47 protein-coding genes (1 of these 47 cut by a window edge) are annotated in these 47,748 nt (G+C 59.6%); 19 read left to right on the forward strand and 28 right to left on the reverse strand.

Annotated features, from left to right (window positions below):
- The 6 genes from HJA_RS18085 to HJA_RS12345 form a co-directional block, all read left to right on the forward strand.
- Window positions 1-316, forward strand: partial view of a septal ring lytic transglycosylase RlpA family protein gene (locus tag HJA_RS18085; RefSeq protein ID WP_051597644.1) — the final stretch only. 986 nt of this gene lie to the left of the window's left edge; 316 of the gene's 1,302 nt are visible here — the last part of the coding sequence; its start codon lies off the left edge, out of view; the stop codon is at window positions 314-316.
- 111 nt (window positions 317-427) lie between these two features.
- Window positions 428-1,597, forward strand: a complete 1,170-nt coding sequence (locus tag HJA_RS12325; RefSeq protein ID WP_035582811.1) for a D-alanyl-D-alanine carboxypeptidase family protein — start codon at window positions 428-430, stop codon at window positions 1,595-1,597.
- The gene (tmk, locus tag HJA_RS12330; protein ID WP_035582681.1) at window positions 1,594-2,244 is read left to right on the forward strand and encodes a dTMP kinase; all 651 of its coding nucleotides are present in this window, start codon (window positions 1,594-1,596) and stop codon (window positions 2,242-2,244) included. Before HJA_RS12325 ends, tmk begins: the two co-directional genes overlap by 4 nt.
- A complete protein-coding gene (locus tag HJA_RS12335) occupies window positions 2,241-3,173 on the forward strand; it encodes a hypothetical protein (protein WP_051597645.1) in 933 nt (310 codons plus the stop codon). Before tmk ends, HJA_RS12335 begins: the two co-directional genes overlap by 4 nt.
- A 12-nt stretch (window positions 3,174-3,185) precedes the next feature.
- Entirely contained in the window at window positions 3,186-3,962 is a 777-nt protein-coding gene (locus tag HJA_RS12340) for a TatD family hydrolase (protein WP_035582683.1), read from the forward strand.
- Entirely contained in the window at window positions 3,959-4,762 is an 804-nt protein-coding gene (locus tag HJA_RS12345; RefSeq protein WP_035582684.1) for an MBL fold metallo-hydrolase, read from the forward strand. Before HJA_RS12340 ends, HJA_RS12345 begins: the two co-directional genes overlap by 4 nt.
- A gap of 208 nt (window positions 4,763-4,970) precedes the next feature.
- Here HJA_RS12345 and HJA_RS12350 read toward each other — a convergent pair whose 3' ends face one another.
- From HJA_RS12350 to HJA_RS12365, 4 genes are all read right to left on the reverse strand, one after another.
- Window positions 4,971-5,396, reverse strand: a complete 426-nt coding sequence (locus HJA_RS12350) for a response regulator (RefSeq protein ID WP_081814681.1) — start codon at window positions 5,394-5,396, stop codon at window positions 4,971-4,973.
- Window positions 5,397-5,462: 66 nt separating this feature from the next.
- On the reverse strand, window positions 5,463-6,095 hold the full coding sequence (locus HJA_RS12355) for a response regulator transcription factor (protein WP_035582686.1): 633 nt from the start codon (window positions 6,093-6,095) through the stop codon (window positions 5,463-5,465).
- Entirely contained in the window at window positions 6,092-7,243 is a 1,152-nt protein-coding gene (locus HJA_RS12360) for a PAS domain-containing sensor histidine kinase (protein WP_051597647.1), read from the reverse strand. Before HJA_RS12360 ends, HJA_RS12355 begins: the two co-directional genes overlap by 4 nt.
- Before the next feature lie 55 nt (window positions 7,244-7,298).
- Window positions 7,299-7,565 carry a hypothetical protein gene (locus HJA_RS12365; protein WP_035582687.1) on the reverse strand — a complete coding sequence of 89 codons (267 nt, stop codon included), beginning with the start codon at window positions 7,563-7,565 and terminating at the stop codon, window positions 7,299-7,301.
- Between the two features lie 269 nt (window positions 7,566-7,834).
- On the opposite strand from HJA_RS12365, the gene ccoN reads away from it, so the two are divergent.
- From ccoN to ccoS, 8 genes are read left to right on the forward strand one after another with little or no spacing between them, the layout of a single operon-like run.
- Window positions 7,835-9,385, forward strand: a complete 1,551-nt coding sequence (gene ccoN, locus HJA_RS12370; RefSeq protein WP_162177058.1) for a cytochrome-c oxidase, cbb3-type subunit I — start codon at window positions 7,835-7,837, stop codon at window positions 9,383-9,385.
- An 11-nt stretch (window positions 9,386-9,396) separates the two neighbouring features.
- On the forward strand, window positions 9,397-10,164 hold the full coding sequence (gene ccoO, locus HJA_RS12375; protein WP_034763848.1) for a cytochrome-c oxidase, cbb3-type subunit II: 768 nt from the start codon (window positions 9,397-9,399) through the stop codon (window positions 10,162-10,164).
- Window positions 10,165-10,175: 11 nt separating this feature from the next.
- Window positions 10,176-10,337: a cbb3-type cytochrome c oxidase subunit 3 gene (locus HJA_RS12380; RefSeq protein WP_035582689.1), complete on the forward strand. Its 162-nt coding sequence runs from the start codon at window positions 10,176-10,178 to the stop codon at window positions 10,335-10,337.
- A complete protein-coding gene (ccoP, locus tag HJA_RS12385; protein WP_035582691.1) occupies window positions 10,330-11,217 on the forward strand; it encodes a cytochrome-c oxidase, cbb3-type subunit III in 888 nt (295 codons plus the stop codon). Before HJA_RS12380 ends, ccoP begins: the two co-directional genes overlap by 8 nt.
- A gap of 33 nt (window positions 11,218-11,250) precedes the next feature.
- The gene (gene ccoG, locus HJA_RS12390; protein ID WP_051597649.1) at window positions 11,251-12,696 is read left to right on the forward strand and encodes a cytochrome c oxidase accessory protein CcoG; all 1,446 of its coding nucleotides are present in this window, start codon (window positions 11,251-11,253) and stop codon (window positions 12,694-12,696) included.
- The gene (locus HJA_RS18090) at window positions 12,696-13,205 is read left to right on the forward strand and encodes a FixH family protein (protein ID WP_051597650.1); all 510 of its coding nucleotides are present in this window, start codon (window positions 12,696-12,698) and stop codon (window positions 13,203-13,205) included. The genes ccoG and HJA_RS18090 overlap by 1 nt, the downstream gene beginning before the upstream one ends.
- The gene (locus HJA_RS12400) at window positions 13,202-15,418 is read left to right on the forward strand and encodes a heavy metal translocating P-type ATPase (protein WP_051597651.1); all 2,217 of its coding nucleotides are present in this window, start codon (window positions 13,202-13,204) and stop codon (window positions 15,416-15,418) included. The genes HJA_RS18090 and HJA_RS12400 overlap by 4 nt, the downstream gene beginning before the upstream one ends.
- Window position 15,419: 1 nt before the next feature.
- The gene (gene ccoS, locus HJA_RS12405; protein ID WP_035582692.1) at window positions 15,420-15,572 is read left to right on the forward strand and encodes a cbb3-type cytochrome oxidase assembly protein CcoS; all 153 of its coding nucleotides are present in this window, start codon (window positions 15,420-15,422) and stop codon (window positions 15,570-15,572) included.
- On the opposite strand, the gene HJA_RS18390 is transcribed toward ccoS, so the two are convergent.
- The 15 genes from HJA_RS18390 to HJA_RS12480 form a co-directional block, all read right to left on the reverse strand.
- A complete protein-coding gene (locus HJA_RS18390) occupies window positions 15,569-16,498 on the reverse strand; it encodes a 5-oxoprolinase subunit C family protein (RefSeq protein ID WP_081814682.1) in 930 nt (309 codons plus the stop codon). The two genes, ccoS and HJA_RS18390, sit on opposite strands and share 4 nt — an antisense overlap.
- Window position 16,499: 1 nt before the next feature.
- Entirely contained in the window at window positions 16,500-17,132 is a 633-nt protein-coding gene (locus HJA_RS12415; protein ID WP_081814683.1) for a carboxyltransferase domain-containing protein, read from the reverse strand.
- A gap of 3 nt (window positions 17,133-17,135) precedes the next feature.
- Window positions 17,136-17,888, reverse strand: coding sequence for a 5-oxoprolinase subunit PxpA (gene pxpA, locus HJA_RS18395; RefSeq protein ID WP_035582694.1), 753 nt, complete (start codon window positions 17,886-17,888; stop codon window positions 17,136-17,138).
- A complete protein-coding gene (locus HJA_RS12425; RefSeq protein ID WP_035582696.1) occupies window positions 17,885-19,093 on the reverse strand; it encodes an Nramp family divalent metal transporter in 1,209 nt (402 codons plus the stop codon). The genes pxpA and HJA_RS12425 overlap by 4 nt, the downstream gene beginning before the upstream one ends.
- Window positions 19,090-20,145 carry a DUF2891 domain-containing protein gene (locus tag HJA_RS12430; protein ID WP_241764354.1) on the reverse strand — a complete coding sequence of 352 codons (1,056 nt, stop codon included), beginning with the start codon at window positions 20,143-20,145 and terminating at the stop codon, window positions 19,090-19,092. The genes HJA_RS12425 and HJA_RS12430 overlap by 4 nt, the downstream gene beginning before the upstream one ends.
- 172 nt (window positions 20,146-20,317) lie before the next feature.
- Complete coding sequence (lpdA, locus tag HJA_RS12435) at window positions 20,318-21,733, reverse strand: dihydrolipoyl dehydrogenase (RefSeq protein WP_035582699.1); 1,416 nt, start codon at window positions 21,731-21,733, stop codon at window positions 20,318-20,320.
- Window positions 21,734-21,749: 16 nt separating this feature from the next.
- Window positions 21,750-23,108, reverse strand: a complete 1,359-nt coding sequence (locus tag HJA_RS12440) for a pyruvate dehydrogenase complex dihydrolipoamide acetyltransferase (protein ID WP_035582701.1) — start codon at window positions 23,106-23,108, stop codon at window positions 21,750-21,752.
- Between the two features lie 14 nt (window positions 23,109-23,122).
- Entirely contained in the window at window positions 23,123-24,508 is a 1,386-nt protein-coding gene (locus HJA_RS12445; protein ID WP_035582703.1) for a pyruvate dehydrogenase complex E1 component subunit beta, read from the reverse strand.
- A 148-nt stretch (window positions 24,509-24,656) separates the two neighbouring features.
- Window positions 24,657-25,670 (reverse strand): pyruvate dehydrogenase (acetyl-transferring) E1 component subunit alpha, encoded by a 1,014-nt coding sequence (gene pdhA, locus HJA_RS12450; protein ID WP_035582705.1) that lies wholly within the window; start codon window positions 25,668-25,670, stop codon window positions 24,657-24,659.
- Between the two features lie 64 nt (window positions 25,671-25,734).
- Window positions 25,735-26,034, reverse strand: a complete 300-nt coding sequence (locus HJA_RS12455; RefSeq protein WP_035572419.1) for an FtsB family cell division protein — start codon at window positions 26,032-26,034, stop codon at window positions 25,735-25,737.
- A 70-nt stretch (window positions 26,035-26,104) separates the two neighbouring features.
- Entirely contained in the window at window positions 26,105-27,385 is a 1,281-nt protein-coding gene (gene eno, locus HJA_RS12460; RefSeq protein ID WP_035582707.1) for a phosphopyruvate hydratase, read from the reverse strand.
- 116 nt (window positions 27,386-27,501) lie between these two features.
- Window positions 27,502-27,687, reverse strand: a complete 186-nt coding sequence (gene rpmF, locus HJA_RS12465) for a 50S ribosomal protein L32 (RefSeq protein ID WP_035582709.1) — start codon at window positions 27,685-27,687, stop codon at window positions 27,502-27,504.
- A 131-nt stretch (window positions 27,688-27,818) separates the two neighbouring features.
- A complete protein-coding gene (locus HJA_RS12470; protein WP_035582711.1) occupies window positions 27,819-29,078 on the reverse strand; it encodes a dipeptidase in 1,260 nt (419 codons plus the stop codon).
- Between the two features lie 260 nt (window positions 29,079-29,338).
- On the reverse strand, window positions 29,339-30,079 hold the full coding sequence (locus tag HJA_RS12475; protein WP_035582713.1) for a histidine phosphatase family protein: 741 nt from the start codon (window positions 30,077-30,079) through the stop codon (window positions 29,339-29,341).
- On the reverse strand, window positions 30,076-31,176 hold the full coding sequence (locus tag HJA_RS12480) for a CaiB/BaiF CoA transferase family protein (protein WP_035582715.1): 1,101 nt from the start codon (window positions 31,174-31,176) through the stop codon (window positions 30,076-30,078). Before HJA_RS12480 ends, HJA_RS12475 begins: the two co-directional genes overlap by 4 nt.
- A gap of 114 nt (window positions 31,177-31,290) precedes the next feature.
- Here HJA_RS12480 and HJA_RS12485 point away from each other — a divergent pair, with 114 nt between their 5' ends.
- A complete protein-coding gene (locus HJA_RS12485) occupies window positions 31,291-32,541 on the forward strand; it encodes a PleD family two-component system response regulator (protein WP_035582716.1) in 1,251 nt (416 codons plus the stop codon).
- Here the strand turns inward: HJA_RS12485 and mfd are convergent.
- Window positions 32,538-35,999, reverse strand: a complete 3,462-nt coding sequence (gene mfd / locus HJA_RS12490; RefSeq protein WP_051597655.1) for a transcription-repair coupling factor — start codon at window positions 35,997-35,999, stop codon at window positions 32,538-32,540. The two genes, HJA_RS12485 and mfd, sit on opposite strands and share 4 nt — an antisense overlap.
- A 52-nt stretch (window positions 36,000-36,051) precedes the next feature.
- Entirely contained in the window at window positions 36,052-36,312 is a 261-nt protein-coding gene (locus HJA_RS12495; protein WP_035582718.1) for an FAD assembly factor SdhE, read from the reverse strand.
- Window positions 36,313-36,409: 97 nt separating this feature from the next.
- Here HJA_RS12495 and recG point away from each other — a divergent pair, with 97 nt between their 5' ends.
- Window positions 36,410-38,470: an ATP-dependent DNA helicase RecG gene (gene recG / locus HJA_RS12500; protein WP_035582720.1), complete on the forward strand. Its 2,061-nt coding sequence runs from the start codon at window positions 36,410-36,412 to the stop codon at window positions 38,468-38,470.
- Here recG and HJA_RS12505 read toward each other — a convergent pair.
- Window positions 38,385-39,182 carry a DUF502 domain-containing protein gene (locus HJA_RS12505; protein ID WP_081814684.1) on the reverse strand — a complete coding sequence of 266 codons (798 nt, stop codon included), beginning with the start codon at window positions 39,180-39,182 and terminating at the stop codon, window positions 38,385-38,387. The two genes, recG and HJA_RS12505, sit on opposite strands and share 86 nt — an antisense overlap.
- Before the next feature lie 86 nt (window positions 39,183-39,268).
- Here HJA_RS12505 and HJA_RS12510 point away from each other — a divergent pair, with 86 nt between their 5' ends.
- From HJA_RS12510 to HJA_RS12520, 3 genes are read left to right on the forward strand one after another with little or no spacing between them, the layout of a single operon-like run.
- Entirely contained in the window at window positions 39,269-40,279 is a 1,011-nt protein-coding gene (locus tag HJA_RS12510; protein ID WP_035582843.1) for a phosphotransferase family protein, read from the forward strand.
- Window positions 40,272-40,655, forward strand: a complete 384-nt coding sequence (locus tag HJA_RS12515) for a DUF6285 domain-containing protein (RefSeq protein WP_035582722.1) — start codon at window positions 40,272-40,274, stop codon at window positions 40,653-40,655. The genes HJA_RS12510 and HJA_RS12515 overlap by 8 nt, the downstream gene beginning before the upstream one ends.
- Before the next feature lie 27 nt (window positions 40,656-40,682).
- Window positions 40,683-41,498, forward strand: coding sequence for a hypothetical protein (locus HJA_RS12520; RefSeq protein WP_035582724.1), 816 nt, complete (start codon window positions 40,683-40,685; stop codon window positions 41,496-41,498).
- On the opposite strand, the gene maiA is transcribed toward HJA_RS12520, so the two are convergent.
- The 6 genes from maiA to HJA_RS12550 form a co-directional block, all read right to left on the reverse strand.
- Window positions 41,495-42,136, reverse strand: coding sequence for a maleylacetoacetate isomerase (gene maiA / locus HJA_RS12525; protein ID WP_199285802.1), 642 nt, complete (start codon window positions 42,134-42,136; stop codon window positions 41,495-41,497). The genes HJA_RS12520 and maiA overlap by 4 nt on opposite strands.
- Window positions 42,133-43,452 (reverse strand): N-succinylarginine dihydrolase, encoded by a 1,320-nt coding sequence (gene astB, locus HJA_RS12530; protein ID WP_035582726.1) that lies wholly within the window; start codon window positions 43,450-43,452, stop codon window positions 42,133-42,135. Before astB ends, maiA begins: the two co-directional genes overlap by 4 nt.
- Window positions 43,449-44,900 carry a succinylglutamate-semialdehyde dehydrogenase gene (gene astD, locus HJA_RS12535; protein WP_035582728.1) on the reverse strand — a complete coding sequence of 484 codons (1,452 nt, stop codon included), beginning with the start codon at window positions 44,898-44,900 and terminating at the stop codon, window positions 43,449-43,451. Before astD ends, astB begins: the two co-directional genes overlap by 4 nt.
- A gap of 1 nt (window position 44,901) precedes the next feature.
- The gene (locus tag HJA_RS12540) at window positions 44,902-45,942 is read right to left on the reverse strand and encodes an arginine N-succinyltransferase (protein WP_035582729.1); all 1,041 of its coding nucleotides are present in this window, start codon (window positions 45,940-45,942) and stop codon (window positions 44,902-44,904) included.
- A 2-nt stretch (window positions 45,943-45,944) separates the two neighbouring features.
- The gene (locus HJA_RS12545) at window positions 45,945-47,204 is read right to left on the reverse strand and encodes a hydrolase (RefSeq protein WP_035582731.1); all 1,260 of its coding nucleotides are present in this window, start codon (window positions 47,202-47,204) and stop codon (window positions 45,945-45,947) included.
- 107 nt (window positions 47,205-47,311) lie between these two features.
- Window positions 47,312-47,748, reverse strand: a 437-nt coding sequence (locus HJA_RS12550; protein ID WP_035582733.1) for an OmpA family protein, incomplete at its 5' end; no start/stop codon positions are given.

Below are 47,748 nucleotides of genomic sequence, written 5' to 3' on the forward strand. Positions count from 1 at the left end.
TGCCTACCAATCCGCACAGGCGGAACCTCAGCGCACGGCTCGGCCCAGCTACACCTACACCCCTCAGCCGGTTGCGGAACCGTCGGGCGATTACTTTGTCCAGATCGGCTCCTTTACGGACATTTCGAACGCGCAAACGCTGAGCAATCGGGTGCAAGCCTCACTTCCGGTCACAATTGTTCCTGCGCGCGTGAATGGCGCGGACTATTTCCGCGTCCGTGTCGGACCGCTGTCGAGCCGTTCAGAAGCCGAACGTGCCCGGCAAGACCTCTCCTATGTCGGAATTGCGCAAGGACGCATTGTTACAGGCGAATAACCGCACGCCGCGCCATTGACCCAGACCACAAACCGGCCCTTTTTCCTGTTTAATCGGAAACTGGGCCGGATTTACTTCCGGCCTCCGAACAGAATGTTGGAGGCCCTTTTGATGAACTTGCCGAAGATCGCCAGAAACACAGTCGCCGCGGCAGCTTTTGCCCTGTCCGGCATCGTCGGTGCCGCCAATGCTCAGATGATGGATACGCCGGCGACCCACGCCGTCATCATGGATCATGAAACCGGTGCGATCCTGTTTTCCAAGGCCGGCCAGGAACCCATGGTCCCTGCTTCCATGACCAAGATGATGACGGCCTATACGGTCTTCGAAATGGTCCGGCGCGGCGAACTTTCCATGAGTGACAAATTCACGGTCAGCGAAAATGCCTGGCGCAAAGGTGGATTTCCGTCAGGCACTTCGACCATGGGACTCGCGCCCGGTGACACGCCAACGGTCGAGGAGCTTCTGCACGGCATTATCATCATGTCCGGCAATGATGCGTGTATTGTGCTGGCTGAAAACATCTCCGGATCGGAAGAAGCCTTTGCCCGCCGGATGACTGATCTCGCACATGAGCTTGGGCTGAATTCCGCAAACTTTCTCAACGCGACGGGTCTTGAAGCTGTCGGGCATGTCATCTCCGCCGAAGATCTGGCAAAGCTGGCCAAGCTGACGATCGATAATTATCCGGAATACTATGCTTGGTACTCATTGCCCTCTTACTCATGGCGTGACTTCACACAGGCCAACCGGAACCCCTTGCTTGAGGTTTCCGGCGCTGATGGCGTGAAGACAGGCCATCTTGAAGTTTCCGGTTACGGCCTGACTGCCTCTGCAGTTCGCGACGGTGTTCGAAGAACTGTTGTGATCAATGGGTTGCCCTCAATGGCGGCGCGGGCCTCCGAAGGCGAACGTCTGATGCGGATTGCCTTCAGCAGTTTTGACTTGAAGACGCTGACACCGGAGACCGTCGATCTGCCGGATGTGCCTGTATGGCTCGGGGAAACACAAAATGTTCCGGTAAAGCTTGCGGGTGACCTGCGCGTCGCCGGCTATAAGGCCAGCATGGAAAAGGCAAAAGCCGAGATTGTTCTTCCGGGGCCTGTGGAAGCTCCGATCAAAAAGGGCGATGAGCTGGGCCGGCTGGTTGTGACTATTGAAGGGCAACAACCCGTCGAGGCACCCATCATCGCAGATGCGAATGTCAGCAAGCTTGGTTTCTTCGGACGCGCAATTGAAGGCCTCAGCCAGATGCTTGGGGGCGGTGAAAGCCAGCCGTGACCCGGGGACGCTTCATAACGCTGGAGGGCGGTGAAGGCACCGGCAAATCCACATTGCTCACCGCGTTGCGGGAGAAGCTGGAGGCGGCAGGCCGGTCTGTCGTGCAGACGCGGGAGCCGGGCGGCACAGACCTCGCCGAAACAATCCGGAACCTTGTGCTGCATCCGCCGGGAGATCAGACCTGGTCTTCGATGGCCGAAGCCCTTCTCATGAATGCGGCGCGAACGGATCATCTGGAGAAAAAGATAAGGCCCGCACTGGATGCTGGACAATGGGTCCTGTGTGACCGCTTCGCCGACTCCACCCGCGTTTATCAAAGCGTCCAAAGCGGAGTTGGGCCAGCCATACTGACGATGCTGGAAAACGCCGTGCTGGGCGAAACTCGGCCAGATCTCACGCTCGTGCTGGATGCGCCTGTGGAACAGGCAGCCAGGCGGCGGGCTGAACGTGGCGGAACAGCGGATGCTTTTGAACTCAGGGACAAAACATTCCACGAGGCTGTGAGGCAGGCATTTCTAGATATTGCTCACAACGAACCAGATCGTTGTGTTTTGCTGGATGCCTCAAGGACAGCGGAAGAAGTCTCGGAACACGCCTGGCAAGAGATTGAAGTCCGACTGGGCGTAGATCAGGAGGCAAGCGCATGACGGCCGCGCTTCCTCTGATTGGTCACAAAGACGCCGAACGGACGTTTGAAGCAGCAGCCGCCAGTGGCCGCATGCACCACGCCTGGATGATTGAAGGGCCTTCTGGTATCGGAAAAGCGCAATTCGCCATGCGCTGTGCCGCCTGGTTACTTGGCGCTCGCGGACCAGCCGACGCGCCCTTCGATGCCCCCACGGATGATCCGGTCATGTCGCGATGCCTGTCCGGCGGCCATCCGGATCTGCGGATACTGACGCGGGAACTAAATGACAAAGGCAAGCTGAAGCAGGACATCTCAATCGAGCAGATCCGTACCTTCAATGAGTTTTTCACCTACCGGCCGGCGTTGGGAGGCTGGCGGGTCGGCATTGTGGATTCACTGGATGAACTGAATCGGAACTCTGCCAACGCAATACTGAAGACGCTGGAAGAGCCGCCCAAAGCGGCAATCATGTTTCTGATCAATCACGGATCCCGGCCTGTACTCCCAACGATCCGTTCGCGCTGTCGCACGCTCCGGCTGCACACTCTGAACAAGGAAGAGATGGCCGAAGTTCTGAAGCTTCAGGGCTACGAGGAAGATGTTTCGGCAATCCGGCACGGGCGTCCCGGGCTGGCGGTAGAACGCGCCTCGGAAACCTGCCGCATCGCCACCAACGCCGCCCGCACACTTATGACATCCATGCCAAGGCCAAATGATGCACTCGTAACGCGAGCCATACAGGCGGCTGGCACGGATCAAACAGCATTCGCGGCTTTCAGGGATGAGGTTCTGTCGAGACTCGCAGAAGACGCGACAGAGGCACCTCAGAAGTCCCGGGTCTGGCTCAACACCGTGAAGTTGGCCGGAGAAGTCGATGAGCTAAACATGGATCCCGAGCAGGCCGCAGCAAAACTCATTTCCGGTCTTTTGTCAGCACCCGGCCGTTAGCAGATCGAGTCCATGTTTGATACACACGTCAATTTGCACGGCGAGCCTTTCTCTGAAGATCTGGAAGAAGTGCTTGAGCGCGCCCGCGCTGCCGGGGTAACGAAGTTTCTGGCGATTTGTGATCGGTTCGACAATTTTGAATCCGTTCTCGCCATCGCCCGTTCCCATAAAGACATCTGGTGCTCTGCAGGCGTACATCCGCATCACGCAAAGGACTTTCCGGACCTGACAGTGGAGGCGCTCAAACACGCCGCATCAAATCCGGAAGTTGTCGCCATTGGTGAAACGGGCCTCGACTTTCATTACGGGTACAGCGCTGAGCAAGATCAGGTGATCTGTCTGCGCAAACATATTTCTGCAGCACGCGACACCGGTCTACCCCTGATCCTTCACACGCGTGAAGCCGACGAATTGATGGCAGACATACTCGAAGACGAGTACAAGAAGGGAGCGTTCCAGCCGTTGCTGCATTGCTACACAGGTGGAGCGGCCCTTGCTCAGCGAGCATTGGCATTAGGCGCCTATGTGTCTGTGTCCGGAATTCTCTCATTCAAGAGTGCGCGAGACGTTCGGGCCGTCATCGCAGACGTCCCAATGGACAGAATTATTCTTGAGACGGATTGCCCTTATCTGGCGCCCGTTCCAATGCGAGGGAGACGCAATGAGCCCGCCTATCTGACGCATGTGGCGGAAGCACTCGCGGATCTAAAAGAACTTCCCGTTGATGAAGTCAAACAGATTACGGATGAGAATGCCGTTCGGCTGTTTGACAAGGTCTCCAAGCAATGACTGCAGGATTTCGCTGCACGCTGCTCGGCACAGGCTCTTCAGGCGGCGTGCCGCGAGTTGGGGGGGATTGGGGGGTGTGCGATCCGGCCGAGCCAAAAAACCGCCGCCGGCGCTGCAGCGTACTGGTCGAAAAAGAGGACGAGTACGGTGGCGTGACGTCTGTTCTGATCGACACTTCGCCGGACCTGCGTGAGCAGCTTCTGGATGCTGGCGTCACCAAACTGGACGCGCTTGTTTACACGCACGAGCATGCGGACCAAGTGCACGGAATAGATGATGTCCGGCCGCTGGTTATCCGCCAACGCGCCGCGCTGCCAACATTCATGAATGCCGCGACGCGCGAAATCCTTACAAAACGATTTGATTATTGCTTTGAAGGCATGGGGGGATATCCGCCGATACTTGATCTTCAGCCAGATATTTCAGCGTATACGCCTTTCCAGATTTCCGGAGCAGGCGGCAATATTTCCATGTTGCCGGTCGACATGGAGCACGGCCGTATCCGCTGCCTTGGTTTCAGGATCAATGATTTCGCTTATTGTAATGATGTAAGTGGCCTGCCCGAACGCACGAAAACCGCGCTGATGGGGCTGGACACCTTGGTCATCGATGCGCTGCGCTACACCGACCATCCAACCCACGCCAATGTCGCGAAAGCACTGGACTGGATTGCGGAACTGAAACCCCGTGCAGCCGTGCTGACCAATATGCACGTGGATCTGGACTATGAGACCCTGAAGAGGGAGCTGCCGGAATCTGTCGAGCCTGGCTTCGACGGAATGGTCCTGGAGATCAGATAAACCCGGCGCTACGCACAGCAATCCAATTTCCCATAATGATGATTATGCGACTTACGGATATAAAAGTCCTGCAATCTCTGGGCTTTATGCGATCCCGTGGTGGCGTCTGGTTCTTTCGGCATCGTTGCAGTCATCCGGTCTGCCTGCGATCCACAGTCAGACCCGCGATCATCAACACGAGAGCCGGAGTTTGCTGTGAAAGGTTTTGTTAAGCTGCGCCTTCAGCTTTTGGGCGCCGGCGCGGCACCCCTTCCCCGCCTTGCGGCGGTCCGATCAGCGAAAACAGAATATGGTCCAGCATCGGTTTCCGGATGAAAGCTGCGAATCCAGCCTCAATGGCCAGTCGTTCCAGCCCCGATGTTTCCCAGCCTGAAACCATTGCCGCCGGCGTGTTGACACCCTCCCCTCGTAAAGCGCGCAAAACGTCCACGCCTGAGAGGTCTTCCATCTTGTAATCAATCAGCAAGAAATCGAAGGAGTTCTTGAGGGGCGAACCCAGGAATTCCGCACCGCTGGCAAAGGCCATCGCCGCATAACCTCTTGCGGTCAGCAATAGAGACAATGATCGGCGTACGGCGTCGCTGTCGTCTATGACGGCAACGTTCTTTGGTCTGTTCAGCAAAGCGTTCGACATGGCCACCCAACAACAGGACTATCGAACCTGCATGTTGGCGGAACGGCGTGTTTCTGTCTTTAGGTACTAGTCCGTAACCTTGCCTTGAAAGCCGATACCGGCAGCGAACGCGATACGCAGTACGCCTGAGAGGCTGGTTGCGCCAAGCTTCTCCATCAGGTTCGCGCGGTGGATCTCAACCGTGCGTGGTGAGATGTCCAGGGAATCGGCAATGGACTTGTTTGTGTGTCCATCGACCAGGCCCTCAAGAACCTCTCGCTCGCGCGGTGTGAGGTGCTCGATCTTGCCTCGGGCCTCATCCACAAGGAGGTCACGCTCCGAACGCTCCTGAAGGCGTTGGAAAGCGCGATTGAGGGCCTCTACAAGAGTTTGTTTTTCATAAGGTTTCTCAACAAAGTCCACAGCGCCGGCCTTCATGGCCTTCACTGCGACATTCACGTCTCCATGCCCAGTCAGAACGATGACCGGCATGGCAATACCCCGGGCATTGAGCTGCTCCTGAACTTCCAGTCCGTCCATGCGGGGCATCTGTACATCCAGGAGGATGCAGCCGGCCTGGGCCTCATCAGCCACTTCGAGAAACGCCACACCATCGGAATAGGTTTTCACGGCAAATCCGGCATGACGAAGCATGAAGCTGGCCGAGTGTCGGACAGCATCGTCATCGTCTACGAGGTGGATCAGTTTTTGTTCACTCATGAAGTTCCACTAGCGGTATCCTGCCTGAGTGTGAACCGAAAACACGTACCACCCTCAGCTGCAGGAGTCGCTTCGATCTTGCCGCCATGGGCTTCAATAATGGTCTGACAGATCGACAAACCCAGTCCCATGCCCTGGGATTTGGATGTCATGAAGGGTTTGAAGAGAGTCTTCCGGACGTCGTCAGACATGCCCGGTCCATTGTCGCACACTTCAACGGTCACAAAGGACTCGGGATGTTTCCGTGCGGCGACCCGCATCTTGGGCGACGAAACGCCATGCAAGGCTTCGCCAGCATTGCGAAGCAGGTTGATAACAACCTGCTGCACCTGAATCGGATCAGCCAGGACCGCTCCAAGGTCCGGCTCAATGTCTTTGTCGATCGGAATGTCCGCCATATCTCCGGAGATTCGGGCAAGGGCGATCGAATCGATCAGCAACGGCGCGAGCGCTACGGACCGCGCATCGATTTCACCGCGGGACACATAGCCGCGCAGCTTGCGTACAATTTCGCCCGCACGAACGGCCTGACGAGAGGCCTCATCCAGCGCTTCATGAAGAATTTCGCGCGCATTATCCGAATCGGAATCGAGCAAGTCACGTGCCGCTTCGAGGTAGTTCGCGACCGCTGTGAGAGGCTGGTTCAGTTCGTGGGCGAGCGCTGAGGCCATCGTACCTACCGCGCTCATACGTGAGAAATGCACCAGTTCGGCCTGCATTTCCTGCATGCGCAATTCATTGCGGCGTTGCTCGGAAAGGTCGCGGACGAAGGCGGTGAAAAGGTAATGATCGCCGACCCTGGCTTCCCCGATCTTGAGGTCAACCGGGAAGATCGTGCCATCTGATCGCTTCGCTGAAACGACCCGGCCAACGCCGATGATGTGGCGCTTTCCGGTCTCGAGGTAATTATTGACGTAGGTCTGGTGGTTGGCTTCGTCGTGCCCGCCCATAAGCAAGCTGACATCCTCACCAATCACTTCTTCAGCCTTGTAAGAAAAGAGTTTTTCTGCCGCGCTAGAAAAAGCGAGGATCTTCCCGTTTTCGTTGATTACGATCATGCCGTCAGGCACCGAGGCCAGAATCGACCTCAGGTGCAGCTGCAGCGCTTCAAGATCTGTCGATACCGCGTTGCTGGTGAAATCGGTCAAGTGCCTGGTACCCAGTAAGCCGTATCAGAAGGTGGAACGAGCGCTGCCTGGCCGGTCAACGGCGAACGGCAAGCATCTTACGGCGGGACGATGCCATGACCATAACCGCAGTATAGGCGATCATCGCGGCACCAATTGCGGCCACCGGACATCCCCAGCAATGCCCGGCGAATGTCAGAAAGGAATCGCCAGCAGCGCCGGACGCAGATCCGCAACGGAAGGCGAGATAGTCTTCCAGAGTCATTGGAGCGTTGGTGTGCTGCCAGATCTTCAACAAACCGGCCACGAGAAGGGCTGTTCCCGTCATAAGCCATTTTGTCATCTGTTTGCTCCTTCGAGTGGATTTGAATACGCTTAGTGAACTAGGCGGATGCGACAGCGAAGCCCATCCGTAGTTTACCGTATACCGGTTTGAAGTCGACACCGGCATCTAGGCGCCAGAATTCCAACGACTCGCAGGGGGTCAATAACGTGAGCACGTTACTAAAAAGACGGTCCTCGGCATTTGCCAGCATTGGCAGTGTCGCGGCCTTTACCAGCATCTTCGCCATACTGGCATTGCTGATCGCTAGCCATGCTGCCGATCCGCTTATGGGCGCACATGCCTGGCTCTTCCTCGGCCTCGCCGTGGCAGGCCTTCTGGCACTTGCACTCTGGGCAGGCAGCCTGGGTGACCGGGATCCATTCGATCAGACGGTCTATGAAGACACGATTGTCAAATTTGGCGTCACGGCTTCCATGTTCTGGGGCATTGCCGGGTTCCTGGTCGGGCTGATTATCGCCCTCCAGCTGGCCTTCCCCAATATTTTCTACTTCGAACAGCTTGGCTGGACGAACTTCGGGCGCCTGCGTCCGCTGCATACTTCCGCGGTCATTTTCGCGTTCGGCGGCAACGTTCTGCTGGCAACCAGCTTCTACGTCGTTCAGCGCACCTGCCGGACACGTCTGGCAGGCGGCATGTGGCCGTGGTTCGTTTTCTGGGGCTACAACCTCTTCATCGTGATTGCCGGCACGGGCTATCTGATGGGAGTTACCCAATCCAAGGAATACGCTGAACCGGAATGGTATGCCGACCTCTGGCTGACCATTGTCTGGGTCGCTTATCTTCTGGTGTTCCTCGGTACGATCTGGAAACGGAAAGAACCCCACATCTATGTGGCCAACTGGTTCTATCTCTCCTTCATCGTCACGATCGCGATGCTACACATCGTCAACAACCTGACGCTGCCAGTTACGCTGACCGGCTCCAAGAGCTACCAGCTCTTCGGCGGGGTTCAGGATGCTCTGACGCAATGGTGGTATGGCCACAACGCTGTGGGCTTCTTCCTGACGACAGGCTTCCTGGCCATCATGTACTACTTCATTCCGAAGCGGGTGCAGCGGCCGGTCTATTCCTACCGTCTGTCGATCGTGCACTTCTGGTCGCTGATCTTCATCTACATCTGGGCTGGTCCGCACCACCTGCACTACACGGCACTGCCGCAGTGGGCGCAGACCTTGGGCATGACCTTCTCGGTGATGCTGTGGATGCCCAGCTGGGGTGGCATGATCAACGGCGTGATGACGCTGTCGGGTGCCTGGGATCGTCTTCGGACTGACCCGGTTGTCCGGATGATGGTCGTCGCCCTCGCCTTCTACGGCATGTCGACTTTCGAAGGTCCGCTGATGAGTGTCCGCGCCGTCAATGCGCTGTCACACTACACGGAATGGGGCATTGCCCACGTTCACTCCGGCTCGATGGGCTGGGTGGGCTTCATCTCCTTCGGTGCGCTCTACTGTGCAACACAGTGGCTCTGGAAGCGGCCGTCCCTCTACTCGCTGAAGCTTGTTGAGTGGCACTTCTGGCTCGCGACCATCGGCATCCTTTTCTACATCGTCGCGATGTACTTTGCCGGTATCCTCGAAGGCCTGATGTGGCGTGCCTATAACGAGTACGGCTTCCTCGAGTACAGCTTCGTGGAAACTGTCGAAGCCAAGCACATCAGCTACATCATCCGCGCTCTGGGCGGCAGCCTGTACCTCACGGGTGCGCTGATCATGGCCTACAACCTCGTCCGCACGGCTCTCGGCCACGGCGCTGCCGCTGAAGGCACCCGTCCCGTCGATGCACCGGCCGCCGCGACGCTTCAGCCCGCTGAATAGGAGACTTACTCATGGGCTTGATGAAAAAGCACGAAACGCTTGAGCGTCACTCTCTGGCTCTCACGCTGGGTATCCTGGTCACTGTCGCCATCGGCGGGATCGTGGAAATCGCACCACTCTTCTATCTCGAGAACACGATCGAGAAAGTTGAAGGGATGCGCCCGTACACGCCGCTCGAACTGGCCGGCCGCAATGTCTACATCCGCGAGGGCTGTTATGTCTGCCACTCGCAGATGGTGCGGCCTCTCCGGGACGAGGTCGAACGTTACGGCCACTACTCCCTGGCTGCAGAGAGCATGTATGACCATCCGTTCCAGTGGGGCTCCAAGCGGACGGGGCCTGACCTGGCCCGCGTTGGCGGCAAGTATTCCGACACCTGGCACGTGGATCACCTCAAGGATCCGCAGTCCATGGTTCCGGAATCGGTAATGCCACCTTACGCGTTTCTCGCTGACAATACGCTTCACTTTGAAACGATCGACGACCACCTGAAGGCGCTTCGCTTCGAAGGGGTTCCGTACACCGACGAAATGATCGAGAACGCCCAGGCCGACCTGATCGCGCAAGCTGATCCTGATGCAGACTACGACGCGCAGGATGCGCTCGTGGCCCGCTATGAAGAGGCTGCCGGTCGCGAAGGCACGGTCCGGATCGCCGACTATGACGGCAATCCGGAAAAAGTGACGGAACTCGATGCGCTCGTCGCCTACCTCCAGATGGTCGGCACGCTGGTGGACTTCTCCACCTATGAAGCCGACGACCTGGATAATCGCAGGTAAGGGGCAGGGCCATGTATGAGATTCTGTCAAAATTTGCCCAGACATGGGGCCTGGGCTTCTTCGTTCTGATGTTCGCAGTCGCTGTCGCGTACGCATTGTGGCCGTCAAACAAGGAAAAATTCCAAGCAGCGGCCCGTTGGCCGCTCGATGAAGGGGAACCTGGAGATGAGTGAGACCGACAAGGAAGTTGATGCCCTGTCCGGCGTGGAAACAACCGGGCATTCCTGGGATGGTATCAAGGAGCTGAACAACCCCCTTCCCCGCTGGTGGCTGTATATCTGGTATGGCACGATCTTCTGGGCGATCCTCTACATGATCGCCATGCCAGCCCTGCCGTCGCTTCCGGGTATGGGAAGCCGGAACACGCCCGGTGTTCTCGGCATGTCCGACCGGGACGCGGTCGCTGAAAGCGTCGCCTCTCTGCATGCTGAACGTAGTGCAGCTTCGGCTCAGCTGCTGGATGCATCTCTGCAGGACATTCAGAACAATCTGGACCTGCAGCAGTTTGCGATGGCCATGGGCGAAAGTGCCTTCGGCGATAACTGCGCCACGTGCCACGGCTCTGGCGGACGCGGTGCCAAGGGCTACCCGATGCTGGCAGACGATGTCTGGCTCTGGGACGGTACGCTCGATGGTATTGAGCAGACGATTCGTCACGGTATCCGTCATGAAGAAGATCCGGATACCCGGTTCTCCGCCATGCCGGCTTTCGGCCGCGACGGCCTGCTGACCTCGGCCCAGATCGATGACCTGGTACAGTATGTTCTCAGTGTCAGCGGTCATGAAGCCAACGCGGCTGCCGTCGCCAGGGGAGACGAACTGTTCCTGACGAACTGCGCAAGCTGTCACGGTATGGATGCAGAAGGCTCTCGCGATGTCGGCGCCCCGAACCTGACTGACGCCGACTGGCTCTATGGTTCGAACCCGGAAGACATCCGCGCCACCATCACGAATGCCCGTAACTCCCATATGCCAGCATGGCAGGGTCGTCTCGACGACGCCACCATCAAGGCACTGGCTGTTTACGTGCACTCCCTCGGTGGCGGTGAGTAAGACGAGTAATCGAAGTATATTGGTGCCCAGGTAATGACGACTGTCATCGATCACACGAAGTCCAACGCGACACCGCCGTCCCTCTATGAAGGGCGGAAGCAGATCTACCCGAAACTTGCCCATGGCAAATTCCGGATGATCAAGTGGGTCGTGATGGCCGTCACCCTGGGCATCTATTATGCCCTGCCTTGGATCCGCTGGAACCGCGGCGAGGGCATTCCGGATCAAGCCGTCCTGGCAGATTTCGAAGGCGAGAAGTTCTACTTCTTCTGGTTCGAAATCTGGCCTCAGGAACTCTATTACCTGGCCGGATTGCTCATTATCGGTGCGCTCGGTCTGTTCCTCGTAACATCTCTGTTCGGACGTGCATGGTGTGGCTACACCTGCCCTCAGACGGTCTGGACCGACCTTTACATCTGGGTTGAACGAGCGTTCGAAGGTGACCGCGCAGCCCGCATGCGTCTCGATGCGCAACCCTGGTCGTTCAACAAAGCCTGGCGGAAGCTGGGCAAACATTTGATCTGGCTGGTCATCGCCTTCTGGACAGGCGGTGCGTTCGTTCTTTACTGGCACGATGCACCAACCGTCGCAAAAGGCTGGTTCACCGGCGAAGCTCCGCTGACGGCCTATTTCTTTGCGGGCATCCTGACCTTCACGACCTACTTCCTCGCTGGCTGGATGCGGGAACAGGTCTGTACATATATGTGCCCATGGCCACGTATTCAGGGCGCCCTGACCGATGAGAATGCGCTGAATGTGACCTACCGCTTCGACCGGGGTGAACCGCGCGGCCCACACCGCAAGAACGAAAGCTGGGAAGGCCGCGGCGACTGCATTGACTGCAAACAGTGCGTGCAGGTCTGCCCGATGGGTATCGACATCCGCGATGGCGCTCAGCTTGAGTGCATCCATTGCGCGCTCTGCATCGATGCCTGCGATGACATTATGAAAAAGATCGGGCGGCCGACCGGTCTCATCGCATACGATACGGACATCGCCGTTGCTGAGAGAGCTGCCGGACGCAAACCAACTTACAAGATTTTCCGCGTCCGTACGATGCTGTACGCCACCCTGATGCTCATCATCGCTGCGATGGTCGGCTTTGGCTATTTCAACAAATCCACCTTCGAAGTGAATGTTCTGAAAGACCGGTCACCGCCATTTGTCCGTCTATCCAGCGGTGATATCCGGAATGGCTATACGCTCAAACTGGTCAACAAGGCCTCCGGTCGGCGCCATGTTGCGGTTGAGATTGACGGCCTGGATGGTGCGTCACTTCAGATGGTCGGCCTTGAAACCGAAGAGAATGGCACCGTCGAACTCGATCTTGGCGCACACCGTGTGGAACGGTTCCGCATGCTGGTTACCCGCACGCCAGAAGGCACGGCACCACGGGTCAACTACACAGTGATTGTCCGCGATACTGAAACTGGCGAAGCTGAAGACGCTGCGGCTGTCTTTGTTCAGGGAGAGAACTGATGCCTGCCTCTGCAACCCGCAAACAGTTCCGCCTGAACGGATGGCACGTCTTCCTGATGCTGTGCGCATTCTTCGGGTTCATGTTCATCGTCAACGGGATCTTCCTGTGGGCGGCCCTGAGCTCGTTCCCGGGAGAAGACGAACAGAAATCCTACGTCCAGGGCCTTCACTATAACGAGACCATTTCGGCGCGCCGGATCCAGGAAGAACAGGGCTGGTCAGCTCAAATCGGCCTTACCCCGACAGAGATGGGCGACCGGCTGGTGGTGCGCATCCTCAATCGGGACGACGCCCCACTCGCAACACAGGATATTCAGGCTCAACTGCGCCGCACCGTTACCGGCGCGGAAGATGTTCCGGTCGAACTTCAGCGCAGCGCAAACGGCGACTATTTTGCCGACATCAGCCTGCTCGAGAAAGGCGTATGGGAAGCGCGAGTGCAAGCAAGCATCCCATATGGTACAGATCAGGTTGAGTTCACAGCGAGCAAGAAACTGATCATTCCATGAGCACGACGGACGTCCTCGCGCATACGCGTGACTGGTCCCTCAGCGACACACCAGATCAGGAGTCGCCATATTCGGGCCTGTCCGCTTTTGTGCAGAAAAGCGGCAAATCCCAACACCTGGAGCTTCATGTTTCAGGCGCCAAATGTGCGGGATGCCTGGCCAAGATAGAAAAATCTGTCGGCGCCCTTGAGGGCGTCTCCGAAGCCCGGCTGAACCTCTCCACAGGCAAGTTCAACATCACCTGGCAAGGTCCCCTGCCCGCGTCACAAATTGCCGAAACCGTATCGGGTCTTGGTTATGGAGTGAGTGCCGCAGCGGAGACCGACGCTGATGAGGTACAGCGCAAGGAAGAGAGAGACCTTCTTCTGGCGATGGGCGTTGCCGCATTTGCAGCGGCCAACATCATGCTGCTTTCTGTTTCTGTCTGGTCCGGCGCCGGTGAGATGGGTAGCAACACCAAGCAAATCATGCATGCGATTTCAGGTGTGATTGCACTGCCGGCAATTGTATTCTCCGGGCGGCCCTTTTTCCGGTCGGCCTGGTCTGTCCTGAGACGCGGCCGGGCCAATATGGATGTGCCAATCTCATTGGCCATCATTCTGGCCTTCACCGTCAGCGTTGTTGAAACAATCCGCGGCGGCGAACACGCCTATTTCGACGCAGCAGCAATGCTGATCTTCTTCCTTCTGATCGGACGGTTTCTTGAAGCCCGCGTCAGACGGCGCGCCTGTTCCGCTGCGAATGATCTTGCCGGCATGTCGAGCCGGGCGGTTACGCGTGTCGACTGCGATGGAAACGCAATCAAGGTGAACCCCGGCGTTGTGGCGCCGGGCGACACAATCCTTCTCGCGCAGGGGGAAAGAGCGGTCGTCGATATGGCGCTCGCCGATGACATCTGCGAGCTGGACGAAAGCCTGGTGACCGGGGAAAGCGCCCCTCACGTCCTCACCAAAGGGATGAGAATTTACGCTGGCTCGGTGAACCTCTCCGGCCCGGTTCAGGCGAAAGCGCTGTCACGCGCCTCGGACTCCCTGCTTGCTGACATCGGACGGATGCTGGAGGCTGGCGAACAGCGGCGCTCGGCCTACCGCCGGATCGCGGACAAGGCTGTCGCCCTCTACGTGCCGTTCGTTCACTCTGCCGCGGCACTGACATTCATTGGCTGGATGCTGGTGGGTGCAGGATTCCGGGAATCCATCCTTATCGCGGTTTCGACCCTGATCATTACCTGCCCCTGCGCCCTCGCCCTCGCTGCACCGGTGGCGCATGTTGTTGCTGCGGGCAAACTCTTCCAGCGTGGTATTTTCCTGAAATCGGGTGACGCGCTGGAGCGTTTCGCTTCCGTCGACCGGATCGTACTGGACAAAACCGGCACGCTTTCACTCGGTGTCCCACAGTTGAACGAATACACGGGCTCACAGGAGATCGCTGATGCCGCCCTGCTCGCGCGCTCAAGCCGCCATCCGCTTTCACGCGCCATCTCAGATGTGGCTGGCCCGGGGCCTGTCGCGCCGGATGTCAAAGAAGTCCCTGGCTGCGGTCTTGAAGCGACTGTCGAAGGCCAATTGTGGCGCCTGGGATCAGGCCGCTGGATTGGCGTAAACAGTGGCGAGACCCACACGCGCAACCTGTATCTGCAGCGCGGTGATGAGGCGCCGGTCGCTCTGGAATTCACCGACCGCCTTATCCCGGGGACGGATCAGGCTATCCGCGCCCTTGAGAACGCGGGATATGAGACGGAAATCCTCTCTGGCGATACCGAGGACAGAGTCCGGGAAGTCGCATCCGAGCTTGGGATTTCCCGCTTCACAGCTGCAGCATCTCCACAGGACAAGGCTGCCTACCTGGAGTCTCTTCGGGATCAGGGGCACAAGGTCCTGATGGTTGGTGACGGCCTCAATGACGCTGGCGCACTCTCCCTGGCGCATGCTTCGGTGACACCCGGCTCCGCGATTGACATCAGCCAGTCTGCTAGCGACGCGGTGTATTCCGGTGGCATTCAGTCCCTGCCGGTTTTACTCAAACTGTCGAAACGCACACGAAGCGTCATGCTCGAAAACTTCACCTTCGCGGCACTATACAATCTGGTCGCGATACCGATTGCCGTCACCGGCCATGCCACACCACTGGTCGCGGCCCTCGCCATGTCATTTTCATCAGTGGCGGTATCACTTAACGCGATCCGCCTCGCAGCATTCACGCAAGACGAGTAAAATGACCGGCATCCTCTTTCTCATTCCGATTGCCCTCTTCATGGGGCTGCTCGGATTAGGAGCATTCATCTGGTCTGTCCGATCAGGGCAATTCGACGATCCTGAAGGATCGGCCAATCGCATTCTGATCGATGATGAAGACAAGCCCCTTTAGAGGCGCAGGTCCGGTATCCAGCTTCTGAAGAACGCCACCTTCTCCCGCAGATCATCTGCAGCTTCTTCGGGCGTCCTTTTCAGGAATTGGATGCGGTCACCTGGCCGGATTTGCCCGAGCACGTGATGATCCGCATGGGTTACCTGCAGAACATGCGGGTACCCCCCTGTCGTCTGCGCATCCTGAAGCAGAATGAATGCCGCGCCGGAAGGCGTCAGCTGGATACCACCGGGAAAGATTGGCGCGCTGGGTCTGAGTGCCGTCTTCTGTAAGCGCGGCCAGGAACCTGTCACTTCAATGCCTGTCCTGTCGGCCCGGCGCGATGCCACGAAGTCCTGTTTTTTATCCCAACCGGCAATCAGGCTTTCATCAGGCCCCGGAACACAGCGCAAGGCAAATCCATGAGAAAAGACCTGCCGCATATGTTCGGGCGTTTCCAGATGTCCTGGGTCGACATCCGAAGCGCTTACAGCAAGGACATCTCCGCTTTTAAGTGCGCGGCCTTCGTATCCGCCAAACGCCGCCGGCAGATAGGTTGACGTGCTTCCCAGAAATGTAGTCCCCGTGAAGCCTCCGGCTACAGCGATGTATACTCGCGCCCCCGCTTCCGCAGAGCCTAGCTCTATGGCATCCCCTGCCCTAACGGACAGGGTCTGGTGCATGGGCTTGGCTTCGCCATTTATCCGAACCGTTACCGGGGCCCCTGTCATCGCAATTTTTGCGTCAGCCTGAGCCGCAAGTGAGAACATGCCGAACGGTATCTCAAGCGAACAGGCATCCGGAGGATTACCCACCAACCTGTTGGCGAGGGCCATGGACAGCGGGTCTGCCGGACCGGACGCTGGCACGCCCATGTGACGCAAACCATGTCGCGGTGCCGCTTGCAGCGTCACCTGAAGCCCCGGCTTTGTTACAACGAAACTCATGTCAGCCGCCCACAAGCTTCAGGCTGATTGGCTGGCCTGCCTGTAGAAGGAAAGGCTCATGTCGTTTTGCGTCGAACAGCCTTTCGTGAACGCGCCCAATAATTGGCCAGCCACCCGGCCCTCCAAGGGCATACAGGCCTATCTGACCGCTCAGCAGCCCGACTGACCCGGCGGGCACCCTTACTCTGGGTACGGAAAGGCGTTCGGCCACCAGGCTTTTGTCCACACCGTCGACATAGGCAAATCCCGGAGTGAATCCGAGCATGTCCACGACCAGATCGCTCTGAATCACTTTTTGCAGAAACGCGTCAGTCGACAGGTTGTTTTGCTGCGCAAGCGCTTCAAGGTCCGGCGCGTTTGCGGATGAGGTGTCCAGCGTGAGCTCAATTGGCTCCCCTGTTCCGGACGATTGTTCCTCATAGCTCTTCAGCCAGTCCTTTAATTGGGCAACAGCCTCCGAGGGAGCGCACATAAAAGGATCGAACCGAACAGCCACGATCTCCTTCCCCGGCACAACATCGAGCCAACGCCCACTTGTGCGCAGTGCCTGAGCAAGCGCATGGCGATGTGCCCTGTCAGCTGGCCTCAGGCACACAGCGTCATCACCAAGAAGGCTAATATTGCAATCGATCACGTCTTAAACCTCGATCGTCACGCCGCGTTCCAGCAAAGACGTCTTAAGCAGGTGCGCCGCACGGGCTGCGCCAGGCGTGTCTCCATGCAGACAAATTGTATCGGCCGAGACTCTGATCATTTCCCCTGTCCGGGCCGTGACACGACGAGACTCAATCAGGTTCAGGACCTGTTTCAGCTGACGCGCGTTATCGGTAATCAGCGCGCCTTCGGTGGTACGGGGTGTCAGGCTGCCATCGGCCTCATAAGAGCGGTCCGCAAATGCCTCAGCGACAAAATGAAGACCAGCCCGTTTTGCGCACGCTTCCAGCTTTGACTCCGGCGGCCCAACAAGTTCCGGAATCTCCGTTTCGAGGCACAGGGAGACCACGCTTTCTGCGAGGGTCTCACTCTTCGCTGCGTCATTGTACAAAGCGCCATGCGGCTTGAGGTGAGAAACCAACGCGCTTCGCTCCCGGGCGATCGCTTTCAGCGTCCTGACCTGAGACATGAGAGAGCGGAAAAGGTCTTGGTCACCAATATTTGCCCGTGATCGGCCGAAACCTTCCCGGTCAGGGTAAGACGGGTGTGCGCCAATTCTCACGCCCCTGGCCTGTGCGGCACGGATAGTTGCGACCATCGTCTCGTCATCACCCGCATGACCTCCGCAGGCGATGCTGCATCGGGTTACAACATCCAGGATTGCACGATCGAGCGCCCGGCCTTCAGGCCCTGGCAATTCGCCGACATCCGCGTTCAGACAAATCGAAGTTCTCATGGCCAGACTCCGAATGCCCGGAGGACAAGCCTCAGTCCGAACCCGCTAGCGATAAGCACAACGACACCGCCGAGCATGTTGCTCCAGAGGCCATTCACATGTTCCCCAAGAATGGATTTCCGGTTCATGGTGACAATCAGAAAGACAGCGACAATCGGCAGTAAGATACCATTCGCAACCTGAGCGACCAGGATCAAGTTTACTGGCTTAAGACCAAGCGACGCTACGAGCGTTCCAATGGCGAGGACAGCCACGGCGATGCCCCGGAAAACGTGTCCGCGATTGCGCAACCCGGTTACTTCGCAAACGGCATAGGCCGTCGCGATCGGGGCTGTTACCGCAGACGACAATCCCGCGGCCAGCAAGCCGGCGCCAACCAGAAGACGCGCAAGTGGGCCGTAGGCCGGTTCCAGGCTCGCGGCCATGTCTGCTGCCCCCTGTATCTGCATGCCGGAGCCAAAGAGGCTGGCCGCGGCTGTGGAGAGGATCAGGATCGAGATCAATCCTCCAAGACCAATCGATGCACGCGTATCAGCGCTTGCCGCACGCAGCGCTTCTGCACCGCCTCCGGGCCATTTCTCACGGACTGAAGCAGCGTGCAGAAACAGATTATACGGAACGATCGTTGTGCCGATGAGCGCAATTGCCGTCAGCAGACTACCGTCCGGCAGGCTCGGTCTCAGGCCTATGAGCATTTGGGGGATGTCCGGACGAACCAGTATCAGGCTCCCCGCAAATGCCAGACTCATCAGGATCACCAATCCGACCAGAAGCCGCTCAAGAAGCTTGTAGCGTCCGATCAAAATGACTGCGGCAGCCAAGCCCGCCAGCGCCCAGACAATGCTACGCTGAGCTGTCTCAGGCAAACCAAATGCTGCCCCTGCTCCAAGTGCGCCGCCGGACAGATTGCCTGCTTCATACGCGGCATTTCCTAGCGCCAGCGCCGCCATCACGAGGATGACAGACAGCCATTTCAGAACAATGGGAGTCCCCGGCGCTATCAGCGCTTCGCCCAGCCCCTTGCCGCTTGCGATCCCCAGCCGGGCCGCCATGTCCTGCAGAACCATGGTGGCGGCAGTTGCAAAGACGAGCGCCCAGATCAGGGCGTAGCCGAAATTCGCTCCGGCCAACGTACAGGCTGTCACCGTCCCTGGCCCGATAAATGCGGCTGCGACGAGTGCGCCGGGACCGAATGGCAGCTTCATTCGACGCGAATGCCCCGGCGAGTTTCCAGATAGGTCGCAAAACTCGCGAGCCAGTGGCTGCCGGAGTAATGCGTATCACTGACCGCAGCGATACCGGTTTCCTTGTGGCGCTCAGCGGCAGCCAGGAGAGCGGCGCGGCGGGGGTCGCTCGGCGGCAAGGCCGACGCGATGCCTTCCAACGCCCAGGCGCGGGAGAGGTTCACGCCGTCAAGGTGGACGAGCTTGCCATCCGAAGGATCGAGCACCATGCCGGGCTCCAGCCAGTCGGCACCGCCATTCACCGGTATCTGCGGCAGGAACAGGCTCAGCCAGGCGGAATATTGCTCTGTGCCCATCACGCGGCGCATGAGGTCCGCCTCCATCAGACAAGGCGAGAGGAAGTCCTCGCCCGAAGGCTCATAGGCCAGCGGGCAGTTCACATCCTTCTCGTGGAAGCCCAGTACTTTGGCGGCCAGCTTCTCCCGGAATTGCATGCGGTCTGCCGTATCCGCCCAGTCAAGCATCAGGCCGAACGCGAAGGCCGTCTGATTGTGAGTGCCGATGCGGATTGGATAGACCAGCTTGTCGAGCCAGGCGGAGGTGTTCGTTTCGATCAGGTCTTCCAGTGGCGAAAGGGTTTGGACCCAGGTCGCGGCTTCCGGGAAGTCCGCTTCGCGTAGTTCACTCATCAGCTGCAGGAACCAGGCCTGGCCATAGGGGCGTTCGAAGCTCGCCCGGTCAGGCGCCTGAAAATAAGCCAGCTCGCCAGCAATGTTATCTGGCGTGAAACTCTGAGACAGCGCATCGATGATCGTCTGACGATATGGTGTTTCCGGGTCGGTGTTGAGGATGCGCACGAGCAGCCAGTGGCCGTGGACCGATGAATGCCAGTCGAAGCAACCATAAAAGGCTGGATAGAACTCCCGTGGCGTACCGGCATCGGCATCGGAGTTCATGAGGTGGCTGACCTTGTTCGGATATTCCTTATGGATGCAGGCCAGCGCCAGGCGAGCGAAACGGTCTGTGACCACCCCTTCCCTCGGCTCCGGCAGGTCTGCGGCAGGTTCGGTCACGGCCGGCTTGTCCTCTTCAGGCGCAGGCTTCGGCGCACATCCCGCCAGGCCCGCTACCAAAACCATACACGCGGCTAGTCTTCCGATCATCTGCAACCCCTGACCTTGATGCACGCATCCTGCGTATCAGGCAGGACGGCGCAAGGGCAAGAAAGCGGCTGTGACGACCCGGCTAGATGTGGAGAACGCGACCCTCGGCGTCGAGGACGGATTCGTGCATCATTTCCGACAGGGTCGGGTGCGGGAAGACGGTGTGTGCGAGGTCCTGCTCGGTCAGCTCGCCCTGCCGCGCGATGACATAGCCCTGGATCAGCTCAGTGACTTCCGCGCCGACCATGTGCGCGCCCAGCAGTTCGCCAGTCTTCTTGTCGAAGACGGTCTTCACGAAGCCGTCCGGCGCCCCGAGGGCGATCGCCTTGCCGTTGCCGATGAAGGGGAAGCGGCCGACCTTGATGTCATAGCCTTTTTCCTTCGCCGCCTTCTCAGTCAGGCCGACGCTGGCGACCTGCGGATGCGAATAGGTGCAGCCCGGCACGTTCCACGGGTCGAACTTCTCGCCATGACCTTTGCCTGCGATGGCTTCGACGCACATGACGCCTTCATGGCTGGCCTTGTGGGCGAGCCAGGGCGGGCCGGTGAGGTCGCCGATGGCGTAGAGGCCGGGCACTCCGGTCTTGCCGAAGCCGTCGACCACGACATGCGTCTTCTCGATCTTCGCGCCGAGCGCTTCGAGGCCCAGATTCTCGACATTGCCGACGATGCCGACAGCAAGGATGATGCGGTCGAATTCCTGCGTCTCCTTCTTGCCGTCCTTGCCCGTGATTTCAGCGGTGACTGTGTTCTTGCCGGGCTTCAGGTTGCCGACCTGCGTACCGGTCAGGATCTTCATTCCCTGCTTCTTGAATTCCTTCTCGGCATGCTTCGAGATTTCCTCGTCTTCCACCGGCAGAATGCGGTCCATGACCTCGACGACAGTCGTCTCCGCACCCAGCTCGTTATAGAAGCTCGCAAACTCAATGCCGATGGCACCGGAGCCGATGACCAGCAGCCGCTTCGGCATCACATCCGGCGTCATGGCTTCGCGATAGGTCCAGACGAGTTTGCCGTCCGCAACGAGGCCAGCCTGCGGGATGTCACGCGCGCGGGCGCCAGTGGCGAGGATAACGTGCCTGGACTGGTAGGAGGTATCCTTCCCGTCCTTGCCCTTCACGATCACCTTCGGCGCAGGCGCACCCTTCTCAAGGCGCGCAGTGCCTTCGAGGACGTCGATCTTGTTCTTCTTCATGAGGAACTTCACGCCGTTCGACAGCTGGTTCGCCACGCCGCGAGAGCGCTTTACGACCGCTTCCAGATCGAAGTCCGCCTTGTCGATGACGAGGCCGAAATCCTTGGCGTGCTTTGCGAGGTAAAGCACTTCGGCTGACCGCAGCAGCGCCTTGGTCGGGATGCAGCCCCAGTTCAGGCAAATGCCGCCCAGCGCCTCGCGCTCGACGATAGCCGTCTTCAGGCCAAGCTGGGTTGCCCGGATCGCTGTAACGTAGCCGCCCGGGCCGGAACCGATAACGATGAGGTCGTATTGGGTGCTCATGAGTTTCCCTTCCGGCCTACAGAAGCATCGCTTCGGGGGTTTCGACGTAGCGCTTGAAGGCCTGAAGCCACTTCGCGCCTTCTGCACCGCCTATTACACGATGGTCACAGGTGAGCGTGACGGTCATGATCGTGGCGGCTTCGACATTGCCCTTGGCGTTGACCACAGCGCGCTTTTCACCCGCACCGACGGAGAGGATCATGCCTTCCGGCGGGTTGATGATGGAGGCGAAGGATTTGATGCCGAACATGCCGAGGTTCGAGATCGAGAACGTGCCGCCGGTATATTCCTGCGGCTTCAGTTTCCGGTCCCGGGCGCGCTCTGCCAGGTCTTTCATTTCCTTGGAGATTTCGGAGAGACCTTTCTCTTCCGCCTTGAAGATGACCGGCGTGATCAGGCCGCCATCGATGGCGACGGCGACCGAGACATTGGCGTGTTTGTGATAGGCGATGCCCTTGTCGGTGTAGCTGGCATTGCAATCCGGCTCGTCCATCAGGGCAAGGGCGGCGGCCTTGATCAGCATGTCGTTGACAGAGATCTTGATCCCCTTCTCTGCTGCAGCATTTATTGCAGATCGCGAGGCGAGGAGCCGGTCGATGTTGAGGTCCACATTCAGCGGGAAGTGCGGCACCTGCATGAAGCTTTCGGTCAGGCGGCGGGCCACCGTCTTGCGCATGCCATCCAGCGGCTTCAGCTCATAACTGTCGGGCGCGTAGACCCGGTCGTCCAGCACCTGCGGCAGGATCAGGCCATCCGGCTTCGGCGCTGCAGCAGATGCTGCAGCAGGCGCAGCGCCGGGCTTCGCGTTTTCCACGTCACGCTTGATGATACGGCCGCGCGGGCCGGTGCCTGAAATGGAAGACAGGTCGATGCCTTTCATGTCCGCAATCCGGCGCGCCAGCGGGCTCGCCTTGATGCGGCCGTCAGCGGTGTTGGCAGACGGCAGCGGCGTGGTCGCCAGCTCTTTCTTGTCCTGACTACCGCCGACCTTATCGGACTTGGCCATGACTATATCGGACTTAGGCGTGCTTTGTTCGGACTTCGGCGTGTCTTCAGACGACTCTTTCTTTGCCTCCTTGGCGGGTTCCGGTGCGGCCTTCGCTTCCGGTGCCTCAACCGCGGACGGGTCTTCGCCCTCTTCCGCCAGGACGGCGATGACGGCATTGACCTTCACGCCCTCCGTTCCGGCCGCGACGAGGAGCTTCGCGACAGTACCTTCGTCCACGGCCTCGACTTCCATCGTGGCCTTGTCGGTCTCGATCTCGGCGATGACGTCACCGGAGGAGATCGTGTCCCCTTCCTTGACGAGCCATTTGGACAGCGTGCCTTCCTCCATCGTGGGAGAGAGCGCCGGCATGGTGATGTTGATGGACATGGTGTCTTGTCCCCTTACTTCACGTAGCAGACCTTGAGCGCCGCCTCGACGATGTCGTCGGCGTTCGGCAGGCTCAGGGCTTCGAGGTTGGCGGCGTAGGGCAGCGGCACGTCTTTCTGGTGCACGCGGGCCGGCGGGGCATCGAGATAGTCGAAGGCTTCGGCGGTGACGGTCGCGGCGATCTCCGCGCCGACGCCCATGAAGCGCCAGCCTTCTTCACAACAGACGATGCGGTTTGTCTTCTTCACGCTTTCGATGACGGTTGCCGTGTCGAGCGGGCGGATGGTTCGCAGGTCGACGACTTCGGCGTCAATCCCCTGCTCCGCCAGTTTCTCTGCCGCCTCCAGCGCGAAGCCGACCATGCGGGAATGCGCCACCAGCGTGACATCTGTGCCCTGACGCTTGATCGCCGCCTTGCCAATGGGCAGGACGTAGTCGTCCAGGTCCGGCACCGGGAAGGAATGACCGTAGAGCAGTTCATGCTCCAGGAAGATCACCGGGTTCGGATCACGGATGGCGGCCTTCAGCAGGCCCTTCGCATCGGCGGCGTCATAAGGCGCCACGACTTTCAGGCCCGGAATATGACCATACCAGGAGGAATAGTCCTGGCTGTGCTGCGCGCCGACGCGGGCGGCTGCGCCGTTCGGGCCGCGGAACACAATCGGGCAGCCCATCTGTCCGCCGGACATATAGAGTGTCTTCGCAGCCGAGTTCACGATCTGGTCGATGGCCTGCATGGCGAAGTTGAAGGTCATGAATTCGACGATGGGCTTCAGGCCGGCAAAGGCCGCCCCGACGCCGAGACCGGCAAAGCCATGTTCCGTGATCGGCGTGTCGACCACGCGGCGGTCACCAAATTCCTGCAACAGTTCGCGGGAGACCTTGTAGGCGCCCTGATACTGGGCGACTTCCTCGCCCATCAGGAAGACATTCTCATCGCGCCGCATTTCCTCGGCCATGGCGTCACGCAGAGCATCGCGGACGGTCGTCTCGGTAAAGCTCGTGCCTTCCGGAATGGAAGGATCCGAGAGCACTTTGACCTCTGGCGCTTCCGGCGCAGCGGCGCCTTCGGAAGCGGGTGCTTCGTCTTTCTTTTCAGTTTCAGGTACGGGGCTGCTGTCGGGCTTCTTTTTCGCCTCAACGCTGCCGGCATCTTCGCCCTCTTCCGCCAGCACGGCGATGACCGCGTTGACCTTCACCCCTTCGGTGCCTTCCGGCACGAGGATCTTGGCGAGGGTCCCTTCATCGACGGCTTCGACTTCCATCGTCGCCTTGTCGGTCTCGATCTCGGCAATGACATCTCCGGAGGAGACGGTGTCGCCTTCCTTCTTGAGCCATTTGGACAGCGTGCCTTCTTCCATCGTCGGAGACAGGGCGGGCATGAGAATATCAACGGACATCAAAAGGCTCCGGAAATCATATTGGCGTTCTGCGCGATCAGGCGCAAAGCAGCATGTGTTGCGAGGTCATCCGTCATCGCACTAATCCTCCACCGGCCTGAAAAGGCCTTTGAAACAGAATGCGTGGGGAACCGGCCAGTTCCTGTTGTCACGCGACCTCCGCATCTTTCAGCACGTCGGTCCAGAGGTCGCTCGGATCGGGCTCCGGACTTTCGAGCGAGAAGTCCGCGGCCTCTTTCACGATGGCCTTGATTTCGTTGTCGATCTTCTTGAGCTCGGCTTCGTCGGCATGCCCGGCTTCCAGGATGTGCTTCTTCAGGCCATCGATCGGATCATGATGGCTGCGCACATCATCCACTTCTTCCCGTTTGCGGTATTTCGCCGGGTCGGACATGGAATGGCCGCGATAGCGGTAGGTCTTCATTTCGAGAATGTACGGGCCCTTGCCCGAGCGGGCATATTTCACGGCGCGTTCACCGGCCTCACGCACGGCCAGCACATCCATGCCGTCAACTTCCTCGCCTTCGATTTCGAAAGAGATGCCGCGCTTGAACAGCTCGGTTTCCGCAGAGGCGCGGTCCACGCTGGTGCCCATGGCATACATGTTGTTCTCGATCACATAGACGACCGGAAGGTCCCACAGGGATGCCATATTGAAGGACTCATAGACCTGTCCCTGGTTCGAAGCGCCATCGCCGAAATAAGCGACCGAGACGTGGTCATTGCCGCGATACTTGTTGGCGAAGCCGAGCCCGGTACCGATTGGCACCTGCGCCCCGACGATTCCGTGGCCGCCGAAGAAGTTTTTCTCCTTCGAGAACATGTGCATCGAACCGCCTTTGCCTTTCGACAAGCCGCCGATGCGCCCGGTCAGTTCGGCCATGACGCCTTTCGGGTCCATGCCGCAGGCCAGCATGTGGCCATGGTCGCGATAACCGGTGATGACCTGGTCGCCATCCTTCAGGCAGGCCTGCACGCCGGTCACGACGGCTTCCTGTCCGATATAGAGGTGGCAGAAACCTGCGATCTTGCCCATGCCGTAAAGCTGGCCGGCCTTCTCCTCGAAGCGCCGGATGAGGAGCATGTCGCGGTAGTATTTGAGAATTTCGTCTTTACCCGTTTTAGTGGGTGCTTTTTTTGAACTCTTGGGTTTCGTAGCCATGGGTCCTCCTGCCTATGGCCGTTATGTGGGCTCAGTTCCCATGGGGCAAGCCCACCGAGCTATGTCATTTTGCAGAGGTGGTGTCCGATGCGAGGAGAACGACCTCGTCCGGATAGACAAAAGCCAGCTTCTGGCGGGCCAGAGCTTCAACATAATCGCGGTCGACAGAGCCAGGCGTCAGGCGCCGGATGTCGCTGCGCAAATGCTCGATTTCACTGTTGATCTGAGCCAGTTCCGCCTTGCGGTCCTGCAGCTCCAATTGGGCGTCCGTCCAACGGCCAAGGCCCTTCTCCCCCGCAAAGGCGTGGTAGGCGAAGTAGAGAATCACAAGGCAAAGGCCCAAGGCCTCGAGTCGGGAGGTCATGGGTTAAAGACTGGACTGTTTTGGTTAAGAGAGCGTGAGGACGGCCCACCAGAGCCGCCCTCATCACTGCTTATTCAGCGTTAATACGCGACCGGCCGGCATAGATGCCCACCGGGCCCAGCTCTTCCTCGATACGGATCAGCTGGTTGTACTTGGCGATCCGGTCAGAGCGCGACAGCGAACCGGTTTTGATCTGGCCGCAATTGGTCGCGACAGCGAGGTCGGCGATGGTCGAATCCTCGGTTTCGCCCGAACGGTGAGACATCACGGCCGTGTAGCCATGCAGGTGCGCCAGTTCCACGGCGTCCAGCGTCTCCGACAGCGTGCCGATCTGGTTGACCTTCACCAGGATCGAGTTCGCCGCACCTTTTTGCAGGCCAATCGCGAGACGGTCCGGATTGGTCACAAACAGATCGTCGCCGACCAGCTGGACACGGTCACCAATGCTGTTTGTCAGGGAGATCCAGCCATCCCAGTCATCTTCGGCCATGCCGTCCTCGATGGAGACAATCGGGTAGCGGGCGCAGAGATCGGCGAGGTAAGCGGCAAATTCGTCGGAACCGAGCGATTTGCCTTCGCCAGCCAGTTCATACTTGCCGTTCTTGTAGAATTCGGTGGAAGCGGCATCCAGGGCCAGCGCAATGTCTTCGCCCGGCGTGTAGCCTGCCTTTTCGATGGACTTCATGATGAAGCCGATGGCTTCGTCGGTGGAGGCGAGATTCGGAGCGAAGCCGCCCTCGTCGCCGACATTGGTGTTATGGCCGGCATCGTGCAGCGTCTTCTTCAGCGCGTGGAAGACTTCGGCACCCATGCGGACGGCGTCGGACATGCTTTCCGCGCTGACCGGCATGATCATGAATTCCTGAATGTCGATCGGGTTGTCCGCGTGGGCACCGCCATTGATGATGTTCATCATCGGCGTCGGCAGGACGCGAGCGTTCGGGCCGCCCACATAGCGGTAGAGCGGCATGGTGGAGTATTCGGCAGCGGCTTTGGCGATGGCCAGCGACACGCCCAAGATGGCGTTGGCGCCGAGGCGGGACTTGTTGTCCGTGCCGTCGAGATCGATCATCAGCATGTCCAGCATGCGCTGGTCGGTGGCGTCGAGACCGGTGAGTTCGTTGCAGATCTCGCCATTCACGGCATCAACGGCCTTCAGGACGCCCTTGCCGAGGTAGCGGTCCTTGTCGCCATCGCGCTGCTCGTGGGCCTCATAGGCGCCAGTGGAAGCACCCGAAGGCACGGCGGCGCGGCCGGTGGAACCGTCATCCAGGGTCACATCGACTTCGACGGTCGGATTGCCCCGGCTGTCGAGGATTTCGCGGGCGTGGATGTCAATGATCTCGCTCATGGATGTCAGGCTTTCCGTGTTTTATCTGGCCAAAATGCAAGGCGCCCCCTACCCGCTGGCAGGAGGCGCCTGAAGCCTTAGTCGGCTGCGCCCGAAAGCGCAACAGCCGGTAAATGCTAGATATCGTCGCGCGGCTCGAGGACCTGGCGGCCGCGATACTCACCCGACTTCAGGTCGATGTGGTGCGGACGGCGCAGTTCGCCGGAGTTCGCATCTTCGATGTAGGTGTTCATCGCAAGACGGTCGTGCGCGCGGCGCATACCACGGCGGGACTTCGATTTCTTACTCTTTGGGACTGCCATGACAGGTATCCGGAGTTGTTGCGCCTGACGGCACATGTGAATTGGAAACGCGCGTCATACAGAGGCGAGTCGGACTTTGCAAGGCTTGAGCGGCATCCGGCCGGGCTTTTCTTCAGCCCGGCCGATCCACCCTATTCCGCTGTTTCCTTTGCGGCTTCAGCCTGACGCAGCACGCGCATCATGTTACCGCCCCAGATCTTCGCCAGATCCTCCTCTGTATAACCTTCTTCCAGCAGGCGTTCGGAGACTTTCGGAAGGAAGGAGACATCCTCCATCCCGATCACACCGCCGCCGCCGTCCCAGTCAGCGCCCATGCCCACATGATCCGGGCCAACCAGCTCCAGGGCACGCAGCATGTGCTCCATGAACTTTTCAAAGGTCGAGCGTGGCGGTGGGAATTCCGCATTGATCGCCTCCATCCGCTCCATATAGCGCGCCTTGGTTTCTTCGTCGGCGGTGAACGGATTCACGCCTTCAAACTCGGTCTTCAGCCCCTCCAGAGCGGCGCGGCGCTCCGGCGAATCCTCAAGTTCTTCAAGGTAGCCGCTATAGGCATTGATCTGGATGACACCGCCCTGCGCCGCGATGTCCTTCAGGAACTCGTCCGGAATATTGCGAGGGTGGTCATAGACCGACTTCAGGCCGGTATGGGTCAGGATCACCGGCGTGGTCGAGATCTCGATCATGTCCCGCACCGCGGCATCGGATGAGTGGGACCCGTCGATCACCATGCCCAGCCGGTTTGCTTCGCGCACCAGGTCCTTGCCGAGGTCCGTCAGGCCTGTGTCGTCCGGGCTGGTGAAATCCGTTGCGCTGCCGCCGAACTGGTTATCCCGGAAGTGAATCAGGCCCACCATTCGCAGGCCTTTGTCATAGAAGGTCTCCAGATTGGTGACGTCGAGCATCAGCGGATAGCTGTTCTCCATCGACTGCAGAACCACCTTCTTACCAGACGCCGCAATGCGCTCTGCATCATCAGCGGTGTAGGCCAGCTCAAACGTGTCGGGATGGTCGGCCACCATTTTCAGGATTTCATCCTGGCGGGCCGTCGCAGCCTTGAATGCCGCCTCATACGCTTCTTCCGTCAGCGGGCCCTGAGGGGTGAAGATCACCCAGAAACCACCATCGAGCCCGCCGCGATTCATCTTCGGCACATCGACCTGCACAGATCCCATCTGCATCGGGTTGTCGGCCATGATGTCGAAATCCGGCTTCGACAGGTTGGCCGGCGTATCGAGGTGCGAATCGAGCACCATCAGGTTCGCGTGAATTTCGGCGGGCGTCGCGGCTTCAACCGATTCGGCCGGCTCGGCGGGTTCAGTTTCAGCGGCTTTCGGGGTGCAGGCGCCCAGAAGTGCGATGGCTGAAACGGCCAGGAGCATTTTGCGCATGTGAGTCTTTCCTTCCAATGCTGCGCGAACCGTAGTGGCTCATGACAGCGTGGCAAGAAACCCAACAGCAGAAAAAGGCCGCTCCCGGGGGAGCGGCTAAGGTTTAGCAAGAAGGACGTCGGCCTGATGCCTTTGCAAGCAGCCGAGGCTCCCGGCCGACATCGATTTTTCTATCAAAGTGAGTCTGAACGGCAGGATGGCCCGCTTGTTGTGCGCCATTCACCTTTCAGGCGAGTTCTGCCCGCCTTATTACACCCCGTTCACGAAGCCTCTTCCGGACGCGTGAAGATCGCCTCCAGACTGCGCAGGTTCATGCCGTTCTTGAGGTAATTGGCGGGTGTCAGATTGACGGCCTTGATCATGCCGCGTTCGATCTGCGTCCGATTGCCGGATTCGTCCGGCACGAGGTCGAAATCGATGATGTTGATGCAGCCGGTGTCCTGCTCAAAACCGGCACTTGCACCAAGCGGCGCACCAATCACCGACGCCAGCACCATCCGGTTCACCACCTCATGAGCGACGACCAGCGCACTGGCCCAGCCCGGACGCATCAGCAGATCGGTCAGACCGTCCATGATCCGGACCATTGCTTCAGAGAATTTTTCGCCACCGGGCAGAAATTCGGCGTCCGGCTCTCCAGCCTGTTCGAACAAGAAGGTCATCGTCGCGGCAAGATGCTCAGGCGATTTGAAGTCGATATACTGGCCGGACCGCAATTCCTGGAAACGCTCCTCGACTTCCAGCTCCGGTGCATCGGGATGTTCGGCCAGCACCAGTTCGGCTGTCTGGCGCGTCCGCTTCAGGCCTGAACAGATGGCCAGATCAAAATGAACTTCCGCCAGAGCCGCGCCTGCCGCCCGCGCCTCATCTTCGCCCGCAGGCGTGAGACTGACGATCGACGGATCCCGCGTCCGGCGGACTTCTTCAGATGTATAATCGACGAAGCCGTGCCGCATCAGATAGATGCGGCGACGGCCCGTTGTTCCGGGAAGTGCGCTCATCCGCGCGAAACACCCCAATCCTTCAGGATTTCATCCGTGTGCTCACCAAGCCCCGCCGGACGGCGCTGGACCTTGCCCGGGGTTTCGGAGAAGCGCGGCGCCGGTGCAGGCTGGATCACGCCTTCAAGCTCAATGAACGTCTCGCGGTCTGTATTGTGCTTGTATTTCGGTGCCTCGGACATGGACAGCACCGGCGCAAAGCAGATGTCCGTCCCTTCCATGATCTCGCACCATTCATCCCGTGTTTTCGTCTTGATGACGTCCATGACCTTCTGCTTCAGCTCGGGCCATTTGGATTTGTCCATCTGAGCGTCAAAGGCCGGATCCGTCAGCCCTGCCTTCTCGCGCAGGATGGCGTAGAACTGCGGCTCAATCGAGCCGATGGAGACCCATTTGCCATCTGCGCACTCATAAGTGTCGTAGAAGTGGGCGCCACCGTCGAGCATGTTTGCCTCGCGGTCGTCGGTCCAGATGCCCGCAGCTTTCATGCCGTAGAACATTGCGGCCAGCGACGCGGCACCGTCGGACATGGCCACGTCAATGACCTGACCCTTGCCGCCATTCTTCACATTGATGATGCCCGCCAGCACACCCATGGCGAGGTAAAGGGCGCCGCCGCCATAGTCACCGACAAGGTTCAGCGGTGGACGCGGACGGCCATCGCCGTCGCCCATCGCATGAAGCGCACCAGTGATCGCGATATAGTTGAGGTCGTGACCTGCGGAGTGGGACAGCGCGCCGGTCTGCCCCCAGCCGGTCATCCGGCCATAGACGAGGTTCGGATTGCGCGCCAGGACGACATCGGGGCCCAGGCCGTTGCGTTCCATGACGCCGGGACGGAAGCCCTCGATCAACGCGTCTGCCTGCTCAAGCAGTTTCAGGGCGATTTCAATATCGCCCGGATCTTTCAGGTTCAGGCCAATAGACCGGCGGCCGCGGCCGGTGACATCCGCTGCCCGTCCCGGACGACCATCGCCCGGGCGGTCAATGCGAATCACGTCAGCACCCATGTCTGAGAGGAGCATGCCGCAGAATGGCCCGGGGCCGATCCCTGCAAACTCAACAATCTTCACTCCGCTGAGAGGTCCCTGAGCCATCTCCAAACTCCCTTTCTAAGCCGTAATCTCGGTATTAGCAGATCATTAAGGCGGCTCGCCCCAAAAGGAAGGGGTACCCCGACGTCGCCTGTCGCGACGATTCCAGAGTTGCGTATGCTTGATCTGTCTTTCCTCGATCCTCCCATAGAGGTCGCTGCGTCCGGACCGCGTCTGGAGTCGATTCTGACCAGATTGCGCAATCACGGCATGCGGGCTTATCCCGCGAGTGATCCCATCGATTTCGATGCGACAGAACCGCTGCTGATCGACATGGAGAGCCTGCCCTCCGGCTTGCGGGACCGGGACATCCATCTCAGCGAAGGCGCTGAACGGCGTCCGCTTGTCCTGCTAACTCAGGACACGCAGACCGCCGAAGGTCTCGACGTCCTGATCGTCAGCCAGGATAGCGACCTCGAAATGCTGAAGGCCCGCCTGACTTCACTCGTCCGCCGCCAGGCGCGGACAGCCGAATTCCGTATCCGCATGGAAACTGCGGCTTCTTTTGGCGTGGCCGATGTTCAGCCTGTTTCAGAACGCCGCCCGGAAGTCCTGTATCTGGGAGACGGCGGCGCCGGCTTCTTTGCCCTTCGTTCCGCACTGAAAGCCCACGACATTCCTGTTACCGCGGCGCTCACCCTAAGGACAGCGGCCGACTATCTGAAATCCGGACGCTTCGCCGCCGTGCTTGCAGACCTGACGCCGGCCGGAGGAGACGCCGCCAATTATATCGACTGGGGCCGCGCTGAAGCCTCGCTCACGGGCACCCCACTCTTCGTCCTGGCCCAACCGGGCGCCGACCTCTCCGAGGCACATCTCGCCGCTCTGATGGTCAGCACAGACCTCGTCGAACAGTCGGGCGATGCAGAAGCGCTCGCCGGAAGAATTTCACGCGCGATCAGCCATCATGCGGCGAGCGCGCCTGTCCTGCCCGCGCAATTACAGGCCACGCCGTCTGTCGATCCGGACACCGGCCTGTTTCATCGTGAATTCATCAAGGCACACCTGGACCGGCAGATCGCCCTGTCGTCAGAGCGCGGCGAGCCGCTCTGTGTCCTGACGATCAAACTTGACGATGCGCATACAGGCAGGCTTCCGGATCTGGCGCAGCTCACACGAACCTGCGTCAGGGACACCGACTGCATTGCCCACTTCGGAAATGGGACGATCATCATCTCCACCCCGCACACGCCCTATCGCGGTGCCGTGCGTCTGGCAGAAAGACTGATGATCAAACTCACGCGCAATTCCGACTTTGACGGCCTCACCCTCAGCTGGCGCGTTGTCGAAAAACGGTCCTACCACACCGCTGGCACCCTGCTCGCCGAAGGCCTGTCCGGCCCCTATACACGGGAATATGCCGCCTAGGCACTGACGAGGCCCGCTGCGGCTTCCAGTTCTTTCAGGAATGCACGGACCCGTCCCAGGCGCGTAACTGCATCGCCACCGGTGAAAGAGTGAACGAGTTTCGAATCCGGCCGCAGACGCAGGACATTCGGACGTGACCGGACGATCTCCATCAGGCGCGCCGGGTCCAGAACCGTATCCTGCCGGAAGGCAAAGACGGCACCCTTGTCGCCCGCATCCAGCTTCTCGATGCCGAGCGATTTGCACTGCACCTTGATCGCGGTGACTTCCAGCAATTGCTTCGTTGCATCAGGCAAGGGTCCGAACCGGTCGATCAGCTCAGCCGCGAAGCCTTCCCGCTCCTGGCTGGTCGAAATATCGGACAGGCGCCGGTACAGCGACAAGCGGATGGACAGGTCTTCGACATAGTCTTCCGGGATCAGAACGGCGACACCCATATTGATCTGCGGAGACCAGTCATCGGCCACTTCGTCTTCACCCTGCGCACCCGCTTTCAGCGCATTGACCGCATCTTCCAGCATGGACTGGTACAGCTCGACACCAACTTCCCGGACATGGCCGGACTGCTGGTCCCCCAGCAAATTGCCTGATCCGCGCATGTCGAGGTCGTGGCTGGCCAGCTGGAAGCCCGCGCCAAGGCTGTCGAGCGACTGCAACACGCGCAGGCGGCGTTCCGCGGTTTCCGTGATCACCTTGTCCCGCGGCGTGGTGAAGTAAGCATAGGCACGCAGCTTTGAGCGCCCGACCCGGCCGCGCAGCTGATAGAGCTGAGCGAGGCCGAACATGTCTGCGCGGTGAATGATCAATGTGTTCGCACGCGGAATATCCAGACCACTCTCGACAATCGTCGTGGACAGCAGCACATCATATTTGCCCTCATAGAAGGCCGTCATGATGTCTTCGAGCTCCCCTGCCCCCATCTGGCCGTGGGCCACAATGAAGGAAACTTCCGGCACGTTCTCTGTCAGGAACCGTTCCAGCTTGTCGAGATCCTGAATACGCGGCGCGACGAAGAAGGCCTGCCCCCCGCGATACTTCTCCCGCAACAGCGCTTCGCGAAGCGTCACTGTGTCTTCTTCGGTGATATAGGTCCGCACCGAAAGGCGATCGACAGGCGGGGTCGCGATGATCGAAAGATCCCGGATACCGGTCAGCGCCATCTGCAACGTCCGCGGTATAGGGGTGGCTGACAATGTCAGCACGTGTACGTCGGCCTTGAGCTCTTTGAGGCGTTCCTTGTGCTTCACACCGAAACGCTGCTCTTCATCGACGATCAGCAGGCCCATGCGCTTGAACTCGATGCCCTTGGCCAGGAGCGCGTGCGTTCCGACAACGACATCCACACTGCCATCCGTCAGGCCGGCACGGGTTTCCGATGCCTCTTTGGCGCTGACGAGTCTGGAGAGATGACGCACTTTGAGCGGCCATCCGGCGAAGCGTTCTTCGAAGGTCTTGAAATGCTGACGCGCGAGCAATGTCGTCGGTGCGATCACAGCGACCTGCTTGCCGCTCATGGCCGCCACGAACGCCGCGCGTAGAGCAACTTCGGTTTTCCCGAACCCCACATCCCCGCAGACCAGGCGATCCATCGGACGGCCGGACCCAAGGTCCCCCAGCACATCCTCAATGGCGTTCAGCTGGTCATCGGTTTCCTCATAGGGGAAGCGCGCCGCAAACTCCTCATAGATACCCTGACCGGCATTGACCGCGTCCGCGCGCTTGAGCTCCCGCGCAGCCGCAATCGCCATCAGCTCCGCCGCCATTTCAAGAATGCGCTTCTTGGCCTTGGCCTTGCGGTTCTGCCAGCCTGCTCCGCCCAGCCGATCAAGCTGGCTTTCAGCTTCTTCCGAACCATAGCGCGAAATCAGGTCGATATTTTCGACAGGCAGGAAAATCGTGTCCCCGCCGGAATATTCGAGCTGGAGGCAGTCATGCGGGGCGCCGGTGACTTCCAGCGTCTTCAGACCGACATAACGGCCCACCCCATGATCGACGTGCACAACAAGATCGCCGGCATTCAGTGTAGCGGCATCGGTGATGAAGTTGGCCGTCTTCCGCTTGCGGCGCGGTGCAGCAAGGCGGTCACCCAGAATGTCGGCTTCTGAAATTACCGCCAGGTCTTTGCTGACGAAGCCGGTTTCCAGTGGAATTTCGACGACGGAAGTCTCGGCTTTTCTCGCCGCCTCCAGCGAGTGGACCTGAACCAGATCATCCAGGCCGTGGTCAGCGAGCACATTGATCAGACGGTCTGCGGACCCCGTCGACCACGCGGCAAACACCACATGGCGCCCGGATTTGCGGAGATCCTTCGTATGAGCAATCGTTGCCTCGAAGATGTTCTCCTGGCTCATCATCCGCTCTGGCGCGAAATCGCGGCCGCGCCGGACTTCCATGTCGTAGTGGCCAGGTGCAGGTTCAGCCGGATTGAACCGGGCAACAGGATGCGCCGCCAGTGACCGCTCCAGTTCGGCAGGATCCAGGTACAATTGTTCCGGCGCGAGCACTTTTGCCGCTCGGGCATCGCCAGCGCCCGCCTCTAGCCGCGCCTGATAATAGTCAGCCGCCTGCGAGAGACGCTCTGCCGCCGCTTCGCCGGAAAGATGACCGAAGCCGATCAGCGCTTCATCACCGATATAGTCGAACAGCGTGTCCAGCGACTCGTGGAAAAGCGGGAGCCACGCCTCAACGCCCTGCCGGCGGATGGACGCCCGGGCCGCTTCATACATCGGATCGCCCGATGGCGGACCGAAGACTTCGAGGTACTTCTCCCGAAATCGGCTGAGCACATCATCGTCGAACAGGATCTCGCTCACCGGCGCGAACGCAACGGACCTCGTCTCACCGGTTGAGCGCTGGGTTTCTGTGTCGAACGTCCGGAGTGTTTCCAGCGTATCGCCGAAGAAATCCAGCCGCAGTGGCTCACCTGCTGTGGGCGGGAAGATGTCGATGATCCCGCCACGAATGGCGTATTCGCCCTGTTCCCTGACGGTGCTCGCGCGAACGTATCCGTTCACAAGCAAATAGTCGTTCAGCTCTTTCTGGCTGACCGTCTGCCCGGATGTCATCGAAAATGACGCGCGCCGCATCGTTTCAACCGGCGGAACCCGCTGGACGATAGACGTCGCGGTGGTGACAACCAGCAACGGCCCCTGCTCAGGCTCGTAGCGGGACAAACGCGCAAGCGCAGCGCAGCGGCGGGCCGCGACACTGGCCGTCGGGCTGACCCGGTCATAAGGCAGCGTATCCCATCCCGGCAGGTCGACCTGATCCAGACGAGGCGAGATGAACTCGGCCAGACGGCGCGCCGTCGCTGCCGTCTTGTCATCCCGGGCGACATAAATGCCGACACCGCCCCGCGCCTCAAGGGCGGGAATGAAGGCCATCAGGTCCGCACCGAAAGGTGCACCGCCAAGTGCGGCTGGACCGCTCAGGGATTTCAGGAGTTCGACAGGTGTCATGCCAGACCTTCAGACACAGTTAGGCCGTGAGCCCGGCCGCCGAAGCGTCTGCTCAACCGGCCTGCGCGGCGTACTTGAATGCGATCAATTGGTCCAGAACCGGGCTGCTCTGATCGTCAGGAACCTCAGCCTGACCCACCAGCCAGGCATAAACTTCCCAGTCAGGCAGGTTCAGCAGCGCCTCGAATTGGTCGAGTTCGCTTTCACCATATTGATCAAGGTGTTGGTCGGCAAAACTACCCATCAGGAGGTCCATTTCCCGGAATCCCCGGCGCCAGGCGCGGAATTTCAGTTTACGGCGGCGGGCATCCATGGGCAGCTCTCCTTGGTCTGTGGAAAGACATAAGGCCTTTCCCGCTCGGGTCAAAGCGGCGTTGTGCCATCGAGGGGCGCAGCTTAGGTTCGCCAGGATGCGAGACGAGCGACTCTTCCCCCTGTTCGAGCCTTTGGATTCCCTGTCGGGCGTCGGGCCGAAGCTGAAGCCAGCACTGGAGCGGCTGGTGGATGGTGAGCACGTCTGGGACTTGTTGCTGCACCTGCCGGAACGCTGGGTCGACCGCCGGGTCCGCCCTTCGATCGATTCCACCGAATTTGGTGAGGTCGCCACCGTCAAAGGCGAAGTCCACGCTTATCACCCGCCTTACAATGAAAAGTCCCCGCACCGGGTGCAGCTGTATGATGGGACGGGCTTTCTCACGCTTGCCTTTTTCCGGGCCGATGGCCGCTGGCTGCAAGGGCAGTTTCCGATGGGAAAGGAGCGGGTCGTCTCAGGCCGGATCGAGGACTATCGCGGCGAGCGGCAGATGACGCATCCGGACTACATTGTCGATCCGGCACGCGGCGCGCTGCCTCCCGCCGTTGAGCCGATCTATGGCCTCACCGCGGGCCTCACAAACAAACGGGTCCATGGGTTTGCGGAACAGGCTTTGGAACGCGTGCCGGATGATCTGCCGGAATGGGCCGATAGTGGCCTGATCGAAGCCAAACGCTGGCCGGACTTCAAGGAAGCGCTTCAATGGCTGCACAGCCCGGAGACGTATGACGAAGAGAAGTTTGCGTTGGCCCGTGAACGTCTGGCCTATGACGAGGCCCTGGCCCGGGAAAGCGCGTTTGCACTGGCGCGGATGGCGCGCAAACGCCGGTCAGCGCCGAGTGTCCCAAAAGCGGAGGAACGGATCGCAGCCCTGATCCGCTCCCTGCCCTTTGCACCCACCGGAGCGCAAATGCGGGCCTCGGACCAGATCGCGGAAGACATGGCTGGCACCTCCCCCATGCGGCGGATGCTGCAAGGCGATGTCGGCGCGGGCAAGACGCTGGTCGGCGCAATGGCTGCCGTGCAAGCGGCCGCAGGCGGTTTTCAGTCCGCCTTCATGGCACCGACGGAAGTGCTCGCCCGCCAGCAATATGAAACCCTGACAAGACTCCTCTCTCCGCTTGGCTACACTGTTGCGGCCCTCTCAGGACGTGACAAAGGCACCGCGCGGGAAGCGACGCTGATGGGACTTGCCGATGGCTCGATCCAGATCGTCGCCGGGACGCACGCCTTGTTCCAGGAGGCTGTTCGCTTCAGGAATCTCGGCCTGGTCATTGTGGATGAACAGCACCGCTTTGGTGTAGCCGACAGGATGAAGCTGGCTGGCAAGGCAACCAGCCCGCACATGCTGGTCATGAGCGCAACGCCCATTCCGCGCACGCTCGCTCAGGCCGTCAATGGCGATCTTGATGTGTCCATTCTCGACGAGAAGCCCGCCGGGCGGAAGCCGGTCGAAACGCGGGCCATTCCCGATACCCGCATGGAAGAAGTTATCGATGCCGTCGGGCGCGCCGTCAGCCGTGGTGAGCGGGTCTTCTGGGTCTGCCCGAAAGTGGACGTGGATGACGATGATTCCACGGCGGTCGGCCGCCACGCGATGCTGTCCAGACAACTCAAGGCACCGGTCGGCCTTGTCCATGGCCGCTTGAAAGCCGCTGAAAAAGACGCCGCGCTGGAAGACTTCCGCACGGGCGCCACGCGCGTGCTGGTCGCCACAACGGTGATCGAAGTCGGTGTGGATGTGCCGGAAGCGACGATCATGGTCATTGAGCGCGCCGAGGGCTTTGGCCTGGCACAACTCCACCAGTTGAGAGGCCGTGTCGGCCGCGGCGACAAGCCATCCTATTGTCTCCTCCTGTACCGTCCGCCTCTTGGAGACATGGCACGGGAAAGAATCGAGACATTGCGGCGGACCGATGACGGATTTGAAATCGCCGAAGCAGATTTCAAACTCCGCGGGCCTGGAGACATTCTTGGTCTGCGCCAGGCGGGCGCGACCGATTACCGGGTGATCGATCTCTCAAAAGACGCGGCGCTTCTTGCGATCGCCGCAAAAGACGCCGAAGCGCTCGTCACTTCGGATCCTGATCTTGAGTCGGTTCGGGGCCGGGCCCTGCGTCTGGTGAGGGAGCTGATGGTTCCCCGGACTCTGTCTTAGTCGCTTTGCCATTTGCGGCTTCGATGGCCGCCTTCACATCCGGATGCTCGGGCACAACGAGACCTGCCGAAAGGATCATCCGGGCGCCCTCTTCAACGCTCATGTGTAGTTTGATCGTGTTTTCGGCTTTCACGAACATGATGAAGCCGGATGTCGGGTTCGGCGTCGTTGGCACGAACACGCCAATGTAGTCTTCGCTGAGGTGCGTCCTGACTTCACCGCGCGCAGGCGCAGCCACAAAGCCAAGACACCAGCTGTCTGCCCTTGGAAACTGGATCAGAACGCATTCACGGAACTGTTCTGTCGGATTGTTGGCAAAGACATCGACCAGCTGCTTGAATGAAGAATAGACCGTTCTCACAATCGGGATCTGGCTCAATACACGGTCGGTGATGACGACAACCGAACGTCCCAGAAGGTTCGTCGTGATCGCCCCCAGAATGGTCAGGAACAGGACCAGTACGATCACACCGAAACCCGGAACCGCATAGTTCAGGTAGGTCTCCGGCCGCAGGGATTCCGGCAGAATCGGAACCACGCGCTGATCGATGTAATTGATGAAGAATTGCAGGATGGCGAAGGTCACCACGATCGGCAGCGCAATGACCATGCCGGCAAAGAATCGCGCCCGCAGCCAGGCCCAGGCACTGACACGAGGCAGCTTCTCTACCTCAAGAATGCCCATGTCCTTTTTCTTTGGCTTCTTAGCCATTTACGGAGACTCCTTCCCGACCGCGCGTCATGCTCTCGCAAGGGAAGAGCTTGGCGGGCTCTTTCTTCCCTGCAATTGTGGCGAAGATGGGAAGTAACGAACAGATCGCAACAGCGCTAGAGACCTGGGCCGGTGCAAAATTCGGTGCAGACAGCAAAGTTGACGCATTAACGCGTCTTTCGGGCGGTGCCAGTCAGGAAACCTGGGCTTTTGACGTCGTGACGGACAAGGGCAAAACGCCCCTGATTCTCCGCAGGGCGCCGGGCGGCGTTGAAGCAGCCCGCTCCTCTGAAGCCATTGGGCTGGCCATGGAAGCAACCCTGCTGACACACGCCTCAAAAGCTGGCGTGCCTGTCCCGCCGGTCCTCGGCGTGTTCGAAAACGATCCCGATCTGGGCCAGTGCTTCGTCATGGACCGGATCCGCGGAGAAACGCTTGGCCGGAAAATTCTACGCGACGACGAATACGCGGCGGCACGCAACGTTCTCGCCCGGCAATGCGGCGAAGCACTGGCTGGCATTCATTCCATATCCCCGGATACGTTACCGGACCTCCCCGTCAGCAATGGCATCAACCAGCTGGAAAAATACGAAGCGATCTACCGTGCCTTCAAACTCCCGCGGCCCGTGTTCGAACTTGCCTTTTCCTGGTTGAAGGCAAATGCGCCTGAACCGCTTCCGGTCGTGTTGGTGCACGGGGATTTCCGGCTCGGCAATCTGATGGTTTCCGAAAAGGGGCTGGCTTCCGTTCTCGACTGGGAACTCGCCCATATCGGCGATCCGCGCGAGGACATCGCATGGCTCTGCGTCAATTCCTGGCGCTTCGGAAATGTTGAAAAGCGCGTCGGCGGCTTCGGTGACCTTCCCGACTTGCTGGATGCCTATGCCACAGCGGGGGGCGCGACACTCCAACCGCGCGACATCGACTGGTGGGAGATTATGGGCAGCCTGAAATGGGGCATCATGTGCATGATCATGTACGAGGCCTACCGCTCAGGCGCAGACCCGAGCGTGGAGCGCGCGGCAATCGGCCGGCGTGTTTCCGAAACAGAGATTGATCTCGTGAACCTGCTGGAAGGGATACGCAACGATGCATGATGCGCCCTCAACCAAGGAACTGGTGGAAGCGGTGAAGCGCTTCATCGACGACACGGCGTCTCCACAACTTACCGGTCATGCCGCCTTTCACGCACGTGTCGCGTCCAACGTGCTTTCCACGCTTATCCGGGAACTGGAACAGCGCCCGGAAGCCGAATCGGCCGAACGGGCCCGGCTTGTTGCGCTTCTGGGCGCCGCGCCGGATACATCACTGGAAGACCTCAATCGGGACCTATGCAAACGCATACAGTCCGGCGAGATGGACCTTTCCTCAGATGGCCTGCTGGACCATCTAAAAACCACCACAATTGCACAGTTGTCTATCGACCAACCTCGTTATTCAGGGCTGGCTCTCGCGTTGCAAGCACGTGGCTGAGCCACAGCCGCAACCGGACCTCTGATCATGAAGAAACCCGCATTCTGGATCGCTTCTGCCGTTATTCTTATCGGCTTGGGGGCATGGCTCTGGCGGACGGTAATCTCTCCGCCGCCCTATATCGAGGTCAGCCCTCTCAGCTATACCGATTATGCCAGCTGGTCGGTCATCCCCAAGGAAACGCCGCCAGCGGTCTGGAAAGATGGATGGGCAACCGACGTTTTCCTCGTGGAAGACGCTTCGGAACTGAAGGGACGAACAGGTGCACAGCTCGACAGGAAAGAGCAGAAAGCTCGCCTGCAGGGCCGCCTGCTCGAAGATGGCCTGGCTGCGATTGGGCCTGTTTACGCGCCGCTCTATCGGGCTGATGCCAAGGGAGACGATCTGTCCCGGGCATTTCTGATCTACCTCAGAAACCATAACCAAGGGCGCGCTGTCGTGATTGCCGCAGATACGGTCCTGCCAGATGCGTTATTGTCCGAACTCGAGCTCGAACCGGAACTGATGGACCGTTTCGGTGGCTTTTATCGCATCGGAAAAGACCCTGAGGCGGTGCTGCTGACTGAAACGCCGGATAAGTCCATCGAAGCTTATTGCCCGCCCCACCTGATGGAACGGAGCGCCTGCGTCATCGATGTGGCAACTGTCCGGGAAAAAGGCTTCTCGGTTCTGGCGCCTGATTCCGCCGTTGGAGAATCGGCGGAGGCTTTCAACAACTGGCTTGCCGCCAACGCCTCTCCTATGGCTGAGCCACTTGGAGACCTCGAAGAGGTCGAAATCGTCGACATCCGTCGCCCGGGCGATACGGATGAGCGCCGCTCCAAACGGAAGAATCGCGACTAGGCGGGCTTGTTGGCCTCAGGCGACGCCTTGCGGAACGCCTCCAGCTCGCTGCATGCAGCATCAATGGCCACCAGCGCCGGAAAGGCCGATAGATCCATATTGAATCTCCGCGCATTCGCGATCTGAGGAATGAGCGTGATTTCCGCGATCGTGGGCGTATCTCCGAACAGAAAAGGGCCACTCGGCCGCGCAGCAGCAAACCCTTCCAGCGCCTGAAAGCCGCGGCGGATCCAGTCGTGATACCAGCGTTTTACAGCGGCATCATCGGCTCCGAAATCCTGTCTCAGGGCGGCCAGAACGGAAAGATTATTCAACGGATGAATATCGCAGGCAATCGTATCTGCGAAGGCCCGTGCCTGAAGCCGGCTTGCCGGATCTGATGGAAGGATCGCAGGTTCCGGATAAGTTTCTTCCAGCCACTCAAGGATTGCCATGGACTGGCCGGCCTTCAGGCCATCCACTTCGAGGGTCGGCACCCGCATCTGCGGATTCACAGACCGGTAGGTAGCCGACAGCTGTTCATCCGCCCCCGGCGCAATATTCACAGGCACCTGTTCGTAGGACAAGCCTTTGAGATTCAGGGCGATGCGTACGCGGTAGGCCGCTGACGAGCGCCAGTAGTCATGAAGACGGATCATGCGAGTTCCTCCAACTCAAGAACATCAAGCAAGGCCTCTCGCGCAATTCTGCACTCATCGGCAAATGACGAATCCGCGAGGTCATCCGGAGCGAGCCGGTCCCGGTAGTATTTCCGTACGACCGCCTGAAGCGCATCGATCCGCTCTTCCGTCAGCAAGACGCCCTGATGGCAGGCTGCCAGCTCGGCATCGGTCATCACGACGCGCAACCGCAAACAGGCGGGCCCACCCCCATTACGCATGGACTGCCTGACATCGACATAATGCACCCGGCCGATCGGCCCGTTACCGCTCACGAGTTTTTCACAATAAGCCCGTGTCGCTTCCGTTTCCCGCACTTCTGTTGGCGCTACCAGAACCAGACGGGACTCTCCAGGCAGGCTCAGCAATTGCGAATTGAACAGATAGGACCGGATCGCGTCCTGTAGAGAGACGTCTGCAGACGCCACCATGACAGGCTTGAGATCGAATAAACCCTGCGACGCCTTCTGCAAATCCGCAAGAGTAGCCTTCGTGTCCTCGAATGCGGCTTCATGGAAGAACAGTGTGTCGAGGGCGCCAACGCAAACCACATCATTGTGGAACGCTCCGGCGTTGATGGCTTCTGTGGACTGGCGCGCAAAGACCGTCCGCCCCGCGTCCAACCCGTGCCCGCGGGCAATACTCTCGGCGGAAAGTCGTGTTTGTCTCGCCGGAAAACCTGCTGTGCTTTCACCCGCCTCCCGGCCATAGACGAACAGTTCTACCCCGGCCCGGCCATGTTCAGTGCAAAGACGAACATGATTGGCCGCGCCTTCATCGGCAAAATCCGGATGCATCGGCAAGGCGGCATGCACCGAGAAGTGCTGGTCATCGCCAAAGATCGCCTGCAGGCAAGCCGTCGTGTCCGGGTGCTCGATAGATCTGTGAAGCATGGTCGACAGATTGGCCGCAGTCAGGTGCAGGCGGCCATCTGCCGTATCGGCTGACGGGGAAACCGTCGCCGCATTGGCGGTCCACATGCTGCTGGCGGAATACGCCACCTTCAGAAGCCGCGGCGCCCTTGCCGCAGCCAGCTCAAGTATCTGCCGGTCACTTCCCCCGAACCCCGCCGACGCAAGCAAGTCAAAATTCGGACGCGGCAAAGGCGGAAGAATCCCTTGTGTCAGTCCTGCTTTGATCAGGGCGCGCATTTTCTCAAGCCCCTGAAGCGCCGCCTCTCTCGGATTGGAGACGTCACCGGCGTTTCGTGAACTCGCAAGATTGCCGTCCGACAAACCGCCATAATTATGGCTTGGGCCAATCAGCCCATCAAAATTGACTTCCCGGCCACTCACTTCGGGAAACCCTGCGCGCTCATACGCGAGGCCTTGTCCGACACCTGACTCGCCTGAGGCCAGGCACAATAGTCAGCCGCATAGTAGGCCCCCGGACGGAAATTTCCGGACAGGCCCGGCCCGCCAAACGGCATTGCGCCACTGGCGCCAGCTGTGGGACGGTTCCGATTTAGGATACCGGCCCGCATCTCCCGGTGCGCACGGACCCAGAGCGTATCATCATCGCTTACCAGTCCACCGGACAGGCCATATCGCGTTGCATTGGCACGTTCCAGCGCCTCATCGAAATCCCGAACCCGTACGATTTGCATGACCGGTCCGAACAGTTCCTCGTCCGGAATGTCGTTGGCTTGCGTGACATCCACAACACCGGCGGACACGAAGCCTCCGCCCCGCTCCAGACGTTCCAGCGCCTTCAGCGCGCGTCCGCCCCGGGCGATCAGCATTTCCTGGAATTCCACAGCATTCACGGCCGCCTTCTCTGAGACGAGCGGGCCCATGAACATGCCTTCTTCGTCCCACGCACCAATGGCCAGACCTTCGGCGCGCGCCACGATGGCGTCGGCTACCCGGTCGCCCCAGGTGCCTTGCGGCAGGATCACCCGGCGGGCACAGGAGCACCGCTGCCCACTTGTCAGAAAAGCAGACTGGGCCGCGATGTCGGCTGCAGCTTCAACATCTGCCGGGTCCCAGATGATGAGCGGGTTGTTTCCGCCCATTTCCAGAGCCAAGATAACTTCCGGCCGACCTGCGAAGTGTTTGTGAAAGTGTACGCCGGTGGCCGCAGATCCTGTAAAAAGCAGGCCATTGATCTCTGCATTCAGGAGCGCACCTCCCGTTTCGCGCCCACCATGCACGATGTTCAGACACCCATCCGGAAGCCCCGCCGCGGCAAAGGCTTCAGCCATGTGAAACGCGACGCCCGGTGCCAGTTCCGACGGTTTGAACACGCATGTATTGCCAGCAAGAAGCGCAGGAACGATGTGACCGTTTGGCAGATGGCCCGGAAAGTTAAAGGGTCCAAACACGGCCATCACCCCATGCGGACGATGGGTGAGATGCGACGAACCAAAATTGGCTTCGCTGTACTTTGTGCCTGCGCGCTCTACTTGTGCGGCAATGGAAACAGCCACTTTTGCCTTCATGGTCGCGGTTTCGGATCTCGACTCCCAAAGCACTTTGCCCATATCCCGGCTGACCGTCTCAGCGATCGCATCCGTGCGTTTTTCAATTTCGTCCGCATACCGTTCCAGAATGGCTGTCCGGTCACCCTGAGGCAGATTGGCCCAATCATGGAATGCTCGCCTCGCAGAGGCGACGGCTTCAGTGACATCGGACGCGTCCGCGCCATGCCCTTCCCAGACCACATCGCCCGTCGCAGGGCAATGATTCTGGAAGTGGGTTCCCGCGCCGGTACGCCATTGTCCGTTTATATAGACGCCATCCATACTATTTACTCCGTTGCCAGATTCGTCCTTCGGATCCGGGCTTCAGCTTCAGAAGCGCCAGAGTATCCGGGTTGACGACCGCGGTTTGCGGATCTTTCAAAATGCTCTTTGCAAGACTGACCCTGAATTCAGGCATCATGTCACTGGACGCGAGCCCCAGCTTCGCAGCCGGGTCAGAGTCCACGTCGCCAGCTTCAAACCTGACGCGGCGGCTCTCCTGAATGGTGCGGATATGGCGGCGCTGCACAGTCACCAGCGGGCCACCATCGAAAATGTCCACGGTACGGTCGAATTCAAACCCTTCCCACTGTAGCAGCTTGTATGCGCCCACGCCGTCGGAATGGCACCGGCCGATAACCTCGCGCGCTTCAGGCGGCAACAGGTCGACATAGATCGGGTATTTCGGCATCAGGTCCAGAATGAACTGATTGTCCGTGGTCGCAGACAAACGATCCGCCTCGGTGAAATCCATTCTGAAAAAATGACGCCCCAGGCACTCCCAGAACGGGGAACGCCCCTCATTGTCCACCACGCCACGAAGTTCGGCCAGCACTTTCGTGCCGAAACGTTCCGGTTCCGCCGCCATGAGCAGGTAACGGGACTGGGCCGCCAGGCGTCCGGCACCTCCCCCGCGGTGCTCGGGCTTCAGGAACAGGGTGCCAACCTCGGTGAAGCCGACATATTCATTGGTCAGCACCAGCGCATCCATATCGAACCGCAGGTTTCCAGCGGCCTGACTTGCCTGAGCAAGCGTGATGACCCGGTAGTTGAAAAATGGCTGGTCAATGCCGGTGCCGGCCTTCACGGCAGAACAACCGACTACTTCACCAGTCTCAGCATTCTCCATCATCAGGAGATACTTGCCGTATTCAATCCGTTGAAGACGGCCGAGAAACGCATCGTCGGATTTCTGCAGACGTTCACGCAGGATGGGCACATCTACCGGCAAGCTGGTAAATCCGGGTCCTGACAATTCCGCCAGTTCAATAAGGGATTGCAGGTCATCCAGCCGCGAAGGCCGCATCACATAGGTTTCTGCCATGATCAGCTATCCATTAGCGCTTTGATACCGGCGCCATCGAGACGCCCATCGGCAAGCCGATTGAGAATGAGAGCGGACAAGGCGGCGCGCTCCGCGAAGCTGTCAGTGAGCACGTATTCCTCGTTGGAATGGATACGTCCGCCCATCACACCAAGTGTGTCGACGTTGGGAACGCCAGCCGCAAAAATGTTGTTACCTTCACAGACACCGCCCGTGTCCTGGAATACAAGATCCAGGCCAATCGCCTTCCCTGTCGCTTGCACCGCATCGAACAGCGCCTGCTGCGCCGAGTTCCTCGGCTTGGGCGGCCTGTAGAAGCCGCCATGAAGATGTCCGTGAATACCATCCCGGGCCGTGGCACGCTCAAACAGGTGCTTTACTTCATCGGTCGCCCATTGCGCAGCATCAGCATCCGGCGCCCGGGCCCCGAACCGGACAATGGCCAGATCCGGAACGATGTTCACCGGCCCTCCGCCATCAATCGACCCGACATTGACGGTCACCCCATCGCGGCGGCCATTCAGCTGCTCCAGCCCGACAACGAGCTCAGCGGCCGCTTCCAATGCGCTACGCCCCTCCTCCTTGGCGCGGCCGGCATGCGCAGCGCGTCCATGCAGGACAATGTCAAAAACGGCAGACCCCTTCCGGCCGCCGGACATGGCGCCTGTGTCCATGCAGGGCTCGTATGTCATGCCGATGTGCGCGCCGGATCGGGCTGCCTCTGTCAGAGCACGGGCGCTTGCGAAATTCCCGATTTCTTCATCTGGTGTAATGACGATCTGGTATCCAAGGCGTTCCTTCAGCGGACCGGCCTCGAACGCCAGCAGCGCCTCCCGCATGATGCAGAGACCGCCTTTCATGTCCGCCAGTCCGGGACCGTTCAGGCGGCCGCCCCCAAGGTCGCGAATCGTCTCGAATGTTCCCGGCGCAAAAACGGTATCATAGTGACCGGACATGATGACCTGAACCGGCGCGTCAGGCCGCGATGATACGCGGATGATGGAGGAGGTCTCTGTCGTCTCTGTTTCGCCGGCATCATTGACGGATTCGAATGGATCGCCTGGATCCAGGCGGACCTCAGCATCCAGTTCGGAGAAGGCGTCTGCCAGCAGCGGAGCAAGCTTCCGCAGGCCCTCAATATTCCAGCTGCCGGTATTGATGGCCGCCCAGTTCTGCGTTTGCGAAATCATGTCGGACGCGCGCGATGCAAGGCGCTCGCGGGCCGCCTCGTCCTCTTTGCTCAGAGTGCTCAGATCAATCATGGCTCTTGGTTTCACAGGAAACGAAATCCGGCAAGACCCACGCTGGGGCCCAAACGAAAACGGCCCGGCACAAAGGCCGGGCCGAACTCAATTAGGTGTGTATCGCCTTACTGAACGGTGATCACAACTTCCGAACGGCGGTTCAGCGGCTCGCGAACACCGTCGCGAGTTGCTTTTGCCAGATCGGTTTCACCTTTGGCTTCCTCAGTGATGAGCGAAGCATCGATGCCGCGAGCGATCAGAGCCTGGCCGACGACGTCAGCACGACGCTGAGACAGACGCTGGTTGTAGGCGCTGGCACCCGACGTATCGGTGTGACCGGCGATGCTCACCGAGCTGGTTGCGCAGCTTGCTTCGGACTGGATGTTCGCAACAGCCTGATCGATCACGGCAGAAGCCTGGCTCGTCAGATCAGCACGATCCCACTCGAAGTACACCACGAAGCTCTGGCCAAGGTCCGAGCAGACCACTTCCGGACCGGTCGAAGCCTCGGTCGGAGGCGGCGGCGGCGGAGGCGGCGGCGGAGGCGGCGGAGGTGGCGGCG

Source organism: Hyphomonas jannaschiana VP2, from assembly GCF_000685215.1.
Classification (GTDB): Bacteria; Pseudomonadota; Alphaproteobacteria; order Caulobacterales; family Hyphomonadaceae; genus Hyphomonas; species Hyphomonas jannaschiana.

What these genes read in the sequence shown, in the direction of transcription:
- HJA_RS12470 (WP_035582711.1), bottom strand. Translation starts at nt 29,078, where the DNA reads ATGCGCAAAATGCTCCTGGCCGTTTCAGCCATCGCACTTCTGGGCGCC.
- HJA_RS18390 (WP_081814682.1), bottom strand. Translation starts at nt 16,498, where the DNA reads ATGAGTTTCGTTGTAACAAAGCCGGGGCTTCAGGTGACGCTGCAAGCG.
- ccoG (WP_051597649.1), top strand. Translation starts at nt 11,251, where the DNA reads ATGACGACTGTCATCGATCACACGAAGTCCAACGCGACACCGCCGTCC.
- astD (WP_035582728.1), bottom strand. Translation starts at nt 44,900, where the DNA reads ATGGATGGCGTCTATATAAACGGACAATGGCGTACCGGCGCGGGAACC.
- HJA_RS12545 (WP_035582731.1), bottom strand. Translation starts at nt 47,204, where the DNA reads ATGATTGATCTGAGCACTCTGAGCAAAGAGGACGAGGCGGCCCGCGAG.
- HJA_RS12445 (WP_035582703.1), bottom strand. Translation starts at nt 24,508, where the DNA reads ATGTCCGTTGATATTCTCATGCCCGCCCTGTCTCCGACGATGGAAGAA.
- HJA_RS12495 (WP_035582718.1), bottom strand. Translation starts at nt 36,312, where the DNA reads ATGGATGCCCGCCGCCGTAAACTGAAATTCCGCGCCTGGCGCCGGGGA.
- HJA_RS12425 (WP_035582696.1), bottom strand. Translation starts at nt 19,093, where the DNA reads ATGAAGCTGCCATTCGGTCCCGGCGCACTCGTCGCAGCCGCATTTATC.
- HJA_RS12440 (WP_035582701.1), bottom strand. Translation starts at nt 23,108, where the DNA reads ATGTCCATCAACATCACCATGCCGGCGCTCTCTCCCACGATGGAGGAA.
- pxpA (WP_035582694.1), bottom strand. Translation starts at nt 17,888, where the DNA reads ATGAGAACTTCGATTTGTCTGAACGCGGATGTCGGCGAATTGCCAGGG.
- ccoO (WP_034763848.1), top strand. Translation starts at nt 9,397, where the DNA reads ATGGGCTTGATGAAAAAGCACGAAACGCTTGAGCGTCACTCTCTGGCT.
- HJA_RS12400 (WP_051597651.1), top strand. Translation starts at nt 13,202, where the DNA reads ATGAGCACGACGGACGTCCTCGCGCATACGCGTGACTGGTCCCTCAGC.
- HJA_RS12475 (WP_035582713.1), bottom strand. Translation starts at nt 30,079, where the DNA reads ATGAGCGCACTTCCCGGAACAACGGGCCGTCGCCGCATCTATCTGATG.
- HJA_RS12485 (WP_035582716.1), top strand. Translation starts at nt 31,291, where the DNA reads ATGCTTGATCTGTCTTTCCTCGATCCTCCCATAGAGGTCGCTGCGTCC.
- maiA (WP_199285802.1), bottom strand. Translation starts at nt 42,136, where the DNA reads ATGATCCGTCTTCATGACTACTGGCGCTCGTCAGCGGCCTACCGCGTA.
- HJA_RS12335 (WP_051597645.1), top strand. Translation starts at nt 2,241, where the DNA reads ATGACGGCCGCGCTTCCTCTGATTGGTCACAAAGACGCCGAACGGACG.
- HJA_RS12515 (WP_035582722.1), top strand. Translation starts at nt 40,272, where the DNA reads ATGCATGATGCGCCCTCAACCAAGGAACTGGTGGAAGCGGTGAAGCGC.
- HJA_RS12365 (WP_035582687.1), bottom strand. Translation starts at nt 7,565, where the DNA reads ATGACAAAATGGCTTATGACGGGAACAGCCCTTCTCGTGGCCGGTTTG.
- HJA_RS12380 (WP_035582689.1), top strand. Translation starts at nt 10,176, where the DNA reads ATGTATGAGATTCTGTCAAAATTTGCCCAGACATGGGGCCTGGGCTTC.
- HJA_RS12540 (WP_035582729.1), bottom strand. Translation starts at nt 45,942, where the DNA reads ATGGCAGAAACCTATGTGATGCGGCCTTCGCGGCTGGATGACCTGCAA.
- HJA_RS12325 (WP_035582811.1), top strand. Translation starts at nt 428, where the DNA reads ATGAACTTGCCGAAGATCGCCAGAAACACAGTCGCCGCGGCAGCTTTT.
- ccoS (WP_035582692.1), top strand. Translation starts at nt 15,420, where the DNA reads ATGACCGGCATCCTCTTTCTCATTCCGATTGCCCTCTTCATGGGGCTG.
- HJA_RS12520 (WP_035582724.1), top strand. Translation starts at nt 40,683, where the DNA reads ATGAAGAAACCCGCATTCTGGATCGCTTCTGCCGTTATTCTTATCGGC.
- rpmF (WP_035582709.1), bottom strand. Translation starts at nt 27,687, where the DNA reads ATGGCAGTCCCAAAGAGTAAGAAATCGAAGTCCCGCCGTGGTATGCGC.
- mfd (WP_051597655.1), bottom strand. Translation starts at nt 35,999, where the DNA reads ATGACACCTGTCGAACTCCTGAAATCCCTGAGCGGTCCAGCCGCACTT.
- HJA_RS12480 (WP_035582715.1), bottom strand. Translation starts at nt 31,176, where the DNA reads ATGGCTCAGGGACCTCTCAGCGGAGTGAAGATTGTTGAGTTTGCAGGG.
- HJA_RS12455 (WP_035572419.1), bottom strand. Translation starts at nt 26,034, where the DNA reads ATGACCTCCCGACTCGAGGCCTTGGGCCTTTGCCTTGTGATTCTCTAC.
- lpdA (WP_035582699.1), bottom strand. Translation starts at nt 21,733, where the DNA reads ATGAGCACCCAATACGACCTCATCGTTATCGGTTCCGGCCCGGGCGGC.
- HJA_RS12340 (WP_035582683.1), top strand. Translation starts at nt 3,186, where the DNA reads ATGTTTGATACACACGTCAATTTGCACGGCGAGCCTTTCTCTGAAGAT.
- HJA_RS12350 (WP_081814681.1), bottom strand. Translation starts at nt 5,396, where the DNA reads ATGTCGAACGCTTTGCTGAACAGACCAAAGAACGTTGCCGTCATAGAC.
- HJA_RS12355 (WP_035582686.1), bottom strand. Translation starts at nt 6,095, where the DNA reads ATGAGTGAACAAAAACTGATCCACCTCGTAGACGATGACGATGCTGTC.
- recG (WP_035582720.1), top strand. Translation starts at nt 36,410, where the DNA reads ATGCGAGACGAGCGACTCTTCCCCCTGTTCGAGCCTTTGGATTCCCTG.
- pdhA (WP_035582705.1), bottom strand. Translation starts at nt 25,670, where the DNA reads ATGGCTACGAAACCCAAGAGTTCAAAAAAAGCACCCACTAAAACGGGT.
- HJA_RS12510 (WP_035582843.1), top strand. Translation starts at nt 39,269, where the DNA reads ATGGGAAGTAACGAACAGATCGCAACAGCGCTAGAGACCTGGGCCGGT.
- ccoN (WP_162177058.1), top strand. Translation starts at nt 7,835, where the DNA reads ATGGGCGCACATGCCTGGCTCTTCCTCGGCCTCGCCGTGGCAGGCCTT.
- ccoP (WP_035582691.1), top strand. Translation starts at nt 10,330, where the DNA reads ATGAGTGAGACCGACAAGGAAGTTGATGCCCTGTCCGGCGTGGAAACA.
- HJA_RS12345 (WP_035582684.1), top strand. Translation starts at nt 3,959, where the DNA reads ATGACTGCAGGATTTCGCTGCACGCTGCTCGGCACAGGCTCTTCAGGC.
- HJA_RS12505 (WP_081814684.1), bottom strand. Translation starts at nt 39,182, where the DNA reads ATGGCTAAGAAGCCAAAGAAAAAGGACATGGGCATTCTTGAGGTAGAG.
- eno (WP_035582707.1), bottom strand. Translation starts at nt 27,385, where the DNA reads ATGAGCGAGATCATTGACATCCACGCCCGCGAAATCCTCGACAGCCGG.
- HJA_RS18090 (WP_051597650.1), top strand. Translation starts at nt 12,696, where the DNA reads ATGCCTGCCTCTGCAACCCGCAAACAGTTCCGCCTGAACGGATGGCAC.